Below are 56,336 nucleotides of genomic sequence, written 5' to 3'. Positions count from 1 at the left end.
CTACCTGGGCAACGGGCGGCTTCCCGCCGCGGACGTCACCTGCAAGGCGTCCGGCCGCACGGGCCCCGGCGTGAGCCGGCCCATCGTGCCGGCGCCGCCGTTCACCCCGGGAGCGCCCCGCTTCTGACCTCTCGGCGCTGACGGGCCACACGGAACGTCGGACGGGCGCCCGGTGCCACACCGGGCGCCCTTCTGTCATGACGCGCTGCAGCTCACGCTGGGCACTCCGCCGCCGCCCGGCGCACCCCCGAACCCGAAGCTCGCCGAACCGCCCACGGGGACCGCTCCGTTGTGGGCGGCGTTGACGGCCGTGACCGTCGCGCCGTTCTGCGTGTACGACGCGTTCCACATGGTGCTGACCTTCTGCGCCCCGCTCCAGGTCCAGGTCACCTTCCAGCCGCTGATCGCCGCGGTACCGGTGTTGGTGACCTTCACCTCGGCGTTGAACCCGCCGCCCCAGTCGCTGCTGACGGTGTAGGAGGCGCTGCACGCGGCGGTACCGCCACCGCCCCCGTTTCCGCCGCCGGTGCCGCTACCGGGGAACAGCGGTGCCTTCACGCTCGCCAGATATCCGTCCTTCACCGTGTCCACGGTCGCCCAGTCGTCCTTGAGGATCCCGCCGGTGTCACCGGAGTCGGGGTTCCACGACCAGAAGGTCCACTGGAAGGCGTCGGCGCCGTACGTGGAGGTCGGCCGCAGGTAACTCACCAGCGCGGCCAGCCACTTCTGGTCCACGGTCGACTGAAGGGTCGTACCGAACTCACCCACCCACACGGGCGCCAGGTTCTGCTTGAAGATGTAGCCCCAGTACCTGTCCCAGATGCCCGGCATGTTGGCGGGGAACGAGGGATCGCTGAACCAGCTCTGCTGGGCGACGCTGGTGGCGTAGTCGTGGGCGGAGTACACGACCCGGCCCGCGACGCTCAACCGCACCGGGTACTGGGCGACTCCCATCAGGTTGCCGCCCCACCAGTAGGAAGCGCCGTTGTACGACTGCACGCCCTCGACGAAGATCAGCAGGTCGGGGTTGACGGAGAGCACGGCGTTGCCCGCGCGCTCGGCGGCGAGCCGCCAGTCCCTCGCCTGGTCGCCGCACCCCCAGCAGGCCGGGTCGTGGGGCTCGTTGTGCAGGTCGATGCCGATGACGGTGTCCTGACCCTTGTACCGCCCCGCGAGAGACTTCAGGTCGGCGATCCAGGTGGACTCGGGGACGGACGCGGTGTACCAGAGCGCCGACTGGCCGCCGGAGTCCGGGCGGTGCCGGTCGAGGATGACCTTCAGCCCGTCCTGCCCGGCGTAGGCCACGATCTTGTCCATGACCTGCAGGGAGTCGAGCCCCCGGAGGTCGGTGTTCTTGCCGCCGGAGAAGTCGATGCTGTCGGGGACGGTGGAGCTCTTGAAGATGTCGTCGCTGTAGGGAAGCCGGATGGTGTTGTAGCCCAGCGACTTCATCTGGTCGATCATGCTCTTGTAGTCGCGTGACCAGAGGCCGTGCACCACGTGGTTGCCGGTCTCGAAGCCGAACCAGTTGATCCCGGCGATCCGGACCGGCTGTCCGGCCGCGTCCATGATCTGCCGACCGCTGGTGTGCCAGTAGCCGGCACCAGGGGCGGCGGCGCTGCCGGCGTGCGCCGTCTGCACGCCGGCCAGCGGGATGAGGAGCGCCGCCGCGGCAGCGCACAGTGCCCTTCGTAAGCTGCGGAACATGTGTTTTGTTCCTCTCGGGGGGAGGCGCGGCCCCGGAACAGGATGGGAGCGCTCCCATGAACCGCGCACCACCAGAAAACTGAGCCACCATGGCCACGTCAAGAAGCGCGTCGGGAGGGATTCATCCCTGTAGCTGCGAGGTGGGCCGAGGGGACACCCTCAGCCCCCACCGCTCGTCCGCCGTCGCCGCCGCAGCCCGAAGAGGGCGAGGGCCCCGGCGGCGACGGCGAGAGCACCCACCTTGAAGCCGTTGGACGCGACACCGCCGCTCCCCCCGCCCCCGTCGGCCGAGGAACCGCCCTTCGCCGACGCGGATTTGCCGGCCGATGCGCCACCGGGCGCGTCCTCCGCCTGGACGGCGCTGTCGGCGCCCTCGCTGCCGTACATCAGCTTGGTCCCGTCGGGCGAGTAGCTGACGGACTCGCCCTGCCCCTGCAGGGGCACGTCCAGTCGCCCCCGCCGCTTGATCTTCCCGCCGTTCCAGTCGTAGTAGATGCCGCCGAAGTACCCGCGTACGGCGAGCTGCCGGCCATTGGGTGAGAAGGCGGCGTCCGTCGCCCACAGGTCGATGGGGGCGACGGGCCGGAAGATGTTGCTGCCGGAGGAGGAGAGCTTGGCCGGTCCCTCGTACAGGTGACCACCGTCCTCGTTCTTGTCGATGATGTAGACCCGCCCGGTCTTCGGGTGGACGAGCAGCGACTCGGCGTTCCGGGGCCCGTCCGCGTACTTGACGACATACTGCTTGGCCAGGACGGTCCGGTCCTTCAGCACCTTCGGCTCGGGCAGCGTGTAGACCCACACATAGGGCCACTTGCCGCCGAGGTTGTCACCGATGTCCCCGACGTAGATCTCGTTCCCGGGCCCGATGGAGATCGCCTCCACGTCCCGGGGAGAGCCGATGCCCTTCAGTGTCAGCGTGGCGACGGTCTTCCCCGTCCGGCTGTCGACGGCGTAGATGTACGGACCGTCGTTGCTGTCGTTGTGGGTCCAGTAGATCCCGGGGTGCAGGTGGGAGGCGGCGAGACCGCTGGACTCGGTGATCCGCGAGTCCTTGATCGTGAAACCCCGGTCACCGGCGCCGTCACCGTCGGCGGCGGAGGCGGGCACGGTGAACACACCCGTGAGCAGAACCCCGGCGAGCAGGGCGAGCGATCGGCGCATGCCCCAAGACTGCCATCCCGCGCAGCCGTTGACGGAGGTGGTGGGCCTCACACCCCACCCGGCCCCCCGACCGCCACTGATCGTCCATCATGAGCGGATGCTCAGATTCCTGCCCGTCGGTGACTCCATGACGATCGGAAGCGCGGGCGATCACACGTGGCGTTACCGGCTGTGGCAGCACCTGCGCGCCACGTGTGAAGGCCCCTTCACGTTCGTCGGCCCGCGCGAGACGCTCTACGACAAGGCCACGGACTCCCCGACGTCGTACGCGTACGCCGCCCCCGACTTCCCCCGCGCCCACCTGGCCGGCTGGGGCGAGGGCTGGGCCCACATGGCCCCGCTGATCGGCCACGCGGTGCGCGAGCACCGGCCGGACGTGCTCCTGGTCTCCCTGGGCCTGATCGACCTCGGCTTCTACACCAACGCGGAGCAGACGACGCAGAACGTGCGGAAGTTCGTCAGGGAGGCGCGGGAGGCCAGGCCCCGGGTGCGGATGGTGCTGCTGCCGGTCATCCCGAACATCCGGGCCGAGGCGGACGAGACCTTCGCCGGTGAGCTGACCCGCTTCAACGAACTGCTGGAGAAGACGGTCGCCGACCTCGACGATCCGACGTCCTCCCTCCTGCTGGCCCCGATCCCGGAGTCGTACGACATCCACACCGACACCTACGACGGCACCCACCCGAACGAGAGCGGGGAACGGAAGCTGGCGGGGGCGTTCGCGGGGGCGATGTGGGAGGAGTGGGGGGTGGGCGGGGAGTACGACGCGCGCTCCTCGTACTCGTGAGCGCGGCTCGCACTCCTACGTGACCCGATGGCCGTGCGTATCGTTGTACCGCCCGGCTGCACTCGTGCGGAGGCGGCCGGGGAGGAACGCCACGATGACCGTCCTTGAAGACAGGATCGCGATGGCCGAGAGCGACAACACGAGCACGCTCGACGACATGTTCGAACGGCTCGAGAAGATGCCCGTCCCCGAGGGATACAAGGTCGAGATCGTCGAGGGGACCGTCTTCATGTCGCCACAGCGGGACACCCACTGGGAGATCATCCTGGACATCGTCGAGCAACTGCGGCCCAAGTACCCGCGCAAGCGCATCAAGTCCGACGTACGCATCGACTACCCGGGACACCTGAACGGGTTCGCGACCGACGTGACCGCGATGGCCGAGGGCGCCGCCAGGACGGAGGAAGGCCGCTGGCGTCACGAGGACGTCGAGTTCGTCGCCGAGGTCATCTCCAAGGGCACCGCCGCCAACGACTACGGCCCGAAGAAGGCCGCCTACGCCAAGGCCGAGGTGCCCGTGTACCTCATCGCCGACCCGTACCAGCGCCGCTGCCACGTCTACACCCACCCCAAGGGCGACGACTACGCCACCGAGACGAAGGTCGACTTCGGTGACGACGTGGACCTCACCGACACGGTGGTCGGCCTCACCCTCAAAACGGACGAGTTCCCCTGCGACTGACTCCTCCGGGACGGGCCGCCGGAGGGGCTCGGCACCTCGGCCGGGTCTGTCCGACACGACTTGCCGAACAAACCCAGCCAGGCGCGAGGAGGCCTCAGCGCTTGAGCGTGAAGGTGAAGTCGTCGCGCCCACCCGGGCCCCGCTTTCCTCGGGCTGCCCGCTCGCTTCTCCCCCGGCCGGCGGCCCACGGCCACTTACCGGACGGCGCCCAGCTCACCCGCCTCGCCAGTCCCGCCTCGCCGCGCCCCCTCGCGACAGCTCCGTCACATCCCTGATTGCGACAGAGCTGGACGGAAAGGTGATATCTGCAGTTACTGGCGCAGACCTTCCGTCAGGAGGCCCCATGACGACCGAGCGGGACACCACCCACAAGCCCTTGAAGACCACGGCCCGTGGCCGTGCCGTTCTCGCTGACCCCCGGCTCAACCGTGGCACCGCGTTCACCGAGGCGGAGCGCCGGGACCTGGATCTAGTCGGTCTCGTACCGCCTCGAGTGCTCACGCAGGACGAGCAGGCCGACCGTGCGTACTCCCAGTTCCGCGAGCAGCCGGGCGACCTGGCCAAGAGCGTCTACCTGACCGCGTTGCACGACCGCAACGAGGTGCTGTTCTTCCGGCTCGTCGGAGACCACCTCGAGGAGATGCTCCCCATCGTCTACACCCCCACCGTGGGCACGGCCATCAAGCGCTACAGCTACGAGTACCGGCGCCCCCGAGGCGTGTACCTCTCCGTCGACGCCCCCGGCGACATCGAGCGCTCCCTGCGCGCCGCAGGCCTCGGCCCCGATGACGTCGACCTGATCGTCGCCACCGACGGCGAGGGCATCCTCGGCATCGGTGACTGGGGTGTCGGCGGCATCGACATCGCCGTCGGCAAGCTCGCCGTCTACACGGCCGCCGCCGGTGTCGACCCGCGCCGCACCCTCGCCGTCATGCTCGACGTGGGCACGAACCGCAAGGAACTCCTCGACAACCCCCTGTACCTCGGCAACCAGCACCCCCGCGTCGACCGCGACACCTACGACGCCTTCATCGACGCCTACGTCACCTCCGCGACCAGGCTCTTTCCGCGCGCCCTGCTCCACTGGGAGGACTTCGGCCCCGCCAACGCCCGTCGCATCCTCGACCACTACCGCGACCACGTCTTCACCTTCAACGACGACATCCAGGGCACCGGCGCCGTCAATCTCGCCGCGGTCCTCTCGGGCGCGAAGGCCAGCGGCGTGCCCCTCCGCGACCACCGCATCGTCGTGTTCGGCGCGGGCAGTGCCGGCATCGGCATCGCCGAGCAGCTCCGCGACGCCCTGGTGTCGGAGGGCCTGTCGGCCGACGAGGCCACCGCCCGCTTCTGGTGCGTCGACCGCTACGGCCTGCTCACCGGCGACCAGGGCGACAAGCTCCGGGACTTCCAGGTGCCCTACGCCCGCCCCGTCGACGAGGTCTCCGACTGGGAACACGACGAGAGCCTGCCCGGGATCCCGCTCGCCGAGGTGGTCCGCCGGGTCCGCCCGACCATCCTCATCGGCACCTCCGGCCAGGGCGGCGCCTTCGCCGAGCCGATCGTGCGGGAAATGGCCCGGCACACCGAACGCCCGATCATCCTGCCGCTCTCCAACCCCACCGACCTGGCCGAGGCCAAGCCCGCCGACCTGATCGCCTGGACCGACGGCAAGGCACTCGTCGCCACCGGCAGCCCCTTCGACCCGGTGGAGCACGGCGGCACGACGTATCACATCGGGCAGGCCAACAACGCCCTCATCTTCCCCGGCCTCGGACTCGGCGCGATCGTCGCCCAGGCCTCGCGGGTCACCGACCGCATGCTGCGTGCGGCGGCGGACGCGGTCGCCCGGCAGACGGACGTGACCGACCCGGGCGCGCCCGTACTGCCGCCGATCCACGACCTGCGCGAGACCTCCGCCGCGGTCGCCGCCGCGGTGGCGACGGCAGCCGCGGAGGACGGCGTCGCACGGGCCGACCTGGACGACGTGGACGCGGCCGTGCGGGCGGTGACGTGGGCGCCGGTCTACCCGCCGATCGAGGCGGTGTGAGCCACGCTGCGCGCATTCGGCATGCGATTCGAACTTGATCACCCGCACGGGAAACTCCCGGACAAGCCCATGGCCGTGGCCTGACTCTGAGTTCTGACAGAGAACACTGAGCCGGGGGAAGGCTGCCAATGAACTACACAGGGGGGAGCGGCTCTCTCGCCGCGACAGGAGCCGGGGCCGTCACGATCGGCGGAATCGCTTTCCAGCAGTTGTGGCTGCTGGGTCTGGCCGCCACCGTTGTCGTGTTGGGGGCCGTGCTGGCGCGTACGTCGTTCCGGCGGGGTAAGGCGGTCTCCGAACGATGAAGACGATCCGAGTACGCCGTACTCGGACCCGCATCCTGGTCGGGGCCGCCCTTTCGGTGGCGGCCCTTTCCATGTGGCTGGTCCGGCACATCTATTCGGGCATCAGCACCTGGCAAGGACACGGGCAGCACTTCGCCACGGTGTACGCGCTCGCGTTTTTGCTGCTCATGTGGCAGTGCGTGCTCTACTTTTGTGAGCGGCCACGGAAGGTGACTTCCGAACAACAGTCCATGCTGGACAGGTTGAGAGTCACGGTACCCGTGCCAGTGCGCAACGAGGGACCGAATGCTTTCCGGGCATGTCTGGCGTCCGTTGCCGAGCAGACGCGACTTCCGCAATGCGTCGTCGTCGTGGAGAACGACAACTCCGTCGACTATGCGGACGTGCGCACGTGGTATGAGGGAGTATGTGCCGAACGTGGCATCCCGCTGATCTGGGAGAGCACCCCGGTACCGGGAAAGCGGCACGCACAAGGCCTGGCTCTGACCGCCGTGCGGCGTGCCGGGATCGTCAGTGACGTCTATGTCACTGTCGATTCCGACGCCAATCTCGATTACCAGGCGATCTCGGAGATCCTCAAACCCTTCGCCGATCGGGAGATCCAGTCTGTCGCCGGTATCGTGCTCGCCTCCAATTTGCGAGGCAACGTGAACAGCCGGGGCGAGCGTCGCCGCTGGCGCGACGTCCTCGTCAGGCTCACTGACCTGTGGTTCGTCGTGGGGCAGTTGGTCGACCGGTCGGCACAGTCGGCTCTGGGGGGCGTGCTGGTCAATTCGGGTGTCCTCGCCGCCTATCGCGCCCATGTCGTGGAGGACAACCTCGACGGCTACCTCAACGAGACCTTCCTCGGGCGGAAGGTGGAGTTCTCCGACGACTCCATGCTGACGATCTATGCTCTGCAACACGGCAAGGCGGTACAGCAGCCCACCGCCTTCGCAACCACCCTCATGCCGGACAACTTCTCGCAACTCTTCCGCATGTACACACGATGGATGCGTGGCGCTTTCATCCGCACGTTCTGGCGGTTCCGTTACCTCCGTCTCAACAACTACGCCTACTGGGGTCATCTCATCGGATGGATCCAGATGGTGCTCTCCACGGTAATCTTCATCATCCTCTTCTTGTACCTCCCGGTCGTGCAAGGCCTGTGGGCGTGGGAGTTGCTTCTGATTCCCGTTCTAGTGGGCTACGGCCAAGCACTCCGGTATCTCAGCTTCCGGCGGAGCGACGAACCCTTCAGCGCCCAGCTTCTGACCTTCGCAGCGGCACCGATCGCGCAGATCTTCGCGTTCACCGTCTTCCGCGTCGTGCGCTGGTACGCGATGGCCACGTGCTATCGCACGGGTTGGGGCACTCGGCAGAAGGTCGAACTCGACCTGGTGGCCGGAGGCTGAGGGTTGTCCCGTAACTGCTGGTCACGGTGCGGAAACCGCGTGGCTGACGAGTTCGCGGTGCCGGTATCGTCCGCTCTCCCGACCCGCCGCGCCAACGACCTACGTTCAGAGAGCGATGCAGATGACCAGCCAGCGAGCAACGACGACCCTATGGCGCCCCACCGGCCCCAAGGAGCTGGATCTGGTTCGGCAGCTGAACTGGCGTGCCTGGCCGCCCCGGCTGCCCGAGCAGCCGATCTTCTACCCGGTCCTCAACGAGGACTACGCGGTCAGGATCGCGCGGGACTGGAACGTGAAGCACGATGGCGCCGGCTTCGTCACTCGTTTTGAGGTCGAGTCGGAGTTCTTGAGCCGGTATCCCATCCAGCAGGCCGGTGGGCAGACGATCCTCGAGCTCTGGGTTCCGGCCGAGGAGCTGGACGACTTCAACGCCCACATCATCGGCGAGATCCAGGTGGTCCACGAATTCCACTGAGGCGGGGAGGCCTGCTGGCGGGGCACGCTGCGGTGCGATGATCCCGGCGTGGCTGGTGTGATCACAGTCTCGGAGCCGTCCGGATGGCCCCGTTCACCGGGCTGAGCCCGCGTGCCTTCGGGAAGCTGGTGACCATGCTGCGGCGCGCAGGTGCGGACGCGGTCCGCAAAGGTCGGCCATGGGGCCTGCCCCTGGAGGGCCGGGCATTGCTGGTCGCGGCGTACTGGCGCACAGATCTGACGATGCGCCAGCTCGCTCCGATCAACGAAAGGAGCCGCACACTGGACCTTCTCCCGACCTGAATCGCATCCGGGGCGTGGAAGCAATTCATGCAAGCACGCTTGATTGTTTCCTCGCCCACTGCCATGCTCCCCCCATGGCTGACCCGACGCCCGTCATCGACGACCTGCGTGCGGAGGGCGAGGAACTCGACCTGCTAGTGGCCGAGTTGAGCGGTGAGCAGTGGTCGCTCAAGACCCCTGCCCCCGGCTGGACCGTCGCCCACCAGATCGCCCACCTCGCCTGGACCGACCACTCGTCCCTGCTCGCCGTGACCGATCGGGACGCCTTCGCCCGCGAGGTCGAGAAGGCGTTGGCCGCCCCGGGGGACTTCGTGGACAACGGGGCGGAGGAGGGGGCCGGGAAGCCGGCCGCGCAGCTGCTCGCGGACTGGCGGGGCGGGCGCAAGGCCCTGGAGGACGCCCTGCGCGCCGCACCCGCCGATGGACGGTTTCCCTGGTACGGCCCGCCCATGTCTGCCGCGTCCATGGCGAGCGCCCGGCTGATGGAGACCTGGGCGCACGGGCAGGACGTCGCCGACGCCCTGGGCGTGGTGCGCACGCCCACCGACCGCCTCCGGCACATCGTCCGTCTCGGCGTGCGCACCCGTGACTTCGCCTTCGGGGTGCACGGACTGCCCGCGCCGTTCGAGGAGTTCCGGATCGAGCTCACCCCGCCCTCCGACGACGAAGGCGACGGCGACGGCGAACCGTGGACGTACGGCCCCGAGGACGCCGTGGAACGCGTCACCGGTCCGGCCCTCGACTTCTGTCTCCTCGTCACCCAGCGCGCGCACCGCGCCGACCTCGCCCTGCGTGCGGAGGGCTCCGAGGCCGACCGTTGGCTGGACATCGCCCAGGCCTTCGCGGGCCCGCCCGGCACCGGCCGTGCGCCGAAGGGAGCGGGGGAGTGACCACCCCGGCGGATCCGGCTGATCCGGCGGCTCCGCAGGCTCCGATGGCTCCGGCGGCTCCCCTGCGCATCGGCAACTCCTCCGGCTTCTACGGCGACCGCTTCGAAGCCATGCGAGAGATGCTCACAGGCGGTGAACTCGACGTCCTCACCGGCGACTACCTCGCCGAGCTGACCATGCTCATCCTCGGCCGGGACCGCCTCAAGGACCCCACCGCCGGTTACGCCCGCACGTTCCTCCGTCAGCTCGAGGAGTGCCTCGGCCTCGCCCACGAGCGCGGCGTGCGGATCGTCACCAACGCGGGCGGCCTCCATCCCGCCGGACTCGCCGACGCCGTCAGGAAGTTGGCCGATCGCCTCGGCATCCCCATCCGCGTCGCCCACGTCGAGGGCGACGACCTGAAGGCGGCCCATCCGGACAGCCTCACCGCCAACGCCTACCTCGGCGGCTTCGGCATCGCCGCCTGTCTGCGGGAGGGCGCCGACGTCGTCGTCACCGGGCGGGTCACCGACGCGGCCCTCGTCACCGGCCCGGCCGCCGCCCACTTCGGCTGGCGGCCGACCGACCACGACCGGCTCGCGGGCGCCGTCGTCGCCGGGCACGTCCTGGAGTGCGGGGCGCAGGCCACCGGCGGCAACTACGCCTTCTTCCGCGACAGTCGGCGGGACGTCCGCCACCCCGGCTTCCCGCTCGCCGAGATCCACGCCGACGGCACCAGCGTCATCACCAAGCACCCCGGCGCCGGCGGTTTCGTCGACGTCGGCACGGTCACCGCCCAGTTGCTGTACGAGACGGGCGGCGCCCGGTACGCGGGACCCGACGTCACGGCCCGGCTGGACACCGTACGGCTGAGCCAGGAGGGCCCGGACCGGGTCCGGATCGAGGGGGTGCGCGGTGAGGCACCGCCCCCGACGCTCAAGGTCGGCCTCAACCGGCTCGGCGGCTTCCGCAACGAGATCGTCTTCGTCCTCACCGGGCTGGACATCGAGGCGAAGGCCGAACTCGTGCGGGCGCAGATGACCGACGCGCTCGCCAAGTCCTCGCCCGCCCAGGTCCGCTGGGAGCTGGTCCGCACCGACCGGCCCGACGCCGGCACCGAGGAGACGGCCAGCGCGTTGCTCCGGCTCGTCGTACGCGACCCGGACCAGGAGGTCGTGGGGCGCGCGCTCAGCGGTGCCGCCGTGGAACTCGCCCTCGCCAGTTACCCCGGCTTCCATGTGCTCGCGCCACCCGGAAAGGGCGCCCCTTACGGGGTCTTCGAGGACGTGTACGTCCCCCAGGGTGCCGTCGGCCATGTGGCCGTCCTCCACGACGGACGCCGCCTGCCCGTGCCCCCGCCCCACGATGCCCTCGTAATCGGCGACGTACCGCAACCGCCCCTCCCCGCCCCCCTCCCGCCCGGCCCCACCCGCCGCGCACCCCTCGGCCGCGTCGTCGGCGCCCGCAGCGGCGACAAGGGCGGGGACGCCAACGTCGGGGTGTGGGCGTGCACGGACGACGCCTGGCGATGGCTCGCGCACACCCTCACGGTCGACCGGTTCCGGGAGCTGATCCCGGAGAGCCGCGACCTGCCCGTCACCCGGCACCCGCTCCCCAACCTCCGCGCCCTCAACTTCGTCGTCGAGGGCATCCTCGGCGAGGGCGTCGCCGCCCAGCACCGTTTCGATCCGCAGGCCAAGGCGCTCGGCGAGTGGCTGCGCTCCCGGCACCTGGACATACCGGAGGCCCTCCTTTGACGGTCATCGCGTCCGCCCTGGACACCGCGAGCCCCGACCACCGGGCGAACCGCGAGGCCATGCTGGCCAAGCTCGCCGATCTGGACGCCGAGCACGCCAAGGCCCTCGCGGGGGGCGGTGAGAAGTACGTCCAGCGGCACCGGGGGCGCGGCAAGCTGCTCGCCCGGGAGCGGATCGAGCTGCTTCTGGACCCGGACACGCCGTTCCTGGAGCTGTCCCCGCTGGCCGCGTGGGGGAGCGAGTACACCGTCGGCGCCTCCCTCGTCACCGGCATCGGTGTCGTCGAGGGCGTGGAGTGCCTGATCACCGCCAACGATCCGACCGTCCGGGGCGGGGCCAGCAACCCCTGGAGCCTGAAGAAGGCCCTGCGCGCGAACGACATCGCGCTCGCCAACCGGCTGCCCTGCGTCAGCCTCGTCGAGTCGGGGGGCGCGGACCTGCCCTCCCAGAAGGAGATCTTCATCCCCGGGGGCGCGATCTTCCGGGACCTGACCCGGCTGTCCGCCGCCGGGATCCCGACCGTCGCCGTCGTCTTCGGGAACTCCACCGCCGGAGGGGCCTACATCCCCGGCATGTCCGACCACGTGATCATGGTCAAGGAGCGGGCGAAGGTGTTCCTCGGCGGGCCGCCGCTGGTGAAGATGGCGACCGGCGAGGAGAGCGACGACGAGTCGCTGGGCGGCGCCGAGATGCACGCGCGCGTGTCAGGGCTCGCGGACTACTTCGCCGTCGACGAACCCGACGCGCTGAGGCAGGCGCGACGCGTGGTCGCCCGCCTCAACCACCGCAAGGCCCACCCCGACCCCGGCCCGGCCGTGCCGCCCAAGTACGACCCCGAGGAACTGCTCGGCATCGTCCCCGGCGACCTGAAGACCCCCTTCGACCCGCGCGAGGTCATCGCCCGGCTCGTCGACGGCTCCGACTTCGACGAGTTCAAGCCGCTGTACGGGACGAGCCTGACGACCGGCTGGGCGGCCCTGCACGGCTACCCGGTCGGCATCCTGGCCAACGCGCGAGGAGTCCTCTTCAGCGAGGAGTCGCAGAAGGCCGCCCAGTTCATCCAGCTCGCCAACCAGCGGGACATCCCCCTGCTCTTCCTGCACAACACCACCGGCTACATGGTCGGCCGGGAGTACGAGCAGGGCGGCATCATCAAGCACGGCGCGATGATGATCAACGCCGTCAGCAACAGCCGCGTCCCCCACCTGTCCGTCCTCATGGGCGCCTCCTACGGCGCCGGGCACTACGGCATGTGCGGCCGCGCCTACGACCCGCGGTTCCTGTTCGCCTGGCCCAGCGCCAAGTCCGCCGTCATGGGCCCGCAGCAGCTCGCCGGCGTGCTGTCGATCGTCGCCCGCCAGTCGGCCGCCGCCAAGGGGCAGCCGTACGACGAGGACGCGGACGCGGCGCTGCGCGCCATGGTGGAGCAGCAGATCGAGTCCGAGTCGCTGCCGATGTTCCTGTCCGGTCGGCTGTACGACGACGGCGTCATCGACCCGCGCGACACCCGCACCGTCCTCGGTCTGTGCCTGTCCGCGATCCACACCGCGCCCTACGAGGGGGCGCGGGGTGGGTTCGGCGTCTTCCGCATGTGAGGGATCCCATGACGTCATTGATCACTTCTGTGCTGGTCGCCAACCGGGGCGAGATCGCCTGCCGGGTGTTCCGCACCTGCCGCGAGCTGGGCATCCGGACGGTCGCCGTGCACTCGGACGCCGACGAGAACGCCCTCCACGCGCGCGTGGCGGACACGGCCGTACGACTGCCCGGCGCGGCGCCCGCGGAGACGTATCTGCGCGGCGACCTGATCGTGAAGGCCGCGGTGGCGGCCGGTGCCGACGCCGTGCACCCGGGGTACGGGTTCCTCTCCGAGAACGCCGACTTCGCGCGCGCCGTCCTGGACGCGGGTCTGGTCTGGATCGGCCCGCCACCCCGGGCGATCGAGGTGATGGCGTCCAAGACACGCGCCAAGAAGCTCATGAACATCGCGGGCCTGAGCGAGGTCACCGAGGCCGACCTGCCCGTGCTGGTGAAGGCCGCGGCGGGCGGTGGCGGACGCGGGATGCGGGTCGTGCGGCGGCTCGCCGACCTGGACGCCGAACTGGCCGCCGCGCGCGCCGAGGCGGCGAGCGCCTTCGGGGACGGTGAGGTCTTCGTCGAGCCGTACGTGGAGAACGGGCGGCACGTCGAGGTGCAGATCCTCGCCGACACCCACGGCACGGTGTGGACGCTCGGCACCCGTGACTGCTCCCTGCAGCGCCGCCACCAGAAGGTGATCGAGGAGGCACCGGCGCCGGGACTGGAACCCGGACTCACCGCCGAGCTGTACGAGATGGCGGTGCGCGCCGCCCACTTCACCTCCTACGTCGGCGCCGGAACCGTCGAGTTCCTGGTCACCGCCGACGGCAGGGCGCACTTCCTGGAGATGAACACCCGCCTCCAGGTCGAACACCCCGTCACCGAAGCCGTGTTCGGCATCGACCTCGTCGCCCTGCAGCTCCGCGTCGCCGAGGGCCACGCCCTGGACGCCGAACCGCCCCGCCCGCGCGGGCACGCCGTCGAGGCCCGCCTCTACGCCGAGGACCCCGCCCGCGACTGGGCCCCGCAGACCGGCACCCTGCACCGGCTCGCCGTGCCCGACGGCGTCCGCCTCGACACCGGTTACACCGACGGCGACCCGATCGGCGTCCACTACGACCCGATGCTCGCCAAGGTCGTCGTCCACGCCCCCACGCGCGCGGAGGCCGTCCGCGCCCTCGCCGGGGCCCTGGACCGGGCGGAGATCCACGGCCCGGTCACCAACCGCGACCTCCTCGCCCGCTCCCTGCGGCACGCGGAGTTCGCCGCCGCCCGCATGGACACCGGGTTCTACGACCGCCACCTCACCGACCTCACCCCGCCAGCCCCCGACCCGTACGCGCCCTTGGCCGCGGCCCTCGCCGACGCCCACGGCCGCTCCCGCTTCGGCGGCTGGCGCAACCTGCCCTCCCAGCCGCAGACCAAGCGCTACCTGATGGCGGGCGAGGAGCACGAGGTCCGCTACCGGCACACCCGGCAGGGCCTGACCGCGGACGGGGTGCGGGTGGTGCACGTGGAGGCGCGTCTCGTCGTACTCGAAGTCGACGGTGTGCGCAGGAAGTTCGAGGTGGCCCGCTACGGCGGCGACCAGGTGTACGTGGGCGCCACCGCCCTCACCGCCCTGCCCCGTTTCCCCGACCCCACCGCCCACCACGCCCCCGGCTCCCTCCTCGCCCCCATGCCCGGCACGGTCGTCCGCGTCGTCGAGGGCCTGGCCGAGGGAACCGCCGTACGGGCCGGAGAGCCCCTGATCTGGCTGGAGGCGATGAAGATGCAGCACCGCATCACGGCACCGGTCACGGGGACGCTCACGGCCCTGCACGCCGTGCCCGGCCGACAGGTGGAGGTCGGCGCTCTGCTCGCCGTCGTACAGGAGGAGGTTCAGGAGAGTTGAGCACCACCCTGGAAACCGAGGAGCACAAGGCCCTGCGGGCCGCCGTCGCCGCACTCGGCAGACGCTACGGCCGCGACTACATCACCCGGGTCGTCGCCGAGGGCGGCCACCCCGACGAGCTCTGGTCGGAGGCCGGAAAGCTCGGCTACCTGGGCGTCAACCTCCCCGAGGAGTACGGGGGCGGGGGCGGCGGCATCACCGAGCTCTCCATCGTCCTCGAGGAACTCGGCGCCTCCGGCTGCCCCCTGCTCATGCTCGTCGTCTCCCCGGCCATCTGCGGGAACGTCATCGCCCGCTTCGGCACCGAGGAGCAGAAGCGGACCTGGCTGCCCGGCCTCGCCGACGGCACCCGGCTCATGGCCTTCGGCATCACCGAACCCGACGCCGGCTCCAACTCCCACCGCATCACCACCACCGCCCGCCGCGACGGCGCCGACTGGCTGCTCACCGGCCGGAAGGTCTTCATCTCCGGCGTCGACAGGGCGGACGCCGTCCTGATCGTCGGCCGCACGGAAGACGCCCGCACCGGTCGCCTCAAACCCTGCCTGTTCATCGTCCCGCGCGACGCAGAGGGCTTCACCCGCAGGCCCATCGACATGGAGCTGACCGCCGCCGAGAAGCAGTTCGAGCTGGTCCTCGACGACGTACGGCTGCCCGCAGAGGCACTCGTAGGCGACGAGGACGCCGGGCTGCTGCAACTGTTCGCCGGACTCAACCCCGAACGGATCATGACGGCGGCCTTCGCGATCGGCATGGGCCGGTACGCGCTGGGCCGCGCCGTCGAGTACGCCCGCGACCGCACCGTCTGGAAGGCCCCCATCGGCGCCCACCAGGCCATCGCCCACCCCCTGGCGCAGGCGCACATCGACCTGGAACTGGCCCGCCTCATGATGCAGAAGGCCGCCCACCTCTACGACACCGGGGACGACGCCGGTGCGGGCGAGGCCGCCAACATGGCCAAGTACGCGGCCGGGGAGGCCTGCGTGAAGGCCGTCGACCAGGCCGTGCACACCCTCGGCGGGAACGGCCTCACCCGGGAGTTCGGGCTCGCCTCGCTGATAACGGCCGCGCGCGTGGCTCGTATCGCCCCGGTGAGCCGGGAGATGATTCTCAACTACGTCTCCCACCAGACCCTGGGCCTGCCCAAGTCGTACTGACCCGGGCAGTCGCGAGGAGGAACCGTGTTCCGCAGCGAGTACGCAGACGTCCCGCCCGTCGAACTCCCCATCCACGAAGCCGTCCTGGGCGGAGCCGCCGCATTCGGCGCCCTGCCCGCCCTCGTCGACGGGACCGACGGCACCACCCTCACCTACGAACAACTGGACCGGTTCCACCGGCGCCTCGCCGCCGCCCTCGCCGACGCCGGTGTCCGCAAGGGCGACGTCCTCGCCCTGCACAGCCCCAACACCATCGTCTTCCCGACCGCCTTCTACGCCGCCACGCGCGCGGGGGCCGCGGTCACCACGGTGCACCCGCTCGCCACACCCGAGGAGTTCGCGGGGCAGCTACGGGACTCGGCCGCCCGCTGGATCGTCACCGTGTCCCCGCTGCTGGAGGCCGCCCGCCGGGCCGCCGAGATCGCGGGCGGCGTCGAGGAGATATTCGTCTGCGACAGCGCGAGCGGACACCGCTCCCTCATCGACATGCTCGCCACGACCGCACCCGAACCGGTCGTCGCCATCGACCCGGCCGAGGACGTCGCCGCCCTGCCCTACTCGTCCGGCACCACCGGCGTCCCCAAGGGCGTCATGCTCACCCACCGGCAGATCGCCACCAACCTCGCCCAGCTCGAACCCGCCCTCCCCACCGCACCCGGCGACCGCATCCTCGCCGTGCTGCCCTTCTTCCACATCTACGGGCTGACCGCCCTGATGAACGCCCCCCTGCGCCGGGGCGCCACCGTCGTGGTCCTGCCCCGCTTCGACCTGGAGAGCTTCCTCGCGGCCATCCAGACCCACCGCATCACCGGCCTGTACGTCGCCCCGCCGATCGTGCTCGCCCTGGCCAAACACCCGGCCGTCGCCCACTACGACCTGTCCTCGCTGAAGTACCTCATCAGCGCCGCCGCCCCCCTTGACGCCGACCTCGCCGCCGCCTGCTCCCAGCGCCTGGGCCTGCCACCCGTCGGCCAGGCCTACGGCATGACGGAACTCTCGCCCGGCACCCACATCGTCCCCCTCGACGCCATGCGGGACGCACCCCCCGGCACCGTCGGCAGGCTCATCGCCGGCACCGAGATGCGGATCGTGTCCCTCGACGACCCCGACAAGGACCTCGGCACCGGTGAACCCGGCGAGATCCTCATCCGCGGACCCCAGGTCATGAAGGGCTACCTGGGCCGGCCCGACGCCACCGCCGCGATGATCGACCGGGACGGGTGGCTGCACACCGGCGACGTCGGACGCGTCGACGAGGACGGCTGGCTGTTCGTCGTCGACCGGGTCAAGGAACTCATCAAGTACAAGGGGTTCCAGGTCGCCCCGGCCGAACTGGAAGCCCTGCTCCTCACCCACCCCGGGATCGCGGACGCCGCCGTCGTCGGCGCGCGGGACGACGACGGCAACGAGATCCCGCACGCCCACGTCGTCCGCCATCCCACCGCACCCCACCTCTCCGAGGGCGAGGTCATGATGTACGTCGCCGAACGCGTCGCCCCCTACAAACGGGTGCGCCGCGTCACCTTCATCGACGGCGTGCCCCGGGCCGCCTCCGGCAAGATCCTCCGCCGGCAACTGCGCCAGCCCCGGAAACTCCAGGAGGGATCGTGACGTCGATCGGCCGTACACGCGCGCGGGGCATCGAGACACTCAGCCTCGACTCGGCGGACACCCGCAACGCCCTGTCCGCCGCGCTCGTCGGTGAACTCGCGGACGCCCTCACCGACTGCGCGAAGGACACCGGCGTTCGGGCCGTCGTCCTCACCCACACCGGCAACACCTTCTGCGCCGGCGCCGACCTGCGCGACCCTCCACCCCCCGACGCGCTGGTCGCCCTGCTCAGGCAGATCGTCGAGCTGCGCAAACCCGTCCTCGCGCGGGTGACCGGGCACGTCCGTGCCGGAGGCCTCGGCCTGCTGGCCGCCTGCGACATCGCCGCCGCGTCCACCGAGTCCACCTTCGCCTTCACCGAGGTACGCATCGCAGTGGCCCCGGCCGTGATCTCCCTGCCCATCCTGCCCCGCACGGACCCGCGCGCGCTCGCCCGCTACTACCTCACCGGGGAACGCCTCGACGCGGCCGAGGCGGTACGCACCGGCCTGCTGACGGCGGCCGGGGACGACGTGGACGCCGTACTGCGGCCCGTCCTCGACGGTCTGCGCCGCTCCTCCCCCCAGGGGCTGGCCGAGACGAAACGGCTGCTCACGGCTAGGGTGCTGGAGGCATTCGACCGGGACGCGGCCGACCTCACCGCGCTCTCGGCCCGGCTGTTCGCCTCCCCGCAGGCCCGCGAGGGGATGACGGCCTTCCTGGAACGACGGGAACCTTCATGGGTGCTGTGAGCACGGACGAGCAACCGACCGAACGCGCCGTCGAGCGCGTCCCCAAGCAGGACCGAAGCCGGGCCACCCGGCAGCGGCTCCTCCAGGCCGCCGTGGCCTGCCTCGCCGAACACGGCTGGGCGGGCTCCACGGTCGCCGTCGTCGCCGAACGCGCCGGCGTCTCCCGGGGCGCCGCCCAGCACCACTTCCGCACCCGCGAGGACCTCTTCACCGCGGCCGTCGAATACGTCGCCGAGGAACGCTCCACCGCCCTGCGCGCCCTCTTCCCCGAGGGCGCCACCGACCGCCGCTCCGTCGTGTCCGCCCTCGTCGACCTCTACACCGGCCCCCTCTTCCGTGCCGCCCTCCACCTCTGGGTCGCCGCCGGCGACGAGGCCCAGCTCCGCCCCCGTGTCACCGAGCTCGAGGCCCGCGTCGGCCGCGAGACCCATCGCATCGCGGTGGACCTGCTGGGCGCCGACGAATCCCGGCCGGGCGTCCGCGAGACCGTCCAGGGGCTCCTGGACATGGCCCGGGGCCTCGGCCTCGCCAACCTCCTCACCGACGACCGGGGACGCCGCGAGCGGGTGGTGGCGCAGTGGGCGCTGATCCTGGACGGGGTCCTCACGGACTGAGCGCCCTCAGGACTGAGCGCCCTCACGGACTGAGCCGCTCCACCCGCCAGCCACCGCCCGGCTCCGCCACGTACCGCAGCCGGTCGTGCAGGCGGTTCGCCCGCCCCTGCCAGAACTCCACCGACCACGGAGCGACCCGGAAGCCGCCCCAGTTCGACGGAACGGGCACCTGCTCGCCCTCCGGATAGCGGTCACTGAGCTCGGCGTACGAGGCGTCCAGCTCGGCGCGGGAGGCGATCACCGAGGACTGGGCGCTGGCCCAGGCACCGAGCTGGGAGCCGTGCGGGCGGGTGCGGAAGTAGCGGGCCGTCTCGTCGCTGCCCGTGCGCCGGGCGGTGCCCGTGACGATGACCTGGCGGGCGATCGGATGCCAGGGGAAGAGCAGCGACACGTGCGGGTTCTCCGCGAGATCGCGGGCCTTGCGGGAGTCGTAGTTGGTGAAGAAGACGAAGCCGTCGGCGTCGTACTGCTTCATCAGGACCGTGCGTGAGCTGGGACGGCCGGCGGCGTCCGCGGTCGAGACGACCATCGCGTTCGGCTCGTGCAGCGTGCCCTGGAGCGTCGCCTGTGCGGCGTCCTCGAACCAGTGGGTGAACTGGTCCATCGGATGCGGCGCCAGCTCGTGCTCGTCCAGGCCCTCCGTGCGGTACTGCTTGCGCATGTCGGCGGGGTCGCGGAAGGTGTCACGGTCGGTCACGTCACGGTCGGTCACGCGGTCATCTTGCCGTATCCACCTACCGTGTTGTGTGGCACTCAGTGCCGTACGGTCTCCCCAAAGGTGGCACTCAGGGATATCGTGCCGATGGGACCGAGGACCTTCGCGGCTCGTGCGCCGCCCACCTCACTCACACCTCGCTAGGAGCCGCCTGATGTCCGACTTCGTACCCGGGCTCGAAGGAGTCGTCGCGTTCGAAACGGAGATCGCCGAACCGGACAAGGAGGGCGGCGCCCTGCGGTACCGGGGCGTCGACATCGAGGACCTGGTCGGCCACGTCTCGTTCGGGAACGTCTGGGGGCTGCTCGTCGACGGCGCCTTCAACCCCGGTCTGCCGCCCGCCGAACCCTTCCCGATCCCCGTCCACTCCGGGGACATCCGCGTCGACGTGCAGTCCGCACTCGCCATGCTGGCCCCGGTCTGGGGTCTGAAGCCGCTCTTGGACATCGACGCCGAGCAGGCCCGCGAGGACCTCGCCCGCGCCGCCGTGATGGCCCTGTCGTACGTCGCCCAGTCCGCACGCGGCCAGGGCCTGCCGATGGTGCCGCAGCGGGAGATCGACAAGGCGCGGTCCGTCGTCGAACGGTTCATGATCCGCTGGCGCGGCGAACCCGACCCCAAGCACGTCGCCGCCGTCGACGCCTACTGGACCTCCGCCGCCGAGCACGGCATGAACGCCTCCACCTTCACCGCCCGCGTCATCGCCTCCACCGGCGCCGACGTGGCCGCCGCCCTCTCCGGCGCCGTCGGCGCCATGTCCGGCCCGCTGCACGGCGGCGCCCCCTCCCGCGTGCTCCACATGATCGAGGAGATCGAGCGGACCGGGGACGCGGAAGCCTACGTCCGGCACGCCCTCGACCGGGGCGAGCGCCTGATGGGCTTCGGACACCGCGTGTACCGGGCCGAGGACCCCCGCGCGCGTGTCCTGCGCCGTACCGCCCGCGAGCTGGGCGCCCCTCGCTACGAGATCGCCGAAGCGCTGGAGAAGGCGGCCCTGGAGGAGCTCCACAACCGGCGTCCGGACCGCGTCCTCGCCACGAACGTGGAGTTCTGGGCGGCGATCATCCTGGACTTCGCCGAGGTCCCGGCGCACATGTTCACCTCGATGTTCACCTGCGCCCGCACGGCGGGCTGGTCGGCGCACATCCTGGAACAGAAGCGCACGGGCCGCCTCGTCCGCCCCTCCGCCCGTTACGTGGGCCCCGGCTCCCGCAGCCCCCGGGAGGTCGAGGGCTACACGGACATCGCGCGCCAGTAGAAACAGGAGCACCAAGCCGAAGCCGGGCGCTGCCGCCAGGCCCGTCTCCGCGTCCCGGCGGCCCCGCTGGCCGCCCGGACGCGGAGTTCGCGATCTACCACCGAGGGGCTGAGGCCTGGCGGTGCCTTCATAGGATCGGCGGGCGACCCAACCGGGTCATGCGCCATACCGTGCGCCACTTCATCGGTTTGCGCGGCCCGCACGGAGTCCGAGCGCCCTCGATGAATCCGCCCCACCACGCTTTCAGACCCGTCAGGGACCGCACTCGCACCATTGCGAGGAGGATCCACACACCGAGATAGACGGGAATCAACGGCACCGGCAGTCGGCGGCGGGCCAGCCAGACACGGTTCCGGGCGGTGAAACGGTAATAGACCGCATGCCGGGCAGGGGATGTCTTCGGATGCTGGAGTACGAGCTCGGGCTCGTAAAGGATCTTCCAACCCGCATCGAGCGCACGCCAGGCCAGATCGGACTCCTCGTGCCCGAAGAAGAACTCAGCAGCCCAGAGACCGGTCTCGTTGAGCATGCGCACGGAGAAGGCATGGCCGCCACCGAGGAAAGCGGTCACCAGCCCACGGCGCATCGGGTCGTCAGCCCGCAGCCGGGGCACCCAGCGCCGCTCCGTGTGGCCATGTTCGTCAGCGACCCGGAAGCCGATGATGCCCAGCCGGGGATCCGCCGCGAACAACTGCCGGACCGTGCGGAAGACGTCGGCGGTGATGAGCAGGCCGTCGTCGTCCAGCTCGATGACGACATCGACCTCGCCCGACTCCCGCAACATCTCCAGACCGACGTTGCGACCACCCGGGCAGCCCAGGTTCTCCTCAAGCGGGACCTTGGTCACGTTCGCCGCCACATCGACGTCGGCGAGGGGCGTGGCATTGCCGATCAGCACCACGCGCGCCGCGGGCACATCCTGCTTCTCCACCGACGCGAGCAGAGCGTCCAACTCGCGCGGGCGAGTGCCCATCGTCACGATGACGACTCCAAGGCGCGGCAGTGACATAGCGGCAAACTCCAGCAGTCGGCGAAGGTGCCGATGCTAGCCGCGAAGGGAAGATCAACCTGCGCCTTACGCAGACGACCCGCGAGTCCAGGTCCCTCCACCTCGCGGCGGGGGAGCCGGCCGGACGTACCGGCGGACTCGCGGGTCGGGTGACTGCGTTGGATTGGCCGGCTGCATGGACATGGCCACGCTGGACCGGCACCGCACTGAGTGGGCGACGGGCCGCTAGCCCGCAGCCACCTCCGACGTCCGGTGTGCATACATGCTCCGAACCACCTCCTCTCCTCGGTGCTCCACACCTTAGGAAGCGGCCGGGCACCGATCAACCCATTTTCCCGGATGTCGCTGCCGTCGCTTCCGGGCGGGAGCTGTATCCGTATCCGTCGCCCCTCTGCAGCAGCCGCAGATTCCAGTGGGAGACGTTGAACCGGCCTGCCGAGGTGGACAGGCTGTGCTGTCCTCTGGCCCGGACGGAGATGCGGCCGGTCCACGTTCCCGCCCACTTGCCGGACGGCACGGTCGCCCGTACGAGATCTCCGGTGGCGTACCCGAAGTGCTGCTTGGCGCGGGGCCGCCGAAGACGGGGGAAGCCGAACCGGTCCGGGGCCGTGCGGGCGTACGAGCCGCGCCCCGTGGCCTTGACGACGAGTACTTGCTCGGGGAACCGGACGATCGCGTCGCCGGTCTCGTGATCCAAAGGTCCCACGCAGAGAGCATCGAGGGTGTGCGTCTTGTCGAATCCCATGGCAACGCGGTTCCACTTCGTGCGCCCGCCCGACCAGGCGTGTACGGGTTTGCCGAGGTCAGTCAGCGCCTCAGTGAGCTGCCATCGGGTCGCGTTCATGGCTGCCGCGTCACGGAGCGGCGTCTTGACCTGCCGAAGGATCAACGCGAGGCGGTCGGGTCGGTGGGCGAGGAAGACCTCGACGGGAGTGTTGTTCTTGGCCCGGTTGCAAGGGACGCAGGCGAGGACGAGGTTGGAGACGCGGTCTGAGCCTCCTCGGCTGCGGGGTCTGAGGTGGTCGATGTTCAGGGGGACGCCGGTGGCGTCGCAGTAGGCGCACGCACTGTTCCACTTGGCGCGCAGGTATGCGCGGACTTCGGTTCCGGCGAGGGTGCCTTGCTGGTACTCGGCGCCGGTGAGGGGCCTGTCTGCGCTCATGGCGTGGGTGTCGAAGGCGACGCGTTCCACGTGGATCTCGGTGACGGGTGCGTAGCGGGAGAGGCGGGCTGCCTGGGAGTAAGTGGTGTCGACGCGGTGGCGCAACGACGGCGGTAGCCATCCGGCTGGGCGGGTTCGGTTGTTCGGTCGGGGTGCTCGGTAACGGCAGTTGGCGGAGCGCCGCCTGTGGCGGTAGCCGGCGCGCTGTCGCATGGACAGTCGGATCTGGTCGCTGCGGTGCTGGAGCTCGACGGAGATCAGCCCTCGTCTGACGGTGACGACGGCTCCTTGCGCGTTGGTTTCCTTCTTCTCGTCGGTGAGGACGAGGCCGGTGCCTTTGGAACCGGGGTCGATGCGCAGTTGCACGCCGTCGACTTGTGATTCGGCCAGCGTGCGGTCCTTCAGACGGATGGTGAAGGGCGCCTGCCGGGCGACCACCGCTCGCCCCCTGCGGAGCAGTTCCCGAGCCCGTGCGGGATGGCAGGGCATGAGGGGCTGCCCGTCCTTGGAGAGGACGAAGACTCTGGCCGCGCGTGTGAGAGCGTCACCGCTCTCGTTCTCTGCCGTCTCCGCTGCCGTGACAGCGTTCTCGGCGTGACGCCGACGGGCCTTGGTGCTGTTCCCGTCGGTCTCCCCTCGCCCATGTTCCCTGCCGGTGCCCCACGCGGTGGCGGGGTGGCCGTAAGCCGTTTCGTCCCTGCTCCCGGGGATGTCTGCTCTCGCGGATTCCAGAGCAGGCTGCTGAGGAAGCACAGCCTGGTGGGTCTGCTCGCCTGCAGGAAACGTAGTCATCGGGGGCACCTCCCTGATCTTGCGGATCGTGATGACTTGGGCTGGACACTCGGAGTGGGAGCGAGTGACCTCCTTTCGGCGTGTACGCAGGTAAAGCTAGTGATCAGGTGATGGCCGCGTGCCGGGATTGAGACCTTTCGCTCTTTCGTGCGAAGGTGCTCAAAGTCTCGAATCTACGGCCCGATCTTGCTGCTATGGCGATATCAAAAATGATCTAGCGTTCCAGGCATGACGGAGCGACGTGAGACGACTGAGCCGCGACCGGGGTTGGAGATCCGGCCCGTGGATAGCGAGACGGCGCTGGAGCAGTGGCGGCATGTGCACAACGTGGTCGTGCCGCCGGCGGCGATGTCGTCGGAGGACGCGCGGGGGCGGTTGCGGCGGTATCGGCTGGTGAACGCGTACGTGGGGGACGTGCTCGTCGGGTGTTCCACCGTGCGGCCCCCGCAGGACGGCGTGGCCACGGTGATCGCGCGGGTGCTGCCGGAGTACCGGGGGCGCGGGTACGGCAGGGCGCTGTACGAGGACGGGCTCGCCCACGCGCGCGTGCTGGGGGCGGAGGCGGTCGAGACGTGTGTGCTGGCGGTCAATGAGAGCGGGCTGAGGTTCGCCGGGAAGTGTGGTTTCGCCGAGGTCGAGCGGTATGTGCTGGAGGGGGAGAGCGACGAGTGGATCGACCTCCGGCTGGGCACTCTCACTGGTAGCGGCTGATCTACAACGATTCCCTCAATCTTGTGGGAACCGAGTGTGCGCTGCGTCACGTTCGAGTTGAATGAAGGTGAGTGAGCGAACCTTCGTGCCGTAACCGCGGACACAGCCTGCAGGGGGTCCAGGTGAGTGCTTCCCGGCGTAGTGGAACCACCGATGAGCTGGGGCCCGACGGGCCCGAGCGGGACGGAGCCGATCTGCTCGCGGCCCTGCTCGACGGTATGGACGCGGCTCTGTGCGCCTTCGACGCGGACGGAGTCGTCACGCACTGGAACCGTGAGGCGGAGCGGATCCTGGGCTGGACCGCGACGGAGGCGGTGGGGCGCAAGGGGTTCGCGGGCTGGGCGGTGCGTACCGCCGACGCGGGGGAGGTCGAGGGGCGGCTGCTGTCCGCGATGCACGCGCCCGGTCGGCAGGTGCACGAGTTCGCGCTGGTGACGAAGGACGGCGGGCGGGTTCTCGTACGGACGCAGTCCGCGGCCGTGCGCGGGCCCGACGGCAAGCCGGCGGGCGTGTACTGCGCCTTCAGCGAGGTGCACGCGCAGATCGATCTGGAGCGGTCCATCGCTTTGAGCGAGGCGCTGTTCGAGGACGCCTCGTGGGGGGTGGTCCTCGTCGACGCCGACCTCAGGCCTGCCGTGGTGAACGCGCACGCGGCGCGGGCGTTGGGGGTGGGGCGTACGTCCGGGCTCGGACGGCCGCTCGGGGAGTTGCTGTCCCAGGGTGTGGAGGAGCTGGAGGGCGCGCTCACACATGTGCTGGCCGAGGGCGCGCCGCCCGCGCCCGCCGAGATGTGGGTGAGCGTGCGCACGTCGGAGGGCGAGCGGCGGCGGTGCTGGCGCAGCTGGTTCCTGCGGCTGGCCTCGCCGCTGGCGGAGGAGCCGGTGCCGCTCGGGGTGAGCTGGATGTTCCAGGACGTCACCGAGGCGAAGCAGGGTGAGCAGGAGGCGGCGCTGCTGCGTTTCCGCAGCAATCAGCTGCACCGGGCGGCGCGGGCGGCGGCGGAGTGCGAGGATCCGGCGGAGGCGGCCACGATCCACCTGGACTTCGCGTTGGCCGGGTTCGCCGACCATGCTCTGATCGACCGGGTGGCGGGTGCTGTTCCGGTGGTGGCCGAGGCGTCCGGGCCGGTACGGCTGGTGCGGATCGCGGCGACGCCCTCCGGGGCGCCCGGGCCGAGTCTGGTGACGGGGGCGGCCGGTCTGCCGGTGCTGTACGAGCCGGGGCATCCCGCGCTGCAGTGCGTGGAGCGGGTGGGTGCCGTGCGTGCGGACGCCGGTGATGTGCCGGTCGAGCGGGCCCGGGAGTGGGCTCTGGCGCGGCAGTGGCCCGCCGACAGCGTGCATGCCTTGTGCGCGGTGCTGCGCAGCCGGGGGCGGACGCTGGGTGTGGTGACCTTCCTGCGGGGGCGTGGGCGGAGCCGGTTCGAGCGGTCCGACGCGGCGTACGCCGAGGATGTCGCCGTGCGGATCGCGGTGGCGCTGGATCTGGCGGGGGCGGTCGGGGAGGCGTCCGGGCAGGGTTGAACCCCGCTCGGCGTGCTCAGTGCTGGTAGAAGATCCGGTCGCGGTACTGCTCGAAGACGCGGCGGTTCCAGTCGTGGCCGCCGTCCACGTTCCCGGAGCGCAGCAGCGGGGGTTCGATGCCGCGGTCGGCGAGGGTGGCGGCCGCCGTGGCCATGACCGCCTGGAGGAGGGCGGCGGTGACGACCGTGGAGGCGGGGGCGAAGGGAGCGGGGACGGTGTCGAGGGTGAGTTCGGCGTCGCCGACGGCGATCTTGGAGTCGAGGACGATGTCGCAGTGGTCCTTGAGGAAGGTGCCGGAGGAGTGCCGGGACGTGGTCTCGGTGGCGTAGGCGACCGATGTCACGCCGATGACCTTCGCGCCGAGGGCGCGGGCGCCGGTCGCCATTTCGACGGGGAGGGCGTTGCGGCCGGAGAGCGAGATGATCACGAGGGCGTCGCCGGCGCGGAGCGGTGAGGCGCCGAGGACGGCGGTGGCCAGGCCGTCGACGCGCTCGAGGGCGGAGCCGAGGGTGGCGGGGACGACGTCGACGCCGACGACTCCGGGGACCGCGAGCAGGTTCATGAGGGCGAGGCCGCCCGCGCGGTAGACGACGTCCTGGGCGGCGAGTGAGGAGTGGCCGGCGCCGAAGGCGAACAGCTGGCCGCCGGCCTCGACGGTGTCGGCGAGGAGTGTCGCGGCGGCCGTGACGGTGTGCGACTCCTCCGCCTTGACTCTGCGCAGCAGGCCGATGGCGGCGTCGAGGAACTGGTCGGCCGGCGTGCCGTCGCTCATGCGTTGCCCCTTCGCAGGCGTCTGTGTCCGCAGCGTCCGTGTCGCGGATCACCGTGCGGTCTGGACCAGTGTGCTGTCAATACGGTGGCGGTGGCCTGGGGCGGGCCCCGTGGGTGGGTGTTCGTCGCCGTGCGGGTTTCGGCGGCGCGGCACGGTTGTCGGTGGTATGCGTCAGAATTGAGGTCAGGGCCAGCGCACGCGCCGGGGAGCGGCGAGCTTTCCGGAAGAAGCAATCGAGGGGCACGTATGTCCGGACTGATCGACACCACGGAGATGTATCTCCGCACCATCCTCGAGCTCGAGGAGGAAGGCGTGGTCCCCATGCGCGCCCGCATCGCCGAGCGTCTCGACCAGAGCGGCCCGACGGTGAGCCAGACGGTGGCGCGGATGGAGCGCGACGGCCTGGTGTCGGTGGCCAGTGACCGGCATCTGGAGCTCACCGACGAGGGCCGTCGGCTGGCCACGCGCGTGATGCGCAAGCACCGCCTGGCGGAGTGTCTGCTGGTCGACGTGATCGGCCTGGAGTGGGAGCAGGTGCACGCGGAGGCGTGTCGCTGGGAGCACGTGATGAGCGAGGCGGTGGAGCGTCGCGTGCTGGAGCTGCTGCGTCACCCGACCGAGTCGCCGTACGGCAATCCGATCCCGGGCCTGGAGGAGCTGGGTGAGAAGGACGGTGCGAATCCGTTCCTGGACGAGGGCATGGTGTCGCTGGCCGACCTGGACCCGGGGGACGGCAAGACGGTCGTGGTCCGCCGGATCGGTGAGCCCATCCAGACGGACGCGCAGCTGATGTACACGCTGCGCCGGGCCGGTGTGCAGCCCGGTTCGGTGGTGAGCGTGACGGAGGCGGCGGGGGGTGTGCTGGTCGGCAGCGGGGGCGAGGCGGCCGAGCTGGAGGCGGACGTGGCCTCCCACGTGTTCGTGGCGAAGCCCTGATCCGCCGGCCGCGGACAGGTGGAAGGCCCCGGCGCCGTCTGGCGCCGGGGCCTGTCCTCCCCTGTGTTGACCCGGAGCCCCGAGCTCTCAGGGTCATTCCCCGCGGACCGTTTTCCCCGAGCGGTCCGCCCCCCGCAGTAGAGATCCCCTGGGCGGCGGCGATCATTCCTTGAGGGGTGTCACTCGAACGAGGGGTGTTGATCGCAGATCCGGAATTTTCGAATAGCTATTCGATAGTGTGCGGGTGTCCGAGCGGAGGTAGGGGGGCCTGACCCATGGCACGGCGCATCGATGTGACGGGGGCGGGTGGCGTGCGACTCGCCGCCTGGGAGTACGCGGACCCTCCCAAGGGCGATCCGGCCGCCGCGGGTTCCGGCCGGACGCGGCCCGGCGTGCTGTTACTGCACGGTCTGATGGGCCGTGCCGCGCACTGGGCGTCCCCCGCCCGCCGGCTCTCCGAGCGGTACCACGCCGTCGCGCTGGACCAGCGGGGCCACGGCCAGAGCGACAAGCCCCCGAAGGCCGCCTACACCCGGGACGCGTACATCGAGGACGCCGAGGCCGCCCTGGAACAGCTCGGCCTCGCGCCCGCCGTCGTCATCGGCCACGCCATGGGCGCGCTGACCGCCTGGCAGCTCGCCGCCAAGCGCCCCGACCTGGTCCGCGGCCTGGTCATCTGCGACATGCGGGCCTCCGCGCTCGGCGCGGCCTCGCAACGGGAGTGGGCCGACTGGTTCCGGTCCTGGCCCGTCCCCTTCGCCACGCTCGCCGACGTACGCAAGTGGTTCGGCGAGGACGATCCCTGGGTGGAGCGCCCGAACCCCCGCCGCGGCGCGTTCTACGCCGAGGTCATGCAGGAGACCCCGGACGGCTGGCGCCCCGTCTTCGAGCCCGACCAGATGCTCAAGTCCCGCGAGACCTGGGTGTACGACGCGCACTGGGAGGAGCTGGCCCTGGTCGAGTGCCCCGCGCTGGTCGTCCGTGGCCTCGACGGGGAGCTGGGGCGGGCGGAGGCCCAGGAGATGGTCCGTGTGCTGCCTCGTGGGGAGTACGCGGAGGTGGCGGACGCGGGGCATCTTGTCCACTATGACCAGCCGGAGGCTTGGCGGGGGGCTGTGGAGCCGTTTCTTGAATCGGTGCTCGGGGCTTGAGTGCGCGTTCTCGTCTGCCGGGTGCTGCCGTATGGCGAGTGCCGGTGCGTGGGGGCTCGTCGCGCAGTTCCCCGCGCCCCTAGGGGGTTTGCAGTGGCCCGGGGCTGCCTGGTGCCTACGGTTGTTCGCGCCCGCGCGGCGGAGCCGCATATCGATACAGCCCCGCGTCCCTAGGGGGGTGCAGTGGCCCGGGGCTGCCTGGTGCCTACGGTTGTTCGCGTCCGCGCGGCGGAGCCGCATATCGGTGCAGCCCCGCGTCCCTAGGGGGGTGCAGTGGCCCGGGGCTGCCTGGTGCCTACGGTTGTTCGCGCCCGCGCGGCGGAGCCGCATATCGGTGCAGCCCCGCGCCCCTTCCGGGCGCGACACGTGCCGTCAGCCCTTGCTCACCGCCGTCAGGATCTCCGGTAGGCGGGCCGCTGTTCGTGGTGCTGCCAGGTGCAGGCCTGCCCAGGTGATGCCCGTGCCGTAGACCGCTCCCAGGGGGAGCAGCAGCCAGGTCCAGGCGGCGCCGTCCGCGCTGACGTTCAGCCAGATCGTCAGGCCGATGACCGGCGCGCACAGCAGGGCCGCGCCGACCATGCCGCCGAAGATCGCGATCCAGGCGAGGCCCGCCTGGCCGGGGGCCACGTTCTTGTGGCCCTCCTGCGGGATGGAGTACGGGAAACGGGCCGAGGTCCACGCACCTGTCGCCAGCATCGCCCCGAGCAGTGCGAAGGAAAGGCCGAGCGCCTCGGGCAGCCGGGGCCAGTCGTCAAGGACCGCCGTGGTCAGCACGGTGACGAGGGTGGCGTACGGCAGGGTGATCGCCAGCAGCGCCAGGGCCCGCCCGCGCAGTTCCACGTAGGCGTCCCCGGGCGCGGAGATGGTCAGCGCCACCATCCAGAACGCCGAGGTGTCCTGGCCGAACTGGTTGTACATCTGGATGCCGAGCATCCCGGCGGCGAAGCACGCGAAGTAGATCGACCCGGTGCCCTGCGCCGCGTTGAACACCGGCACGATCAACCCGATGGCGAGCGAGGTCACCCAGGCGGCCTTGGTCTTCGGGTCGCGCCAGACGTAGCGCAGGCTGCGTTCCATGACGGCGCCGGTACGCCCGCCGGGCAGCAGTCGCCGCAGCCCGCCGACCGACCGCTGCGGACGGGTCCGGGCGTCGGCGGCCGGCAGGGTGGAACCGTCGGGCGAGACCATCAGCCGGGTCAGACTGCGGGCCCAGCCCGCGAGCAGCAGCACCAGTGCCCCGGCGCTCAGCAGCAGTTGGACGACCGCCCTGCCGTACGCCCCCTCGCCGGCCGCCCGCACCGCGCCCACCGCCGACGCCGGCGGCAGCCAGCGCAGTACGTCGGCCACCGGGGCGAGCCGCCCCAGCCCGGCCGAACCCAGGTGCTGGGCACCGAAGTTGACCAGTTGGGCGCCGACCGCGATGACCAGCCCGCTGAGCACGGCCAGGTCGCGGCCCCTGCGGCTGGTCAGCAGACGGACGTTGGCGGCGGCGACGGCCCGCGCGAGGGCCACGCACACCAGCAGCGCGAGGCCCACGGCGACGACGGCGACCCCGTAGGCGGCCGGGCCGTCGGCCACCGACAGTGCGCAGCCCACCAGCACCAGCAGCGTGAACAGCGGCCCGATGCCGACCAGCGAGGCGGCCAGCAGGGCCCGTACCAGCGGGCGCGGGCGCAGCGGGAGCAGTACCAGCCGGGTCGGGTCCAGGGTCTCGTCGCCGCTGGGGAAGAACAGCGGCATGACCGCCCAGCCCAGCGCCAGTACGGCGGTGCCCAGGACGGCCACGGCGTCGGCGTGCGCGTGGCCGCGCAGTGCGAGCAGGCCGAGCAGTTGCAGCGCACCGAACAGGACGGCGACCACGGCCGACGCGACGAACGCGGCCCGCCGGCCGCCGGACTGCCGGAGCCCGCCGCGCAGCAGGGACAGTTTCAGCCGTACGACGGTGGAGGTGACGCCGGTCATCGGGCGCCGCCCAGCCAGTCCAGACCGGACCCGGTGTCCCGCCCCCGCGCGCCGACCAGTTCGAGGAACGCCTGCTGCAGGGTGGGGTGTTCGCCGCGCACCTCGGCGAGCGGGCCGTGCGCCCGGATGCGGCCCGCGGCCATGACGGCGACCCAGTCGCACAGCGACTCGACGAGCTCCATGACGTGGGAGGAGAAGACGACGGTGGCTCCGGAGGCGGTGTAGCGCTCCAGGACGCCGCGGATGGTCTGCGCGGACACCGGGTCCACGCCCTCGAACGGCTCGTCGAGGAAGAGGACTTCGGGGTTGTGGAGGAGGGCCGCCGCGAGGCCTATCTTCTTGCGCATGCCGGTCGAGTAGTCGACGACGAGTTTGTGCCGGGCTCCGGCGAGGTCGAGTACGTCCAGCAGCTGGTCCGCCCGCCGGTCCACCTCGGCGCCGGGCAGTCCCCGCAACCGGCCCGCGTAGCCGAGCAGTTCCGATCCAGACAGCCGCTCGAACAGCCGCAGTCCCTCGGGCAGCACGCCGATCCGGGCCTTGACGGCCACCGGGTCCCGCCACACGTCGTGCCCCACGATCTCGACGGATCCCTCGTCCGGCCGCAACAGCCCGGTCACCATGGACAGCGTCGTGGTCTTCCCGGCTCCGTTGGGCCCGACCAGCCCGATGAACTTGCCCGCGGGCAGGTCCAGATCGACCCCGCCCACGGCGACCTGCTGCCCGAACCGCTTCCACAGTCCCCGTGTGCGGACGGCAACAGCACCTGCATCTGCATCCTCGGCCATGCCAGAACCCTACGGGGAACGGGATCAGCGGTCCCGTCCGCAGGCGTAGGCGAGGGAGGAGACCAGTTCCTCCGCGTCGGGCAGCCACCGGTTGGCCGCGGTGGGCCGGCACGCCCACTGGACCGCTCCCCGGGAGCCGAAGCGGGTCGGAGGCGCGGCGACGTAGCCGCCTTCGCCGAACGCCACCAGGTTCAGTGAGCCCGGTGACCAGCCGAGCCCCCGCACCAGCTCCGGGATCTTCACGGTGGCCCCCGGCAGCACGAAGAAGTGCATCCGCCGGTCCGGGGCGAGGGTCACCGGCCCGAGGGTCAGCTCCATCCGCTCCATCCGGGCGAGGGCCAGGAAGCCCGCGGTCTCCGGGACGGACAGGGTGTCGAACGTCCGCCCGGTCGGCAGCAGGATCGACGCCGTCGGCTGCTTCTGCCACATCCGGCGGGCGACGGTCGTGCTGCCGGTCGCCTGCGCCGCCCAGTCCGGCCGCGCCGGATGCGCCCCCGGCGCGGGGCACGCGGCGTCCCCGCAGGAGCAGCGCTGCACCCCGTCGACGGCTTCCAGCCAGGTGCCCGCGACCACTTCCCAGTGGCGCTCCTCGACATAGCGAACGGCGGTCTCCGGCAGCGATTCCCCGCGTTGCTGCGGGATCTGACCGGCATTCTGGACGGTTTCGGTACGCGCGATCGTCTCTTCCACGCTCCACTCAACTCCCGCACCCATCCGTGGTTACGGGCGGGCCCCGTCCTCGGACGGACTTCGCGCGCGGGGGAGGAGCACCGCTTCCCCGGCCGGGGCGCATGGGTGCATGTCCGGGGGCGCGTGGTAGGGGCAGGGGCTCCGGCGGGGTAGCCAGGGGTGGGGTCGGCAACGGGACAAGAGTCCCAGCAATCCTCTTATGCCTGGCATTTTCGGTATGTCCGCTGGGCATTGATCTTCCCGGCCGGATCTTTTCGCTTCGCCAGGGGGTATCCATGGCCGCCAGGCCGCTTGTCGCGCGGCAGCCGAACGAACGGTTGCAGGCGCTCATCCAGGAGGCGGGGTGCTCGAACGCCGGGCTCGCCCGCCGGGTCAACATGTGCGGCGCCGAGCACGGGCTCGACCTGCGGTACGACAAAACGTCCGTGGCCCGCTGGCTGCGCGGACAGCAGCCCCGCGGGCGCGCACCGGCGATCATCGCCGAGGCCATCGGACGCAAGCTCGGCCGCACGGTCACGATCGACGAGATCGGCATGGCCAACGGCAAGAACCTCGCCTCGGGCGTGGGTCTGCAGTTCTCGCCGACGGTGCTGGGGGCCATCGAGCAGGTCTGCGAGCTGTGGCGCAGTGACGTGGGCCGCAGGGACTTCCTGTCCGGTTCCTCGGTCGCCGCGTCCGCGCTGGTCGAGCCCAGCCGCGACTGGCTGATCTCGGCGCCGGACGCGCAGGTGGCGCGCTCGGCCGGGCCGCGGGTCGGGCAGTCCGACGTGGCCGCGGTGACCGCGATGACCCAGGCGCTGACCGACCTCGACCACCAGTACGGCAGCGGGCATGTGCGCCCGGTGGTCGTGCACTACCTCAACAGCGTCGTGTCCGGGCTGCTCGCCGGCTCCTACCGGGAGGCCGTCGGCCGCGACCTGTTCGCCGCGGTCGCCCGGCTGACCGAGCTCGCCGGATACATGGCCGTGGACACCGGGCAGCCGGGGCTCGCCCAGCGCTACTACATCCAGTCCCTGCGGCTGGCGCAGGCGGCGGGCGACCGCGGCTACGGCGGCTACGTCCTCGCGGCCTCCATGAGCCATCTCGCCGCGCAGCTCGGCAATCCCCGCGAGATCGCCCAGTTGGCGCGGGCGGCGCAGGAGGGGGCGCGTGGTCGCGTGACCCCGCGCGCGGAGGCCATGTTCCATGCGGCGGAGGCGCGCGGGCACGCCCTGCTGGGCGACGTGCGCGCCGCCCAGGTGGCGACCGGGCGGGCGGTGGCGGCCATGGACCGGGCCGACTCCGACTCCGGGGACGACCCGCCGTGGATCGCGCACTTCGACGAGGCCTACCTCGCCGACGAACTGGCGCACTGCCACCGCGACCTGGGGCAGGCGGAGGCGGCGGCCCGGTGCGCGGAGGAGTCCCTCGCCGGGCACCCCGAGACCCGGGCGCGCCGGCGGGCGATCGGCTATGTGCTGCTCGCCACGGCCCAGGTGCAGCAGCGGGAGGTCGAACAGGCCTGCAGCACCGGCATGAAGGCGGTGGAACTGCTGGAGACGCTCCGCTCCAACCGCGGCGCCGAGTACCTGGAGGACTTCCAGCAGCGCCTGGAGCCGTACCGGGAGGAGGCGGTGGTGAGGGAGTTCGGGGCGCGGCTGGAGTTGCAGCAGGCGGCGTGAACGGATGCCCCGCGGGCGGGTGAACGGACGGCGAACGATCCGGTGGCGGGCGGGAGCCGGCCGAACCGGGGCACCGCGGGGCGGTTTTGTTACGGCTGTCACAGGGCAGGTGGTCACGCCTTGAGCTGCGTGGCACCAGGCTCGGGGTACCCGGTAGCGTGAGCCGACGTTTTCGAAGGTCCCCCGATCGTAGGAGTCCCGGTGACGCAGAGTGGACAGGGCGAGGAGCCCTCGGCGCGGCCCGCGCGCGAAGGCATCGTGCTGCCCTCCGACGGTGGCGAGCCGCTGCTGCCGGGCATGACGGGCGGGCCCGCCGCGCAGCCGGTGCCGCCGGTGGCCCAGCCCCCGGCGGGCCCGTCGAGTGGCCAGGCGTGGGACCGGCAGTGGGGCCCGGAGCACCAGCAGGCGCCGCAGCAGGGCCAGGCCTGGCCCGAGGCGCCCGCCCAGCAGGCCCAGCAGTGGTCGGCGCCGGAGCAGCCCGGCGCCTGGACCGGCCAGACCCCGGGCAGCGCGGGCGCGGGCCCGCTCCCCCCGGAGGGCGCCCCGGCGCAGGCGTACGGGGGGCAGACGCCGGACAACCAGGGGTACGGCTCCGGCGGCCCGGGCGCGCAGAACCCGGCGTACGGTTTCGGCGCCCCCGCGCCCCAGCCGTCGTACGGCCAGGCCGGCCCGGGAGCGCAGGGAGCCCCGATGCCGCCCGCCGCCGAGGCCGCCACCCAGTACCTGCCGCCGGTCCCCCCGGCCGCCCCCGCCGACGAGGGCGCCACCCAGTACCTGCCGCCGGTCGCCGCCGGGCCCGCGCCGGCCGACGAGGGCGCGACGCAGTACATACCTCCGGTGACCTCGGGGGCGCTGCCGCCCGAGGCGGGAGACGAGCAGACGCGGTACCTGGGCCGGCCGGTGCAGCAGCAGCCCGCCGCGGCGGGCGCGGACGCCGAGGCCACGCAGTACATCCCGCCGTACACCGGCGCCTCCGGCGGGGACCGGCAGCCGCCCTCCGAGTTCGACAACCTCTTCCGCGGCGGCGAGGGGTCGGCCGGGGCCACGCAGCAGATGCCGCGTTACCAGGAGCCGCCCGGCGCCCACCCCGGGCAGCCGCAGCACGCGTACGCCCCGCAGGACCAGGGTGGCGGCCGGGGCGGCCGGACCCGGTCGCGGCTGCCGCTGATCGCGGCCGTCGGCGTCGGCATCGCCGTCCTCGGTATCGGCGCCGGCGCACTGCTCGGCGGCGGTGGCGGCGGTGACGACGGCGACCACAACAAGAACGTCGCCGCGTCGGCGCCCGCCACCGAGGACTCCAAGTCCGCCGCCGACCCGGCCCGGCAGCAGGCCGTCGCCCTGGACAAGCTGCTCGCCGACAGCGGCAACAGCCGTTCCTCGGTGATCAACGCGGTGGCCGACGTGCGGGCCTGCAACAACCTGGACGGGGCCGCCTCGGACCTGCGTGACGCGGCCGAGCAGCGCAGCGGCCTGGTCACCAGCCTGTCGAAGCTGGCCGTCGACAAGCTGCCGAACCACGCCGAACTGACCAGCGCGCTCACCAAGGCCTGGCAGGCCTCCGCGTCGGCCGACAGCCACTACGCGGCGTGGGCGGACCAGGTCTCCGGCAAGAAGGGCTGCAAGAAGGGCCAGGCCCGCAGCACCGGCCAGACCGCGGCGGGCAACCGCGCCAGCGGCGCGGCCAGCGCGCAGAAGGCCAGGGCCGCCGCGCTGTGGAACGCGATCGCGAAGACGTACGGCCTCACCCAGCGCCAGCCGACCCAGCTCTGAGCCGGGGGGCCGGCGTCAGCCGATGTCGGCCTTCTCCAGCGTGCTCGTCACGTTCACCACGTTCTTGGCGGCGGGGACCAGCCGGCCGTCCTTGACGACCTGGAGGGTCACGTCGGTGTTGACCAGCCGGGTGAGGCCGACGGCGGCGAGCGTGGAGTCGCGGGGCCACCGGAGGGTGGGGGTGAGGCCGCCCGTGCCGACCTGGAGGCCGTTGTCGAGGGTGCGCCGCACGGTGTCGGCGGTGACCTCGCCGGTGCCGATCCGCTCCAGGGCGGCCTTCAGGACGGTGTAGGCGATCCAGGTGGTCTGCACTCCGGCGTCCGCGGGGTCGATGCGGTTGTCGCCGAAGGCCTCCTCGTTGATCACCTTCTTCATGCGGTCCCAGCGCTGGTCGGAGGGCACCGGGTACCAGCCGGTGATGTACGCCCCCTCGTAGGGCCCCGACGCGCCGCCCGTCGCGTTGATCGTCGTCTGGTCGACGCTGCCCATGACGGTCGCCGTCCGCACCGCCGGGCGGTTCTCCCGGGTACGACGGAAGGAGTCCATGAAGGTGTCGTTGCGGTCCCCGAGCGCCGGCACCACGCAGCCCTGCTTCGACGGGTCGGCGGTCGCCGCGTCCAGGGCCCGGTCCGACATGGTGCCGTACTCGGTGGCGTCCTCGGCCGCGAGTAAGTCGTGCGCCTCCGTGTGGCCGCCGGCCTTCAGGCCCGCGTCGAGCACGGTCGGCAGTTCGTCACCGGCGATGCTGTCGGGCCGGACCAGGGCGACGGGGCCGCAGTTCCCGGCGAGCGCCTTGCCGAGACCGGCGAGCAGCGCGGGCTGACCGCCGTTGACCGGGTAGGAGTAGGCGCGGGTGAGCTCCTCGTTCGTCACGCCGTAGCCGCCGATGTAGGGGATGCCGGCGCCCTCCAGCGGGGCGAAGTAGGAGTCGCCGAACTGGCTGTAGGAGCCGACGACCGCCACCACGTCCTCGTCTGCCGCGCGCCGGGCGCACCGCGCGGCGTTCACGGGGTCGTTGTGGTCGTTGCAGGTCAGGACCTTCAGCTTGCGGCCGTCGATGCCGCCGCGGGAGTTGATCCAGCGGGCGTAGGCGCGGGCCATCGCGGGCATGCCCGGCTTGTTGGTGGCGTCGGTCCCGTCCGGCGCCCACGTCATCACCTTGATCGAGTCGTCCCCGGAGCCCCCCGTGGTCCCGGGGACGATCCCGCATCCGGCGGTGAGCGACGCACAGGCGGCCAGTGCGCCCGCGGACAGCGCGGTCGCCCTGACGGACCGAGGGAGGAAGCGGAAGAGGGTACTTCGGGTGCGTCGCCTACCGGTCATGTCCCCGCACGATTCCCTCACACGGCTAACCCGGAAGTGACCTCCGGTCAACGGATGGTGACGCACAGGTGAATTACGGGGGCCTGCGAGGCCTCTGGTGCGGGGAACGTACGATCGATGACTGTGCAAGGTTCGGAGAACTCTTCCCGTCGCGGCCGCCGCTCGTCCACCATGGGCGGTATGCCCTTGAACGACATGCCGTGGTGGCGCTGGCGCAGCAATGTGCGCTCGGCGCTGCACATGCTCTCCGATCCGGTGTTCCAGCGGGACGTCTGGCTGGCGGGTGTCGACGGGTACGGCGACGTCACCGACGCCGTGTACCGGCTGGTCGAGGACACCTGGCTGGACAACTGGTCGGCGGAGAAGTACGTCGGGACGATCTTCCGGGACTCGCAGGAGGCGGCGCTGGTCGACACGGCCGTGCTGCGGGTGCTGCGGATCATGCACCAGGTGGGGCCGGACGCACCGGTGTCCGCCTACCTCGACCACCACGGGTGGCCGGAGGCGGTGCGGGCGGCGCGGGACGCGCATGTCCGGATGGCGGCGAGCGACGGCGAGGAACCGGACACCCCGCCCCGGACCCTCGAGGTGCTGCGGATCATGACCAGGACCGCGTAGCCGGGTCCGGTGGGCGGACGGCCGCCCCGGGGAACCGGGCGGTATGGGAACCTGTGGGGCATGAACGAGCAGTCCAACCGAGCCGCGGCGGCCCCCGCCGACCAGTACGTCCTCACCCTCTCCTGCCCGGACAAGCAGGGCATCGTGCACGCCGTGTCGAGCTACCTGTTCATGACCGGCTGCAACATCGAGGACAGCCAGCAGTTCGGTGACCACGACACGGGACTGTTCTTCATGCGGGTGCACTTCTCGGCGGAGGCCCCGGTCTCGGTGGACAAGCTGCGGGCCAGCTTCGCGGCGATCGGCGACTCATTCCACATGGACTGGCAGATCAACCGGGCCGACGAGAGGATGCGCATCGTCCTCATGGTCAGCAAGTTCGGGCACTGCCTGAACGATTTGCTCTTCCGGGCGCGGATCGGTGCGCTGCCGGTGGACATCGCGGCGGTGGTGTCCAACCACACCGAGTTCCAGGAGCTGGTGGGGTCCTACAACATCCCCTTCCACCACATTCCGGTGACGAGGGACACCAAGCCGCAGGCCGAGGCGCGGCTGCTGGAGCTCGTGCGGGAGGAGAACGTCGAGCTGGTGGTGCTCGCCCGCTACATGCAGGTCCTCTCCGACGACCTGTGCAAGGAGCTCAGCGGGCGGATCATCAACATCCACCACTCCTTCCTGCCGAGCTTCAAGGGCGCGAAGCCGTACCACCAGGCGCACGCGCGGGGAGTGAAGCTGATCGGGGCGACCGCGCACTACGTCACCGCGGACCTCGACGAGGGCCCGATCATCGAGCAGGAGGTCGAGCGGGTCGGCCACGACGTGACACCGGACCAACTCGTGGCCATCGGGCGGGACGTGGAGTGCCAGGCGCTGGCGCGGGCGGTCAAGTGGCATGCGGAGCGGCGGATTCTGCTGAACGGGCGGCGCACAGTGGTGTTCGCCTGACAGCTCGGGGTGTTCCGTGGTGGGGCGAGCCGGGGTTCGGCGTGGTTCCTCGCGCCCACGCGGCGGTAGCCGCATATAGACGCAGCCCCGCGCCCCTGGGGTGGTCCGGCGCGCCGGTTCCTACATACGGCTCATCGACGCCGCCGCGAACAGAACCTCCCTGATGGCCTCGCGGTCGCCCACCTGACCCGCCGCCGCCTCCGCTGGAGGCACATGGCCCGCTGCCAGGCGGCAGAACTCCACCCCGTCCAGCGCGACGTGGGCCACCTCGTGGTCGGCCGATGCCGGCGCGGTGGGGGAGTCCAGCGGGATCAGCCACTCGCCGCCCCCCGAGCCCTCGATCTCCAGGCGCAGGGTGCGGCCCGGTGTGCCGACCGGGTGCAGGTGCCGGGTGGGGCCGGGGGAGGCCGACCCCGAGCTGCGGCGGGCCGCCAGCACGAGGGGCAGCATACGGGCCGCCAGGTCGATCATGCCGTGCAGATGGCCCGGCGCGGGCGGCAGGTATGGGTAGTCGACGGCCTCCGCGATGTCCTCCGCGTGCACCCAGCACTCGAAGGCCCGGTCCAGCATCGAGTCGGCCAGCGGCAGCGTGAAGTCGCCGTAGGGGACGGCGCGTTCGGCGGTGCCGGTCCCGGTGAAGGAGACCGTCCGCACCAGGTGGTGGCTCTGCTCGCGCCACGGCGTCCGCACGCCCCGGGTGGGCGGGAACCGCGAGGCCCGCCAGAAGGCCTCCGTGCGGGCGGCGGGCCCGACCGCCTTCCCGGCGTCCGTCCCGGCGAGCGTGTCGGTCAGCGGGTCGTCCAGGCCCAGCGCCACCGCCACCAGCCCGTCGACGGTCAGCAGATGCGCGATGACGCCGGCGACGGTGGTCCGGCGGCTGGTCGCCTCGTCACCCGCGAACCACCGCAGCCGTACCGGCGCATGCCACTCCGCGTCCCCGAAGTCCTGCAGCAGCGCGTCCAGTCGCGCGGTCTCGGCGTCGTACGGAGCCGCCCACTCCGGCACCGGGATGCGCGGCGGGCGCCGGTCGAGGCAGCTGCGCAGGACGCGGGCGCGCAGCCCGGGATCCAGGTCGAGGCTCTCGGGCTGGTGCAGCAGCCCCACCGCCTCGCGCAGCCGCAGCGCCTCCTCCGCGCACGCGCCGCACTCACCCAGGTGTGCCTCGACGGCCGCTGTCTCGCCGGCCGAGCAGGCGGCCAGCGCCCACGCGCCGAGCAGCGACTTCAGGACGTCGTGCGGCAGGTCAGGCGGGGCGGGCACGAGGTCCCGCGGATCGGGCAGCGGCACCCCGCTGTCCTCGACGGGGGCACGGGGCAGCGGTATGCGGGGCGGGGGTTCCGGGTCCGGTCCCGGTGCGTCGCCGCCGCCGGCGCCCGTGCCGTCGTACTGCTCGAAGCCCGTCACACCGCGCCCCCGTATCCCGGCGGCGCCCCGGGCGCCGCCGTGTCGTGTGCGGTGGACAGCAGTTGCAGGCCCAGGCGGAGCCGGCGGCGGGCCTCGTCCTCGGTGACGCCGAGGTCGGCGGCGGCCTGCCGGTAGTCGCGGCGCTGGACGTAGGCCAGGTCCAGGGCGGCGCGCAGCGGGGCGGGCATGGAGTGGACGATGTAGTCGGCGCGGGCGGCGACCGAGGCGCGGCGCACCTTGCTTTCCAGTTCCTCGGTGCGGTCCTCCGCGGAGTCGTCCCGGCCCTGGGTGAGGGCGGCGGTCTCGGTGGCCCGTAGCCGCTGCACGGCGAGCCGGTGGGTCAGGGCGAAGACCCAGGAGCGGAGGGGGCCCTGCCGGGGGTCATAGGCGTCGGGGTGTTCCCAGACGTGGGTGAAGACCTCGCGGGTGACGCGGTCGGCGGCGCGTTCGTCGCCGAGGACGCGGTGGGCGAGGCCGTGCACGAGTGAGGCGAACCGGTCGTAGAGCTCGCCGAGCGCGGCCGCCTCACCGCGTGCGAGCCGCTGCTGCATCCTGCGGTCCCAGCGGGGTGGTGCGTCCTTCCTGGCCATCCGGCTCCCTCCCTCCCCGTCTCCAGCCTCGATCCGCGGTGTCCTCGAATGTAGTCGGCATGCCGGACGGCGCACGCCCCTTTGTGTCAATGTGCGCTCCCCGACGGCCCGCGAGTGGTAAGGGGCCTTCGCTGTATCTCCTTCACTTCGACCGGGTAACACGAAACGACCATCTCCGATCGAACAGGATTGAAGGTGACCGAAACAAGCCCTTTGGCGATCGGGTGCCGTTTGACGTGAGGGGTTTCCGGGAACGGCCGCTGGGCAGCCGCGCGGAAAGAAGCGTAGGGACTGATTCCGTTTCCAGGCAGATCCGGGCGGTTCCGGGAGATCCGGTGAGCGGAGGGCATGGCCGTGGCATTCAAGGTGACCGGCGTCGAACGGGGCCAGTGGTCCGTGCTCGGGGTGTCGGGCGAACTCGACCTGATGACCTCCCCGGTGCTGCGCCAGCGCGTGCACGACGCGGTGGCCGAGGGGCACCACAGCCTCGTCCTCGACCTGTCGGACGTCTTCTTCTGCGACTCCAGCGGCGTCGGCGTGCTGATCGCGGCACGCCGCCTGATCCGCTCCTGTCAGGGACGGCTGCGGCTGATCCTCCCGGCCCAGGGCGCGGTCGACGGCTCACACGTCAACCGGGTCCTCGGTGCGCTCGGCGTACGACGCCTGTTCGACGTCTACCCGGACGTCGCGGCGGCGGTGGACGACGAGCCCCTCTCGGCCTGAGCACGGTTCGCACGTCCGGGCCGGGCATTGCTACGACTTATCGTGACTGTGCCACATTGTTGTCCCGAAATTACCCCAGTCCTGGCGCAGGCTTCGCTTTCGTGTGCTCCGACCCCCCACGGCGTCGTACGCTCCCTGCCGGACGTACCCCCACGTGAGTAAGGCGGCTCGAAACACATGGTCAGCACCGAGTACGAGCGCAGGATCGCCGCCCGGTTCGCCACCTTCGACCAGGACGGCAGCGGATACATCGACGGGCTGGACTTCAGCGGCGCGGCCAAGGCGCTGCTCGCCGAGTTCGGTGTGGCGGCCCGCTCCGGCAAGGGGCAGGCCCTGTACGCCGGCGCCGAGGCGTTCTGGCAGGGCATGGCCGGGATCGCGGACCGGGACGGCGACCAGCGCATCACACGTGAGGAGTTCGTCACCGGGGCGGTCAAGCGGCTGCGCGACAACCCGGAGCGGTTCGCGGAGATCGCCCGGCCCTTCCTGCACGCCGCCCTGGACGTGGCGGACACCGACGGGGACGGCGCGGCCACCGTCACGGACACCGCGCGCGTGCTGCGGGCCTTCGGCGTCCCGGAGGACGTCGCCCAGGCGGTGGCCGGCGGACTCGACACCGACGGCGACGGCAAGGTGGGCGAGGCGGAGATCGTCCCGGCCTTCGCCCGCTACTTCACCGTCCCCGAATAACGCTCGCGCAGTTTGTACTTGAGCACCTTCCGCAGGGTGTCGCCCCGCGGAAGGGCGTCCACCACCTCGAGCTGCTCCGGCAGCTTGTGCACCGACAACCCTTCCGCGCGCAGGTACGAGGTGACGGCGGCCAGCGTCAGCTCCCCCGCCCCCGCCTCCCGCTCCACGACGGCGCACACCCGCTCCCCGCGCTCGGCGTCCGGCAGCCCGATCACGGCCACGTCGCCCACCGCCGGATGCCGGTGCAGCAGGTCCTCGATCTCCTTCGCCGAGATGTTCTCGCCCTTGCGGATGATCACGTCCTTGCGGCGCCCGGTGAGGACCAGGTGACCGGTTTCAGTCAGATGTCCGAGGTCGCCGGTGCGCAGGAAGCCCTCCTCGTCGAAGGCCTCCGCGGTCTGCGCCGGATCCAGGTAGCCCTGGCAGACGGCCTCCCCGCGCAGCCGCACCTCCCCGTCGGCGATCCGTATCTCCATCTCCGCCGGAGGCCGCCCCTCGGTCGTCGCCAGGTTCTCGGCGGTGTCGTCCGGCGAGCCCATCGTGATCATCGGCACCTCGGTCATCCCGTAACCGTGGGTGAGCTGCACGCCCATCTCACGGGTCACGGCGTGGTAGAGGTCCGGCGGCTTGGGCGCCCCGCCGCCCGCGAGGAGCCGTAGCGTGGGGATCACCTTCGTCCCCGGCTGCTTGCGCTGCTCGGCCAAGAACATGGAGTAGAACGCCGTCGAGCCGCCGGCCACCGTCACCCCGTGCCTGCGGTAGCCCTCCAGCGCGTCCGGCAGCGCGAACTGCTCAAACATCACCGCCGGGAAGCCGTACAGCAGCAGCATCACCGTGTAGTCGGGTCCGGCGATGTGCGCGTACGGGAAGGCCATCGAGCCCACGTCGTCCGCCGTGAGGTGCAGGGCGTGCGCCAGGCACGACCCGCCGGCGATCAGCGAACGGTCGGTGTGCAGCACGCCCTTGGGGTCGGAGGTGGTCCCCGAGGTCCAGTAGATCCAGCGTACGGAGGTGCCCTCGGCGGGCGGGGCGGGAAGCACCGCCGGATCGCCGTCGGGCAGGTCGTCGTACGCCTCGAAGACCCCCTTCGCGCCGAGCCGACGCGCCATCCCGGTGTGGTCGTACCCCCGCCAGGTCCCCGGTACCGCGAAGAACTCCGCCCTGGACTCCCGCAGCGCGAAGGCGACCTCACGGTCCCGGTAGAAGGGGATGACCGGTGACTGCACGGCCCCGAGCCGGGCCAGGGCGAAGGACAGCAGGGCCGTCTCGATCCGGGTGGGAAGCTGCCAGGCGACCACCGTGCCGGGGCGTACGCCCATGCCGTACAGGCCCGCCGCGACCCGCTCGGCGCCCTCGCGCAGCCCGCCGAAGGTCAGGGTGCGGTGGTCCGGCCCGTCGTCCTGGAGCAGGACCGGCCGGTCGGGGGTGAGGTCGGCGCGGCGGGCGACCAGCTCCCAGAGGGTGCGGGAGGAGCCGAGGGCGTGGGCGGTGTCGTTCACGGTGTGTACCCCCATCAACTGACGATCTGTCAGATTCAGCCAGAGCGTAGGGCGGTGCGCCTTGTCGGTCCAGGGGTGCGGGGCTAGCCTGCTGGACCGATGGACGATCTGACGAAGCATCAGATTCATCGGACGATCAGCCAGGCGGAGGGGACCATGACCGAACTGCCCCGCATCATCAGCGTCGACGACCACGTGATCGAGCCCGCACACCTCTTCGAGACCTGGCTGCCGGCGAAGTACCGGGACCGCGGCCCCAAGCCGCTCACCGCCGGGATCGGTGAACTCGCCTACGTCGGAGGCAAGTACCAGATCACGATGGACCCCGACGGCACGCCCACCGACTGGTGGATCTACGAGGATCTGAAGTTCCCGTACAAGCGCAACATCGCCGCCGTCGGCTTCGACCGGGACGACATGACCCTGGAGGGCATCACCCGCGAGGAGATGCGGCGCGGCTGCTGGGACCCCAAGGCCCGGCTGGAGGACATGGACCTCAACCACGTCGAGGGCAGCCTCTGCTTCCCGACCTTCCCGCGGTTCTGCGGGCAGACCTTCGCCGAGGCGCACGACAAGGAGGTCGCCCTGGCCTGCGTGCGCGCCTACAACGACTGGATGGTGGAGGAGTGGTGCGGGGACAGCGGCGGGCGGCTGATCCCGCTGTGCCTCATCCCGCTGTGGGACGTGCAACTCGCCGTCGAGGAGATCCGGCGCAACGCCGAGCGCGGCGTCCGGGCGGTCACCTTCTCCGAGATCCCCACCCACCTGGGCCTGCCCTCGATCCACTCCGGCTACTGGGACCCGTTCTTCGCGGCCTGCCAGGAGACCGGGACGGTCGTCAACATGCACATCGGCAGCAGCTCGCAGATGCCCGCCGCCTCCCCGGACGCTCCCCCGGCCGTGCAGGCGTCGCTGTCCTTCAACAACGCCATGGCCTCGATGATGGACTTCCTCTTCAGCGGCGTCCTGGTGAAGTTCCCGCAGCTCAGACTCGCCTACTCCGAAGGTCAGATGGGCTGGATCCCTTACGCCCTGGAGCGCGCCGACGACGTCTGGGAGGAGCACCGGGCCTGGGGCGGAGTCCGCGACCTGATCCCCGAACCGCCGTCGACGTACTACTACCGGCAGATCTTCTGCTGCTTCTTCCGCGACAAGCACGGGGTCGCGTCGCTGGACGTCGTCGGCCGGGACAACGCCACCTTCGAGACCGACTACCCGCACGTCGACTCGACCTTCCCGCACACCAAGGAGGTCGCCCTCGACCACGTGAAGGGCCTCGACGACGAGACGGTCTACAAGCTCATGCGGGGCAACGCGATCCGCATGCTCTCCCTGGACCTCGACGGGTAACCGCCCATGGACCTGACGTACACGCCCGAGGAGGAGGAGTTCCGGGCCCGGCTGCGGGAATGGCTGGGCAAGGTGCTGCCCACCCTCCCGCCGGGGCCCTCCCCGGACGACTGGCCGGCCCGCCGCGCCCACGACCTCGGCTGGCAGCGGATGCTGTACGACGCCGGGTACGCCCACGTCCACTGGGACGCCTCGCCGACCACGCGGTTGATCTTCCTGGAGGAGACGGAGAAGGCGGGCGCCCCCTACGTCGGCGCCAACTTCGTGGGACTGCTGCACGCGGGACCGACGATCGCCGCCGAGGGGACGGCCGGGCAGCGCGAGCGCTGGCTGCCGCCGATCCTGCGGGGCGAGGAGGTGTGGTGCCAGGGGTTCAGCGAGCCGGAGGCCGGCTCCGACCTGGCGGCGCTGCGCACGCGCGCGTGGCGGGACGGCGACGACTACGTGGTGAGCGGATCCAAGATCTGGACCTCGCACGCCGAAGTCGCCGACTGGTGCGAGCTGCTGGTGCGCACGGACCCGGCGGCGCCCAAGCACAAGGGCATCACCTGGCTCGCGATGCCCATGGACGCCCCCGGGGTCACCGTACGGCCGCTGCGGACGCTCGCGGGGTCGGCGGAGTTCGCCGAGGTGTTCCTCGACGAGGTGCGGGTGCCGGTCGCCAACCGGGTCGGGGCGGAGAACGACGGCTGGCGGGTCACGATGGTGACGCTGTCCTTCGAGCGGGGCACGGCGTTCGTCGGCGAGGTCATCGCCTGCCGCCGGGTCCTCGGTGAACTGGCCCGCGAGGCGAGAGGCAACGGCCGCTGGGACGACCCGCTGGTGCGGCGGCGGCTGGGCAGGCTGAACGCCGAGTTCCGCGCGCTGTGGCGGCTGACGCAGTGGAACGTCAGCGAGGCGGAGTCGAGCGGCGGCGTCCCCGGGGCCGGGGGGTCGGTCTTCAAACTGAGGTACTCGCACGCGCGTCAGGAGCTGTACGACACCGCGGCCGACGTCCTCGGCCCGGACTGCCTCGACCTCGACCGGCCCTGGGTGCTGGACCGGCTCTCCTCCCTGTCGTACACCATCGCGGCCGGGACCTCGCAGATCCAGCGGACCATCGTGGGCGAGCGGATCCTCGGCCTGCCGAAGGGGCGGTGAGCCCTATGCGGTTCCAACTGACCGACGACCAGCGCGCCTTGCGGGACGGGGTACGGCAGCTGCTGGCCCGGCGCTTCGACGCTCAGGCCCTGCGGGCGGCGGTCGCCGCACCGGGCCTCGACCGGGCGCTGTGGCGGGAGCTGGGGGAGGCCGGGTTCTTCGCGCTGCGGCTGCCGGAGGCGGACGGCGGGGCCGGAGCGGGCCTGCCCGAGGCGGTGCTCGCCTTCGAGGAGGCCGGGCGGGCGCTGCTGCCCGGCCCGTTGGTGGCCACCCATCTGGCGGCCGGGACCGTACCGGGGGCGGCCACCGGGGAGGCGGTGGTGACCGCCGTGGACGGTGGCCTGGTGGAGTGGCCGGCCGAGTCCGACATCGTGCTCGGGGACGCTTCCGGGGCCGTACCCCTGCGGTCGGTGGACCCGCTGACGCCCCTGCACCGTGTTCCCGAGGGCGCCGGGTCCCGTGCGCCGGATCCCGTCGCCGTACTCCTCACGGCCGCCGAACAACTGGGCACGGCCGCGCGCGTGTGCGAGCTGGCGGTGCAACACGCCCGGGCGCGAGAGCAGTTCGGGCAGCCGGTAGGGGCCTTCCAGGCGATCAAACACCTGTGCGCCCAGATGCTGGTCCGGGCCGAAACCGCCCAGGCCGCCGTCTACGCGGCGGCGATCACCGCCGACCCCGTGGACATCGCGGCGGCCCGGCTGCTCGCCGACGAGGCGGCCGTGCGCGGCACCCGCGACTGCCTCCAGGTGCACGGCGGCATGGGCTTCACCTGGGAGGCAGAGGTCCACCTCCATCTGAAGCGAACGTGGGTACGAGCACAACGTGGCGGCGGTACTACGGAGAGTGAGGAGCTTCTGGCCGCCGATCTCCTCGCCTGAGGCGTCCGTACGGCGCCTGTGCTGGGAGGGTGGCATACCGCCGACCGGGAGATGTCGCGGATCGTGGCGGAGCGTGATCACGGAGCGTTGGCGGCGGGCTGTGCCCCATCCGCGACTCGTCACCCCTCGGAGTCGGTGAGCGCTCCGGTACCTTGTGTGAGATGCGAGTGGCCCAGAGCTCGAACCGTGCCGGCGAGGCCCGTAAGGCGGCCTCGCAACCGGCTTGTTCGACTATCCGGGATGACCGTCGCACAGTATGCCGTACACGTACTCCTTCGCGCTGGAATATGCCCGAAGCGCTTGTTGAGGTGACTGTACGTCAACCATGCTGTCTTCCAAGGGAATCACGTTCCGTGACCCCTGCTCTGGCCGTTGTTCTGGCCATGCAGAAAATGGCTACGATCGTGGCCCCCGTCGTGCTGCTCGCCGCGACCCCTGTCGTGGCGTTCGGGTGGCGTCGGGTCATGTGTCCGCCGGTTCGGATGGTGTGAGCGGTGCAGGTGCTTCAAGTGCAGCTGGAGATCCGACCCGACCCCGCGGAGGTGGGGCGGGCCAGGAGGTGGGCGCGCTCGCGGCTCGCCAGAGCCGGTATGGCGGACGACGAGTCGCTCGCCGAGACCCTGGTGCTGCTCGTCTCCGAGCTGGTCACCAACGCCGTGGTGCACACCGGGACGCCGGCCGTGCTGCGGCTCTCGCTGCCCGGCGCGGAGGCGCAGCAGGCCACCGTGCGCCTGGAGGTGGCCGACTCCAGCACCCGCGCCCCCGTGCCCCGGTGTGCGGACGACGACGCCACCGGCGGCCGGGGCCTGGCCCTCGTCGACGGCCTCGCCGACCGCTGGGGCTGGACCGCGGAGGCTACGGGCAAGCGCATCTGGTGCGAGCTCGACCGCTGCGGGCGGCCCGCGGAGGGCGCGGCGGTGGCGTACCGGGGCGGACCCGTCACTTACGAAGGGTTCGCGTTCGAGGCGGTGTAGCCCAACGAGGCGGTGTGGCCCAACGAGGCGGTGTGGCTCGACGCGGCGGTGTAGCCCGGCGCACGGGTGCAGGCGCATTCGTCGGGGCCTCGCATCCCTCGGGTGGTGCGCCGGGTGTGCATCCGTGCGCGTCCGCCGCGAACGGGACGTAGGTGACAAATCCCCGTTCGGGTGTTGACGGCGCGTGACCCCGTGATCACGCTTGTGCTCATCGATTCGCCGCGAGGGGACGGCGAGGGCCCGGGGTGGCTGGGCCCTCGGCGAGTGTGGGTCGGAGCCGGGTGGCGGCGTGCGGGACCTCGCTCGAGAAGGGTGCCGGTGCGCCGCCGGCCGGACTCCCGCCCGGCTCAGAGCACGGCAACCGGTGCCACGGGGGTGCCGGTCGCGCCGACGAACGGCTCGGGCATCGCCGACAGCAGGAACGTGTACCGGCCCTCTTCTCCACAGGTTGTGGACAACTCTTCGAGATTCCAGTTCTGGCCCTGCAGCATCCCCATCTCCACCAGATCGAGGGCGTGCACGGGCAGCCACAGGTCCGCTATCTCCGGCGGAAAGATCTCGAAGGTCAGGGTGTCGTTCGCGACCGCGGCGACATCGCGCGCGTGGAACCACTCCGGCGTGCGCACCGAAAGTCCCGGCGACGGATAGCCGTACCCGTGCTTGTCACCCGCCAGGTACACCTGCACCTGACCGGTCCGCACGAGCACGATGTCGCCCGCGCGCACCCGGACCCCGGCGAACTCCTCAGCCGCCTCCAGGTCCTCCGGCGTGACCGCGTGCCCGCCCTCCAGACGGTCCACGCCACGCGCCCGCGCCACGTCCAGCAGGACACCCCGCGAGACGATGTGCCGCGCCTTGTCGATACCGCTGAACTCGGCGCCGCCGTGCGCCGTGACCGTGCCGGCGGGACGGCCGTTGTAGAGCCTCCCCGAGTGCGACACGTGGGTCAGCGCGTCCCAATGGGTCCCCGCCTGCAGCCCCATCGTCACGGCGTCGTCGCTGCAGGCCACCGTCCCCGGGCCGAACAGCTCCTGGTTTATCTGCACCATCGCGTGCAGTGGATTCACCCGACCCGGGATCATCCCGGTCTGCACGCCGTCCTCCTTCAGCGGCAGCGCCAGGGGAACCCGGCGCCCCGTGCGGACGGTGGCCGCCGCCTCGCGCACCACCTCGTCGGTGATCAGGTTCAGGGTGCCGATCTCGTCGTCGGCCCCCCAGCGCCCCCAGTTGTTCACGCGCTTGGCGATGTCGTGGAACTCGGGATGGAGTGCGGCCAGTGACATCTCGGTCCTCCCCGGGGCTTGTCTCCGCGCGTCCGACGCGCCATAAAATCTAACGGTCCGTCAGAAACCGCGGGAAGGGGCCGGCGTGGGGAACTTCTTGGCAGGCAAGGCCGTCGCCGTCACCGGCGCCGGCCGGGGCATCGGCCGGGCGGTCGCGCTCGCGGCGGCGGCCGAGGGCGCGAAGGTCGTCGTCAACGACTACGGCGTCTCCACCGACGGCACCTCACCCAGCAGCGAGGTCGCCGACGCCGTGGTCAAGGAGATCGAGGCGGCCGGCGGCGAGGCCGTCGCGGTCGCCGACGACATCTCCACCATGGCGGGCGGGCAACGGGTCGTCGACACCGCCCTGTCGGCGTACGGGCACCTCGACGGCGTGGTCTGCGTCGCCGGGATCCTGCGCGAGCGGATGCTGTTCAACATGACCGAGGAGGAGTGGGACCCGGTCGTCGCCACCCACCTCAAGGGAACGTTCACCGTCTTCCGGGCGGCCTCCGCGGTCATGCGGAAACAGAGGTCCGGCACGCTCATCGGCTTCACCAGCGGCAACCACCAGGGCTCCGTCTCACAGGCCAACTACAGCGCCGCCAAGGGCGGCATCATCTCGCTCGTGCGCAGCGCGGCCCTCGGGCTGCACAAGTACGGGGTGACCGCCAACGCGGTCGCGCCGGTCGCGCGTACCCGGATGTCCGCGGGCGTGCCGACGGAGCTGAAGGAGATCGGGGAACCGGAGGACGTCGCGGCGCTGGTCGTGTACCTGCTGTCGGACCGGGCGCGGGAGCAGCGGATCACCGGGCAGGTGTACACGATCGCGGGACCGAAGCTGGCGGTTTGGGCCCAGCCGCGTGAGCTGCGCTCGGCTTACCGGGAGGGGTCCTGGACGCCGGAGGCGCTTGCCGCTTTCCTGCCCGGGTCGGTGGGCGTCGATCCGATGCCGATGCTCGCCCAGCTGGAGGCGATGGAAAGGGCTGCGCGGGATGGGGCTCGGCCGAACGCCCAATAGCTCGTGGCTGCTTCTGGTCGGGCGGCTGCGGGTTCGTCGTGGTTGTTCGCGCAGTTCCCCGCGCCCCTGGCCCTGCTGGACTTGACCGGCACCTCAAGGAGGCCCCCGTGGACTTTGCATTCACTGCCGAGGACGAGGTGTTCCGTGCTGAGGCCCGGGCGTGGCTCGGTGGGCACGCCGGGGACACCCACGACCGCCGGACCTGGGAACGTACCCTCGGTGCCGCCGGCTGGATAGGGCTCGGGTGGGCCGAGTCCGGGTACGGCAACCGGACCGCGACGCTCACTCAGCAGGTCGCCTGGGCCGAGGAGTACGCGCGGTCGGCGGCGCCTTCGCGGTCCGGGCACATCGGGGAGAACCTGCTCGCGCCCACGCTCATCGCGCACGGCAGTGACGAGCAGAAGGCACGTTTCCTGCCGCCCGTCGCGGCCGGGGAGGAGCTGTGGTGCCAGGGGTACAGCGAGCCGGGTGCCGGGTCCGATCTGGCCGGGGTGCGGACCTCGGCGGTGCGGGAGGGGGCGCACTACCGGATCACCGGGCAGAAGATCTGGACCTCCCTCGCGCACGAGGCCGACTGGTGCTTCGTGCTCGCCCGCACCGACCCCGCCTCGCGTCGCCACCAGGGCTTGAGTTTCCTGCTCGTGCCCATGGACCAGCCGGGCCGGATCGAGGTCCGCCCGATCCGGCAGCTGACCGGCACGAGCGACTTCAACGAGGTCTTCTTCGACGGTGCGCGCGCACGCGTGGAGCACGTCGTGGGCGGCGAGGGCAACGGCTGGCGGGTGGCGATGAGCCTGCTCGGTTTCGAGCGGGGGGTGTCGACGCTCGCCCAGCAGATCGGCTTCGCCGAGGAGCTGGGGCGGGTGGTGCGGGCGGCCCTCGACACCGGTGCCGCCGGCGATCCCGTCCTGCGCGACCGGCTGGTCCGGCAGTGGGCCGAGTTGCGGGTGATGCGCTGGAACGCCCTGCGCACACTGGGCGGTTCCGGCGGTCCCGGTGCCCCCAGCGCGGCCAAGCTGCTGTGGGCGGGCTGGCACCAGCGGCTCGGGGAGCTGGCGATGGCGGTGCGCGGGGCGGCGGCGAGCGCGGGCCCGGCCGACTGGTCGCCGTCGGCGCCGTACGAACTGGACGCGTTCCAGCACCTGTTCCTGTTCTCCCGGGCCGACACCATCTACGGCGGCTCGGACCAGGTGCAGCGCACGATCATCGCCGAGCGGGTGCTCGGTCTGCCGAGGGAACCGAAGGGCTGAGGGGGCACGAGCGATGCGCGGTGTGGTGTTCGACGGCGTACAGGCACAGGTCGTGGACGATCTGGCCGTACGCGACCCGGGGCCCGGCGAGGTGCAGGTGGCCGTTTCGGCGGCGGGGCTGTGCCACAGCGACCTGTCAGTGCTGGAGGGGACCATCCCCTTTCCCGTACCCCTGGTCATGGGGCACGAGGGGGCCGGGGTGGTGGAGGCGGTCGGCGAGGGCGTCACGCACGTCTCGCCCGGCGACCACGTGGCCCTGTCCACGCTGGCCAACTGCGGCACCTGCGCGGCGTGCGACCAGGGTCGGCCGACGATGTGCCGGCAGGCGATCGGCCGGCCGGGGCGGCCGTTCCTCAGGGGCGCCGACGCGCTGTACCAGTTCGCCGCCAACTCCGCCTTCGCCGAACGCACGGTCGTGAAGGCCGTGCAGGCGGTCCGGATCCCCAAGGACATCCCGCTGCCGTCCGCCGCGCTCATCGGCTGCGCGGTGCTGACCGGGGTGGGGGCGGTGCTCAACCGGGCCCGGGTGGAACACGGTGACACCGTCGTGGTGATCGGCACCGGTGGGATCGGCCTGAACGTCCTGCAGGGCGCGCGGCTCGCGGGTGCCCTGCGGATCGTGGCGGTCGACGCCAACCCGGAGAAGGAGGCGGTGGCCCGGCGGTTCGGCGCGACCGACTTCCTGACCTCGACGGACGGGGTGCGGGACCTGCTGCCCACCGGCGCCGACCACACCTTCGAATGCGTCGGCCGCATCGAGCTGATCCGCCGGGCCATCGACCTTCTCGACCGGGAGGGCCAGGCGATCCTGCTGGGCGTTCCCCCGGCCGGCGCGGAGGCGTCCTTCCTGGTCTCCTCGATGTACCTGGACAAGGCGATCCTGGGCTGCCGCTACGGCTCCTCGCGCCCCCAGCACGACATCGCCCTCTACGCCGAGCTGTACCGCCAGGGCCGCCTTCTCCTCGACGAACTGGTGACCGCGACCTACCCGGTGGAGGACTTCGAGAAGGCGTGCGACGACGCGCGCGGGGGGCGGGTGGCGCGGGCCGTGCTCACGTTCTGACCGCGGTCTGGAACGTCCGCCGGTACGCCGTCGGTGTCACCCCCAGTGCCGCCTGGAGGTGCTGCCGCATCGACTGGGCCGTGCCGAACCCGGCGTCCCGGGCCACCTGGTCGATGGACAGGTCCGTGGACTCCAGCAGGTGCCGCGCCCGCTCCACGCGCTGCTGGGCCAGCCACTGGCCCGGGCTGATGCCGACCTCCTCGCGGAAGCGGCGGGTGAAGGTCCGTACGGACATGGACTCCTGCGCGGCCATGTCCCGCAACTGGATGGGCTCGTGCAGCCGGCCCAGTGCCCAGGCGCGGGCGCCGGTGGTGGTGGCCTGCTGCGGGTCGGGCACCGGCCGCTCGATGTACTGCGCCTGGCCGCCGTGGCGGTGCGGCGGGACGACCGTACGCCGGGCCACGTCGTTGGCGACGGCCGTGCCGTGGTCGCGGCGCACCATGTGCAGGCACAGGTCGATGCCGGCGGCGACGCCGGCGGAGGTGAGGAGGTCGCCGTCGTCGATGAACAGCACGTCCGCGTCGACCTTGATCCGCGGGAAGAGACGCTGGAAGTGGTCGGCGTCGGCCCAGTGGGTGGTGGCCGGGCGGCCGTCGAGGAGGCCCGCGGCGGCCAGGACGTAGACGCCGGTGCAGATGGAGGCCATCCGTGTGCCGGGGCGGATGAGGGCGAGCGCGGCGGCCAGTTCCTCGGTCAGCACGCCCTCCTCGAAGACCGGGCCCAGTTCGTACGAGGCCGGGACGATCACCGTGTCGGCGGTGGCGAGCGCCTCGGGGCCGTGCGCGACGTGGATGGCGAAGTCGGCGTCGGTCTCGACCGGGCCCGGCGGCCGGACCGAGCAGGTCAGGACCTCGTACAGGTGCCGCCCGGCGGCGTCCTTGGGGCGGCCGAAGATGCGGTGCGGGATGCCCAGCTCGAAGGGCAGCAGGCCGTCCAGCGCGAGGACGACGACGCGGTGCGGGCGGAAGCCGGTGGCCGTTTCCATGGCCCGATCCTAGCGAATGCTGTCCTTCGGGCCACTCGATGGACGCGGGTTTCCGGGCGGATGCTCTATGTCGTGACCCAGACAACCGAGGCCGTGGCCACCGCAGAGGAATCCCCGTCCGTCAACCGGCGCAAGATCCACCGGGCATGGTTCGTCGCCGCCGTCACCTTCGTGACGATCATCGGCGCGGCGGCCTTCCGCTCGCTGCCCGGACTGCTCATCGACCCCCTCAACCAGGAGTTCGGCTGGTCGCGCGGCACCATCGGCGCGGCCGTCTCCATCAACCTGGCGCTGTACGGGCTCACCGCGCCGTTCGCCGCCGCGCTGATGGACCGCTTCGGCATCCGCCGGGTGGTGGCCGTCGCGCTGACCGTGATCGCGCTCGGCTCGGGCCTGACCGTGTGGATGACGGCGGCCTGGCAACTGCTGCTGTGCTGGGGCCTGCTGGTCGGTCTCGGCTCCGGCTCCATGGCGCTGGCCTTCGCCGCGACCGTTACCAACCGCTGGTTCACCGAGCGCCGCGGCCTGGTCAGCGGCATCCTCACCGCGGCCTCCGCCTCCGGTCAGCTGATCTTCCTGCCGTTGCTGTCCTGGATCATCGAGACCCACCACTGGCGCCCGGCCGCCGTCACGGTCGCGCTCGCCGCCCTCACGGTCGTGCCGTTCGTCTGGCTGCTGCTGCGCGACCACCCGGCCGACGTGGGCGAGAAGCCGTACGGCGCGAAGGAGTTCGTCCCCAAGCCGGCCCCGGTCACCGGCGCCGCCCGCCGCACCCTCACGGTCCTGGCATCCGCGATCCGCACGGGCCCCTTCTGGCTGCTCGCCGGCACCTTCGCGATCTGCGGCGCCTCCACCAACGGCCTGATCCAGACCCACTTCGTGCCCGCCGCCCACGACCACGGCATGCCGATCACGGCGGCGGCCTCGCTGCTCGCGGTCATCGGCGTGTTCGACGTGGTCGGCACGGTCGCCTCCGGCTGGTTCACCGACCGCTTCGAACCGCGCCGCCTGCTCGCCGTGTACTACGCGCTGCGGGGCATCTCGCTGCTCTTCCTGCCGATGCTGCTCGCACCGAGCGTGCACCCGCCGATGATCTTCTTCATCGTCTTCTACGGTCTCGACTGGGTCGCCACCGTCCCGCCCACCCTCGCCCTGTGCCGCGAACAGTACGGCGACGACAGTGCCATCGTCTTCGGCTGGGTCCTCGCCTCCCACCAGGTCGGGGCCGCCCTCGTCGCCTACCTCGGCGGCGTCGCCCGCGACGTCTTCGGCTCCTACGACATGGTCTGGTACGCCTCCGGCACTCTCTGCGCGGCGGCGGCCCTGATGGCCCTGGTGATCCGACGGCGGCCGGCTGTCCGGACCGGAGAAGCCTTGGCCGTGGGCTAGGGGGTGTCTTGTGAATCATCCCGGGGTCGCGGGGTCTGGCACGCGCATCTGCGGCGTTGTCGTCGGTTGCCAACTCCCCCACTCTCGACTTCGCTCGAGCGGGGGGACCCCCATCGCGTTGTCGCCCTCCTCCGCCTTGCAGCTGCACGCACCAGACCCCGCACGGGCCGGCTGGAAAGCGACGTCGGTCCATCCGGGCTGATGCACAAGACACCCCTAACTTGAGTTTTAACCTCCGCGCCCGTACGGAGGAGGCTGTCGTAGCTCCCTGGCAGACTGCCCGCCATGGATACCGAAGCGTTCTGGCGTGCTCTCGAGGCCGCTAAGGACAGTGACAAGCCGCTCGACGTGGCCGTCGTCGACCATCTGTCGGCCGTGCCCGCGGAAGAGATCCTCGCCTTCGAGTACCGCTTCTCCCGTCTGCGCGATGCGGTCTACCGCTGGGACGTATGGGCGGCCGCCTACCTCATTGGCGGGGGCTGCTCCGATGACCGGTTCAGCGACTTCACGGCGGGTCTGGTGGCGCTCGGACGTGAGTGGTACGAACGGGCAGCTGCCTGCCCTGACGCACTCGCCGAGCATCCTGCCGTGCGTATCGCGGCCGCCGCCGGGGACCAGGACGTCATCTTCGATGAAGACTTCAACTTCGCTGCATCCAGGGCATATGAGCGACTGATCGGTGACTCGGACGCCTTTTGGGAGACCTGGGAGGCCTACACCGACGCTCGTGCCACGACCGAAGAGGAGGACGGCAAAGGCATGGGCGAGTCGTTCGACTTTGGAGATGCCCAGCAGATGCGCCGGCGTCTGCCGCGGCTGGCTGCGCTCCATCTCGGTTCTGGACCAGGCTGACTGACACGGGGGCCCGCAGGTTCCGGAACCCCCGTATGACGGGCGCCGTATCGGCCGGTGTCTCACAACCCAGGCGACGGCCGATCACGGCACGACGAGCCGCCGCTCATCAGGAACTACGCGCCCACAACGAACACCATGAACCGTTCCGGGTTCGGTAGGGACTCGATCGTTTGAGAGGATCGAGTTATGGCACGTCCTTCCCACTACCCGCTTGAGCTGCGCCGTCGTGCGGTGCGCATGGTCGCCGAGGTGCGGCCGGAGTACGACACCGAATGGGCGGCGATGAAAGCGGTCGCCCAGAAGCTGGGCATCGGCACGACCGAGACGCTGCGCAAGTGGGTGCGGCAGGACCAGATCGACGCCGGGACCCGACCGGGCACGACGAGCGAGGAGTCGGCCGAGCTGAAGC

The 56,336-nt window shown here is 71.4% G+C and carries 50 protein-coding genes and 2 pseudogenes (1 of these 52 running past the window's edge); 37 read left to right on the top strand and 15 right to left on the bottom strand.

Annotated elements, in window-relative coordinates; translation table 11 throughout:
- A protein-coding gene (locus ACFYZQ_RS30835) for an alpha/beta hydrolase (protein WP_389154747.1) crosses the window boundary here: on the top strand, positions 1-127 show its final stretch. It extends 1,454 nt beyond the left edge of the window; the window shows 127 of its 1,581 coding nt (coding positions 1,455-1,581); the start codon falls outside the window, past its left edge; its stop codon occupies positions 125-127.
- 68 nt (positions 128-195) lie between these two features.
- Here ACFYZQ_RS30835 and ACFYZQ_RS30830 read toward each other — a convergent pair whose 3' ends face one another.
- Together ACFYZQ_RS30830 and ACFYZQ_RS30825 are read right to left on the bottom strand one after the other, a co-directional pair.
- Positions 196-1,707 carry a cellulase family glycosylhydrolase gene (locus ACFYZQ_RS30830; protein ID WP_389154745.1) on the bottom strand — a complete coding sequence of 504 codons (1,512 nt, stop codon included), beginning with the start codon at positions 1,705-1,707 and terminating at the stop codon, positions 196-198.
- A gap of 159 nt (positions 1,708-1,866) precedes the next feature.
- A complete protein-coding gene (locus tag ACFYZQ_RS30825; RefSeq protein ID WP_389154742.1) occupies positions 1,867-2,868 on the bottom strand; it encodes a WD40 repeat domain-containing protein in 1,002 nt (333 codons plus the stop codon).
- 97 nt (positions 2,869-2,965) lie between these two features.
- Between ACFYZQ_RS30825 and ACFYZQ_RS30820 the strand changes: the two genes are divergently transcribed.
- The 15 genes and pseudogenes from ACFYZQ_RS30820 (at position 2,966) to ACFYZQ_RS30750 (ending at position 19,071) form a co-directional block, all read left to right on the top strand.
- Entirely contained in the window at positions 2,966-3,655 is a 690-nt protein-coding gene (locus ACFYZQ_RS30820) for a GDSL-type esterase/lipase family protein (RefSeq protein ID WP_389154739.1), read from the top strand.
- A 94-nt stretch (positions 3,656-3,749) separates the two neighbouring features.
- A complete protein-coding gene (locus ACFYZQ_RS30815; protein WP_389154736.1) occupies positions 3,750-4,337 on the top strand; it encodes a Uma2 family endonuclease in 588 nt (195 codons plus the stop codon).
- A gap of 343 nt (positions 4,338-4,680) precedes the next feature.
- The gene (locus ACFYZQ_RS30810) at positions 4,681-6,384 is read left to right on the top strand and encodes an NAD-dependent malic enzyme (protein WP_389154734.1); all 1,704 of its coding nucleotides are present in this window, start codon (positions 4,681-4,683) and stop codon (positions 6,382-6,384) included.
- Positions 6,385-6,512: 128 nt separating this feature from the next.
- Positions 6,513-6,689 (top strand): hypothetical protein, encoded by a 177-nt coding sequence (locus ACFYZQ_RS30805; RefSeq protein WP_389154731.1) that lies wholly within the window; start codon positions 6,513-6,515, stop codon positions 6,687-6,689.
- Positions 6,686-8,083, top strand: coding sequence for a glycosyltransferase (locus ACFYZQ_RS30800; RefSeq protein WP_389154729.1), 1,398 nt, complete (start codon positions 6,686-6,688; stop codon positions 8,081-8,083). The genes ACFYZQ_RS30805 and ACFYZQ_RS30800 overlap by 4 nt, the downstream gene beginning before the upstream one ends.
- A gap of 115 nt (positions 8,084-8,198) precedes the next feature.
- Entirely contained in the window at positions 8,199-8,558 is a 360-nt protein-coding gene (locus ACFYZQ_RS30795) for a hypothetical protein (protein ID WP_389154726.1), read from the top strand.
- 48 nt (positions 8,559-8,606) lie between these two features.
- Positions 8,607-8,821, top strand: a pseudogene (locus ACFYZQ_RS30790) (IS5/IS1182 family transposase); the annotation flags it as partial.
- A 113-nt stretch (positions 8,822-8,934) separates the two neighbouring features.
- On the top strand, positions 8,935-9,750 hold the full coding sequence (locus ACFYZQ_RS30785) for a TIGR03084 family metal-binding protein (RefSeq protein ID WP_389154723.1): 816 nt from the start codon (positions 8,935-8,937) through the stop codon (positions 9,748-9,750).
- Between the two features lie 44 nt (positions 9,751-9,794).
- Positions 9,795-11,486: an acyclic terpene utilization AtuA family protein gene (locus ACFYZQ_RS30780; protein ID WP_389155239.1), complete on the top strand. Its 1,692-nt coding sequence runs from the start codon at positions 9,795-9,797 to the stop codon at positions 11,484-11,486.
- Entirely contained in the window at positions 11,483-13,081 is a 1,599-nt protein-coding gene (locus ACFYZQ_RS30775) for an acyl-CoA carboxylase subunit beta (protein WP_389154720.1), read from the top strand. The genes ACFYZQ_RS30780 and ACFYZQ_RS30775 overlap by 4 nt, the downstream gene beginning before the upstream one ends.
- Positions 13,082-13,098: 17 nt before the next feature.
- Complete coding sequence (locus ACFYZQ_RS30770; RefSeq protein ID WP_389155236.1) at positions 13,099-14,958, top strand: biotin carboxylase N-terminal domain-containing protein; 1,860 nt, start codon at positions 13,099-13,101, stop codon at positions 14,956-14,958.
- Positions 14,955-16,115 carry an acyl-CoA dehydrogenase family protein gene (locus tag ACFYZQ_RS30765; RefSeq protein ID WP_389154717.1) on the top strand — a complete coding sequence of 387 codons (1,161 nt, stop codon included), beginning with the start codon at positions 14,955-14,957 and terminating at the stop codon, positions 16,113-16,115. Before ACFYZQ_RS30770 ends, ACFYZQ_RS30765 begins: the two co-directional genes overlap by 4 nt.
- A gap of 24 nt (positions 16,116-16,139) precedes the next feature.
- Complete coding sequence (locus ACFYZQ_RS30760; RefSeq protein ID WP_389154715.1) at positions 16,140-17,726, top strand: 4-coumarate--CoA ligase family protein; 1,587 nt, start codon at positions 16,140-16,142, stop codon at positions 17,724-17,726.
- Positions 17,723-18,457: an enoyl-CoA hydratase family protein gene (locus tag ACFYZQ_RS30755; RefSeq protein WP_389154712.1), complete on the top strand. Its 735-nt coding sequence runs from the start codon at positions 17,723-17,725 to the stop codon at positions 18,455-18,457. Before ACFYZQ_RS30760 ends, ACFYZQ_RS30755 begins: the two co-directional genes overlap by 4 nt.
- On the top strand, positions 18,445-19,071 hold the full coding sequence (locus ACFYZQ_RS30750; protein WP_389154709.1) for a TetR/AcrR family transcriptional regulator: 627 nt from the start codon (positions 18,445-18,447) through the stop codon (positions 19,069-19,071). The genes ACFYZQ_RS30755 and ACFYZQ_RS30750 overlap by 13 nt, the downstream gene beginning before the upstream one ends.
- Before the next feature lie 22 nt (positions 19,072-19,093).
- Here ACFYZQ_RS30750 and pdxH read toward each other — a convergent pair whose 3' ends face one another.
- On the bottom strand, positions 19,094-19,732 hold the full coding sequence (gene pdxH, locus ACFYZQ_RS30745; protein ID WP_389155233.1) for a pyridoxamine 5'-phosphate oxidase: 639 nt from the start codon (positions 19,730-19,732) through the stop codon (positions 19,094-19,096).
- Positions 19,733-19,940: 208 nt separating this feature from the next.
- Between pdxH and ACFYZQ_RS30740 the strand changes: the two genes are divergently transcribed.
- Positions 19,941-21,044: a citrate synthase 2 gene (locus ACFYZQ_RS30740; RefSeq protein ID WP_389154706.1), complete on the top strand. Its 1,104-nt coding sequence runs from the start codon at positions 19,941-19,943 to the stop codon at positions 21,042-21,044.
- Between the two features lie 127 nt (positions 21,045-21,171).
- On the opposite strand, the gene ACFYZQ_RS30735 is transcribed toward ACFYZQ_RS30740, so the two are convergent.
- The gene (locus ACFYZQ_RS30735) at positions 21,172-22,053 is read right to left on the bottom strand and encodes a glycosyltransferase family 2 protein (RefSeq protein ID WP_389154703.1); all 882 of its coding nucleotides are present in this window, start codon (positions 22,051-22,053) and stop codon (positions 21,172-21,174) included.
- Between the two features lie 322 nt (positions 22,054-22,375).
- A complete protein-coding gene (gene iscB, locus ACFYZQ_RS30730) occupies positions 22,376-24,007 on the bottom strand; it encodes an RNA-guided endonuclease IscB (protein WP_389154700.1) in 1,632 nt (543 codons plus the stop codon).
- A gap of 228 nt (positions 24,008-24,235) precedes the next feature.
- Here iscB and ACFYZQ_RS30725 point away from each other — a divergent pair, with 228 nt between their 5' ends.
- Both ACFYZQ_RS30725 and ACFYZQ_RS30720 read left to right on the top strand, forming a co-directional pair.
- Positions 24,236-24,718 (top strand): GNAT family N-acetyltransferase, encoded by a 483-nt coding sequence (locus ACFYZQ_RS30725; RefSeq protein WP_389154697.1) that lies wholly within the window; start codon positions 24,236-24,238, stop codon positions 24,716-24,718.
- 122 nt (positions 24,719-24,840) lie between these two features.
- Positions 24,841-26,241 carry a PAS domain-containing protein gene (locus ACFYZQ_RS30720; RefSeq protein WP_389154694.1) on the top strand — a complete coding sequence of 467 codons (1,401 nt, stop codon included), beginning with the start codon at positions 24,841-24,843 and terminating at the stop codon, positions 26,239-26,241.
- A 16-nt stretch (positions 26,242-26,257) separates the two neighbouring features.
- On the opposite strand, the gene ACFYZQ_RS30715 is transcribed toward ACFYZQ_RS30720, so the two are convergent.
- Positions 26,258-27,013: an SIS domain-containing protein gene (locus ACFYZQ_RS30715; RefSeq protein ID WP_389154691.1), complete on the bottom strand. Its 756-nt coding sequence runs from the start codon at positions 27,011-27,013 to the stop codon at positions 26,258-26,260.
- A 246-nt stretch (positions 27,014-27,259) separates the two neighbouring features.
- Between ACFYZQ_RS30715 and ACFYZQ_RS30710 the strand changes: the two genes are divergently transcribed.
- Positions 27,260-27,949 carry a metal-dependent transcriptional regulator gene (locus ACFYZQ_RS30710; RefSeq protein WP_388804067.1) on the top strand — a complete coding sequence of 230 codons (690 nt, stop codon included), beginning with the start codon at positions 27,260-27,262 and terminating at the stop codon, positions 27,947-27,949.
- A 275-nt stretch (positions 27,950-28,224) separates the two neighbouring features.
- Positions 28,225-29,100: an alpha/beta fold hydrolase gene (locus tag ACFYZQ_RS30705; RefSeq protein WP_389154688.1), complete on the top strand. Its 876-nt coding sequence runs from the start codon at positions 28,225-28,227 to the stop codon at positions 29,098-29,100.
- Positions 29,101-29,472: 372 nt separating this feature from the next.
- Here the strand turns inward: ACFYZQ_RS30705 and ACFYZQ_RS30700 are convergent, their stop codons facing one another.
- The 3 genes from ACFYZQ_RS30700 to ACFYZQ_RS30690 are packed head-to-tail and all read right to left on the bottom strand — an operon-like array spanning position 29,473 to position 32,537.
- Positions 29,473-31,062 (bottom strand): transporter, encoded by a 1,590-nt coding sequence (locus tag ACFYZQ_RS30700; protein ID WP_389154685.1) that lies wholly within the window; start codon positions 31,060-31,062, stop codon positions 29,473-29,475.
- Complete coding sequence (locus ACFYZQ_RS30695; protein ID WP_389154682.1) at positions 31,059-31,847, bottom strand: ABC transporter ATP-binding protein; 789 nt, start codon at positions 31,845-31,847, stop codon at positions 31,059-31,061. Before ACFYZQ_RS30695 ends, ACFYZQ_RS30700 begins: the two co-directional genes overlap by 4 nt.
- A 24-nt stretch (positions 31,848-31,871) precedes the next feature.
- Positions 31,872-32,537 (bottom strand): bifunctional DNA primase/polymerase, encoded by a 666-nt coding sequence (locus ACFYZQ_RS30690; RefSeq protein WP_389154679.1) that lies wholly within the window; start codon positions 32,535-32,537, stop codon positions 31,872-31,874.
- A 275-nt stretch (positions 32,538-32,812) separates the two neighbouring features.
- Between ACFYZQ_RS30690 and ACFYZQ_RS30685 the strand changes: the two genes are divergently transcribed.
- Both ACFYZQ_RS30685 and ACFYZQ_RS30680 read left to right on the top strand, forming a co-directional pair.
- The gene (locus ACFYZQ_RS30685; protein ID WP_389154676.1) at positions 32,813-34,198 is read left to right on the top strand and encodes a transcriptional regulator; all 1,386 of its coding nucleotides are present in this window, start codon (positions 32,813-32,815) and stop codon (positions 34,196-34,198) included.
- Positions 34,199-34,399: 201 nt separating this feature from the next.
- Complete coding sequence (locus tag ACFYZQ_RS30680) at positions 34,400-35,968, top strand: hypothetical protein (protein ID WP_389154673.1); 1,569 nt, start codon at positions 34,400-34,402, stop codon at positions 35,966-35,968.
- A gap of 15 nt (positions 35,969-35,983) precedes the next feature.
- Here the strand turns inward: ACFYZQ_RS30680 and ACFYZQ_RS30675 are convergent, their stop codons facing one another.
- Positions 35,984-37,291: an ABC transporter substrate-binding protein gene (locus ACFYZQ_RS30675; RefSeq protein ID WP_389154670.1), complete on the bottom strand. Its 1,308-nt coding sequence runs from the start codon at positions 37,289-37,291 to the stop codon at positions 35,984-35,986.
- A gap of 117 nt (positions 37,292-37,408) precedes the next feature.
- Here ACFYZQ_RS30675 and ACFYZQ_RS30670 point away from each other — a divergent pair, with 117 nt between their 5' ends.
- The gene (locus ACFYZQ_RS30670) at positions 37,409-37,909 is read left to right on the top strand and encodes a hypothetical protein (protein WP_389154668.1); all 501 of its coding nucleotides are present in this window, start codon (positions 37,409-37,411) and stop codon (positions 37,907-37,909) included.
- Positions 37,910-37,969: 60 nt separating this feature from the next.
- Positions 37,970-38,854, top strand: coding sequence for a formyltetrahydrofolate deformylase (purU, locus tag ACFYZQ_RS30665; protein ID WP_389154666.1), 885 nt, complete (start codon positions 37,970-37,972; stop codon positions 38,852-38,854).
- A gap of 120 nt (positions 38,855-38,974) precedes the next feature.
- On the opposite strand, the gene ACFYZQ_RS30660 is transcribed toward purU, so the two are convergent.
- Together ACFYZQ_RS30660 and ACFYZQ_RS30655 are read right to left on the bottom strand one after the other, a co-directional pair.
- A complete protein-coding gene (locus tag ACFYZQ_RS30660) occupies positions 38,975-40,273 on the bottom strand; it encodes a zf-HC2 domain-containing protein (protein ID WP_389155230.1) in 1,299 nt (432 codons plus the stop codon).
- Positions 40,255-40,848 (bottom strand): RNA polymerase sigma factor, encoded by a 594-nt coding sequence (locus ACFYZQ_RS30655; protein WP_389154664.1) that lies wholly within the window; start codon positions 40,846-40,848, stop codon positions 40,255-40,257. Before ACFYZQ_RS30655 ends, ACFYZQ_RS30660 begins: the two co-directional genes overlap by 19 nt.
- A gap of 348 nt (positions 40,849-41,196) precedes the next feature.
- Here ACFYZQ_RS30655 and ACFYZQ_RS30650 point away from each other — a divergent pair, with 348 nt between their 5' ends.
- Together ACFYZQ_RS30650 and ACFYZQ_RS30645 are read left to right on the top strand one after the other, a co-directional pair.
- Positions 41,197-41,571 carry an STAS domain-containing protein gene (locus ACFYZQ_RS30650; protein WP_389154662.1) on the top strand — a complete coding sequence of 125 codons (375 nt, stop codon included), beginning with the start codon at positions 41,197-41,199 and terminating at the stop codon, positions 41,569-41,571.
- A gap of 177 nt (positions 41,572-41,748) precedes the next feature.
- Positions 41,749-42,261 carry an EF-hand domain-containing protein gene (locus ACFYZQ_RS30645; RefSeq protein WP_389154659.1) on the top strand — a complete coding sequence of 171 codons (513 nt, stop codon included), beginning with the start codon at positions 41,749-41,751 and terminating at the stop codon, positions 42,259-42,261.
- Here ACFYZQ_RS30645 and ACFYZQ_RS30640 read toward each other — a convergent pair.
- A complete protein-coding gene (locus ACFYZQ_RS30640; protein ID WP_389155227.1) occupies positions 42,240-43,760 on the bottom strand; it encodes a class I adenylate-forming enzyme family protein in 1,521 nt (506 codons plus the stop codon). The genes ACFYZQ_RS30645 and ACFYZQ_RS30640 overlap by 22 nt on opposite strands.
- Before the next feature lie 156 nt (positions 43,761-43,916).
- On the opposite strand from ACFYZQ_RS30640, the gene ACFYZQ_RS30635 reads away from it, so the two are divergent.
- From ACFYZQ_RS30635 to ACFYZQ_RS30620, 4 genes are all read left to right on the top strand, one after another.
- On the top strand, positions 43,917-45,110 hold the full coding sequence (locus tag ACFYZQ_RS30635) for an amidohydrolase family protein (RefSeq protein WP_389154657.1): 1,194 nt from the start codon (positions 43,917-43,919) through the stop codon (positions 45,108-45,110).
- Between the two features lie 6 nt (positions 45,111-45,116).
- Positions 45,117-46,250: an acyl-CoA dehydrogenase gene (locus tag ACFYZQ_RS30630; protein WP_389154654.1), complete on the top strand. Its 1,134-nt coding sequence runs from the start codon at positions 45,117-45,119 to the stop codon at positions 46,248-46,250.
- A gap of 5 nt (positions 46,251-46,255) precedes the next feature.
- Entirely contained in the window at positions 46,256-47,128 is an 873-nt protein-coding gene (locus ACFYZQ_RS30625; RefSeq protein WP_389154651.1) for an acyl-CoA dehydrogenase family protein, read from the top strand.
- A 509-nt stretch (positions 47,129-47,637) separates the two neighbouring features.
- Positions 47,638-48,102, top strand: a complete 465-nt coding sequence (locus ACFYZQ_RS30620; RefSeq protein ID WP_389154649.1) for an ATP-binding protein — start codon at positions 47,638-47,640, stop codon at positions 48,100-48,102.
- A 347-nt stretch (positions 48,103-48,449) separates the two neighbouring features.
- On the opposite strand, the gene ACFYZQ_RS30615 is transcribed toward ACFYZQ_RS30620, so the two are convergent.
- Positions 48,450-49,385 (bottom strand): cyclase family protein, encoded by a 936-nt coding sequence (locus ACFYZQ_RS30615; RefSeq protein WP_389154647.1) that lies wholly within the window; start codon positions 49,383-49,385, stop codon positions 48,450-48,452.
- Between the two features lie 85 nt (positions 49,386-49,470).
- Between ACFYZQ_RS30615 and ACFYZQ_RS30610 the strand changes: the two genes are divergently transcribed.
- The 3 genes from ACFYZQ_RS30610 (at position 49,471) to ACFYZQ_RS30600 (ending at position 52,698) form a co-directional block, all read left to right on the top strand.
- Positions 49,471-50,385 carry an SDR family oxidoreductase gene (locus ACFYZQ_RS30610; protein ID WP_389154644.1) on the top strand — a complete coding sequence of 305 codons (915 nt, stop codon included), beginning with the start codon at positions 49,471-49,473 and terminating at the stop codon, positions 50,383-50,385.
- A gap of 107 nt (positions 50,386-50,492) precedes the next feature.
- Positions 50,493-51,635: an acyl-CoA dehydrogenase family protein gene (locus tag ACFYZQ_RS30605; RefSeq protein WP_389154641.1), complete on the top strand. Its 1,143-nt coding sequence runs from the start codon at positions 50,493-50,495 to the stop codon at positions 51,633-51,635.
- Between the two features lie 13 nt (positions 51,636-51,648).
- Positions 51,649-52,698, top strand: coding sequence for a Zn-dependent alcohol dehydrogenase (locus tag ACFYZQ_RS30600; RefSeq protein ID WP_389154638.1), 1,050 nt, complete (start codon positions 51,649-51,651; stop codon positions 52,696-52,698).
- Here the strand turns inward: ACFYZQ_RS30600 and ACFYZQ_RS30595 are convergent.
- Positions 52,688-53,683 (bottom strand): GlxA family transcriptional regulator, encoded by a 996-nt coding sequence (locus tag ACFYZQ_RS30595; protein ID WP_389154636.1) that lies wholly within the window; start codon positions 53,681-53,683, stop codon positions 52,688-52,690. The genes ACFYZQ_RS30600 and ACFYZQ_RS30595 overlap by 11 nt on opposite strands.
- Positions 53,684-53,755: 72 nt before the next feature.
- Here ACFYZQ_RS30595 and ACFYZQ_RS30590 point away from each other — a divergent pair, with 72 nt between their 5' ends.
- The 3 genes and pseudogenes from ACFYZQ_RS30590 to ACFYZQ_RS30580 form a co-directional block, all read left to right on the top strand.
- A complete protein-coding gene (locus tag ACFYZQ_RS30590; RefSeq protein ID WP_389154632.1) occupies positions 53,756-55,072 on the top strand; it encodes an MFS transporter in 1,317 nt (438 codons plus the stop codon).
- A 285-nt stretch (positions 55,073-55,357) separates the two neighbouring features.
- Entirely contained in the window at positions 55,358-55,924 is a 567-nt protein-coding gene (locus tag ACFYZQ_RS30585; RefSeq protein ID WP_389154629.1) for a DUF4240 domain-containing protein, read from the top strand.
- A gap of 189 nt (positions 55,925-56,113) precedes the next feature.
- Positions 56,114-56,336: pseudogene (locus ACFYZQ_RS30580) on the top strand (IS3 family transposase); the annotation flags it as partial.

The organism is Streptomyces sp. NPDC001843, assembly GCF_042891955.1.
In the GTDB taxonomy this organism is placed as follows: domain Bacteria; phylum Actinomycetota; class Actinomycetes; order Streptomycetales; family Streptomycetaceae; genus Streptomyces.
The sequence above is the reverse complement of the archived record's forward strand: the minus strand, read 5'-3'. Positions and strand labels throughout refer to the sequence as shown.

Coding starts and splice junctions, on each gene's coding strand:
- ACFYZQ_RS30800 (WP_389154729.1), top strand. CDS start 6,686: ATGAAGACGATCCGAGTACGCCGTACTCGGACCCGCATCCTGGTCGGG.
- ACFYZQ_RS30805 (WP_389154731.1), top strand. CDS start 6,513: ATGAACTACACAGGGGGGAGCGGCTCTCTCGCCGCGACAGGAGCCGGG.
- ACFYZQ_RS30675 (WP_389154670.1), bottom strand. CDS start 37,291: ATGACCGGTAGGCGACGCACCCGAAGTACCCTCTTCCGCTTCCTCCCT.
- ACFYZQ_RS30725 (WP_389154697.1), top strand. CDS start 24,236: ATGACGGAGCGACGTGAGACGACTGAGCCGCGACCGGGGTTGGAGATC.
- ACFYZQ_RS30780 (WP_389155239.1), top strand. CDS start 9,795: ATGGCTCCGGCGGCTCCCCTGCGCATCGGCAACTCCTCCGGCTTCTAC.
- ACFYZQ_RS30815 (WP_389154736.1), top strand. CDS start 3,750: ATGACCGTCCTTGAAGACAGGATCGCGATGGCCGAGAGCGACAACACG.
- ACFYZQ_RS30670 (WP_389154668.1), top strand. CDS start 37,409: ATGACTGTGCAAGGTTCGGAGAACTCTTCCCGTCGCGGCCGCCGCTCG.
- ACFYZQ_RS30650 (WP_389154662.1), top strand. CDS start 41,197: ATGGCCGTGGCATTCAAGGTGACCGGCGTCGAACGGGGCCAGTGGTCC.
- ACFYZQ_RS30630 (WP_389154654.1), top strand. CDS start 45,117: ATGGACCTGACGTACACGCCCGAGGAGGAGGAGTTCCGGGCCCGGCTG.
- ACFYZQ_RS30750 (WP_389154709.1), top strand. CDS start 18,445: ATGGGTGCTGTGAGCACGGACGAGCAACCGACCGAACGCGCCGTCGAG.
- ACFYZQ_RS30810 (WP_389154734.1), top strand. CDS start 4,681: ATGACGACCGAGCGGGACACCACCCACAAGCCCTTGAAGACCACGGCC.
- ACFYZQ_RS30615 (WP_389154647.1), bottom strand. CDS start 49,385: ATGTCACTGGCCGCACTCCATCCCGAGTTCCACGACATCGCCAAGCGC.
- ACFYZQ_RS30710 (WP_388804067.1), top strand. CDS start 27,260: ATGTCCGGACTGATCGACACCACGGAGATGTATCTCCGCACCATCCTC.
- ACFYZQ_RS30820 (WP_389154739.1), top strand. CDS start 2,966: ATGCTCAGATTCCTGCCCGTCGGTGACTCCATGACGATCGGAAGCGCG.
- ACFYZQ_RS30715 (WP_389154691.1), bottom strand. CDS start 27,013: ATGAGCGACGGCACGCCGGCCGACCAGTTCCTCGACGCCGCCATCGGC.
- ACFYZQ_RS30635 (WP_389154657.1), top strand. CDS start 43,917: ATGACCGAACTGCCCCGCATCATCAGCGTCGACGACCACGTGATCGAG.
- ACFYZQ_RS30645 (WP_389154659.1), top strand. CDS start 41,749: ATGGTCAGCACCGAGTACGAGCGCAGGATCGCCGCCCGGTTCGCCACC.
- ACFYZQ_RS30600 (WP_389154638.1), top strand. CDS start 51,649: ATGCGCGGTGTGGTGTTCGACGGCGTACAGGCACAGGTCGTGGACGAT.
- ACFYZQ_RS30655 (WP_389154664.1), bottom strand. CDS start 40,848: ATGGCCAGGAAGGACGCACCACCCCGCTGGGACCGCAGGATGCAGCAG.
- ACFYZQ_RS30795 (WP_389154726.1), top strand. CDS start 8,199: ATGCAGATGACCAGCCAGCGAGCAACGACGACCCTATGGCGCCCCACC.
- ACFYZQ_RS30830 (WP_389154745.1), bottom strand. CDS start 1,707: ATGTTCCGCAGCTTACGAAGGGCACTGTGCGCTGCCGCGGCGGCGCTC.
- ACFYZQ_RS30825 (WP_389154742.1), bottom strand. CDS start 2,868: ATGCGCCGATCGCTCGCCCTGCTCGCCGGGGTTCTGCTCACGGGTGTG.
- ACFYZQ_RS30735 (WP_389154703.1), bottom strand. CDS start 22,053: ATGTCACTGCCGCGCCTTGGAGTCGTCATCGTGACGATGGGCACTCGC.
- ACFYZQ_RS30625 (WP_389154651.1), top strand. CDS start 46,256: ATGCGGTTCCAACTGACCGACGACCAGCGCGCCTTGCGGGACGGGGTA.
- ACFYZQ_RS30685 (WP_389154676.1), top strand. CDS start 32,813: ATGGCCGCCAGGCCGCTTGTCGCGCGGCAGCCGAACGAACGGTTGCAG.
- purU (WP_389154666.1), top strand. CDS start 37,970: ATGAACGAGCAGTCCAACCGAGCCGCGGCGGCCCCCGCCGACCAGTAC.
- ACFYZQ_RS30595 (WP_389154636.1), bottom strand. CDS start 53,683: ATGGAAACGGCCACCGGCTTCCGCCCGCACCGCGTCGTCGTCCTCGCG.
- iscB (WP_389154700.1), bottom strand. CDS start 24,007: ATGACTACGTTTCCTGCAGGCGAGCAGACCCACCAGGCTGTGCTTCCT.
- ACFYZQ_RS30700 (WP_389154685.1), bottom strand. CDS start 31,062: ATGACCGGCGTCACCTCCACCGTCGTACGGCTGAAACTGTCCCTGCTG.
- ACFYZQ_RS30705 (WP_389154688.1), top strand. CDS start 28,225: ATGGCACGGCGCATCGATGTGACGGGGGCGGGTGGCGTGCGACTCGCC.
- pdxH (WP_389155233.1), bottom strand. CDS start 19,732: ATGCGCAAGCAGTACCGCACGGAGGGCCTGGACGAGCACGAGCTGGCG.
- ACFYZQ_RS30785 (WP_389154723.1), top strand. CDS start 8,935: ATGGCTGACCCGACGCCCGTCATCGACGACCTGCGTGCGGAGGGCGAG.
- ACFYZQ_RS30695 (WP_389154682.1), bottom strand. CDS start 31,847: ATGGCCGAGGATGCAGATGCAGGTGCTGTTGCCGTCCGCACACGGGGA.
- ACFYZQ_RS30740 (WP_389154706.1), top strand. CDS start 19,941: ATGTCCGACTTCGTACCCGGGCTCGAAGGAGTCGTCGCGTTCGAAACG.
- ACFYZQ_RS30585 (WP_389154629.1), top strand. CDS start 55,358: ATGGATACCGAAGCGTTCTGGCGTGCTCTCGAGGCCGCTAAGGACAGT.